Origin of the sequence: uncultured Lactobacillus sp. (assembly GCF_947367125.1) — a bacterium.
In the GTDB taxonomy this organism is placed as follows: domain Bacteria; phylum Bacillota; class Bacilli; order Lactobacillales; family Lactobacillaceae; genus Lactobacillus.
In genome coordinates this window covers 1-57,671 of the sequence record NZ_CANBCQ010000007.1, presented here as the reverse complement: position 1 = coordinate 57,671, position 57,671 = coordinate 1, and the positions used below count along the sequence as shown (strand labels likewise).

63 protein-coding genes, 3 tRNA genes and 1 pseudogene (1 of these 67 running past the window's edge) are annotated in these 57,671 nt (G+C 38.4%); 6 read left to right on the top strand and 61 right to left on the bottom strand.

Going from position 1 to position 57,671, the window contains the following annotated elements; all coding sequences use genetic code 11:
- From Q0Y84_RS03400 to rpsL, 33 genes are all read right to left on the bottom strand, one after another.
- Positions 1-549 carry the 5' portion of an energy-coupling factor ABC transporter ATP-binding protein gene (locus Q0Y84_RS03400; protein ID WP_297950853.1) on the bottom strand. Its footprint begins 303 nt before the window's first position, so 549 of the gene's 852 nt are visible here — the first part of the coding sequence; the start codon lies at positions 547-549; the stop codon falls past the left edge of the window.
- A gap of 186 nt (positions 550-735) precedes the next feature.
- Positions 736-1,119: a 50S ribosomal protein L17 gene (gene rplQ, locus Q0Y84_RS03395; protein ID WP_297950851.1), complete on the bottom strand. Its 384-nt coding sequence runs from the start codon at positions 1,117-1,119 to the stop codon at positions 736-738.
- A gap of 27 nt (positions 1,120-1,146) precedes the next feature.
- Complete coding sequence (locus Q0Y84_RS03390; RefSeq protein WP_297950849.1) at positions 1,147-2,085, bottom strand: DNA-directed RNA polymerase subunit alpha; 939 nt, start codon at positions 2,083-2,085, stop codon at positions 1,147-1,149.
- A 45-nt stretch (positions 2,086-2,130) separates the two neighbouring features.
- Positions 2,131-2,520 carry a 30S ribosomal protein S11 gene (rpsK, locus tag Q0Y84_RS03385; protein WP_003625817.1) on the bottom strand — a complete coding sequence of 130 codons (390 nt, stop codon included), beginning with the start codon at positions 2,518-2,520 and terminating at the stop codon, positions 2,131-2,133.
- Positions 2,521-2,544: 24 nt separating this feature from the next.
- On the bottom strand, positions 2,545-2,895 hold the full coding sequence (rpsM, locus tag Q0Y84_RS03380; RefSeq protein ID WP_005724162.1) for a 30S ribosomal protein S13: 351 nt from the start codon (positions 2,893-2,895) through the stop codon (positions 2,545-2,547).
- 20 nt (positions 2,896-2,915) lie between these two features.
- Positions 2,916-3,032 carry a 50S ribosomal protein L36 gene (gene rpmJ / locus Q0Y84_RS03375; protein ID WP_005721621.1) on the bottom strand — a complete coding sequence of 39 codons (117 nt, stop codon included), beginning with the start codon at positions 3,030-3,032 and terminating at the stop codon, positions 2,916-2,918.
- A gap of 16 nt (positions 3,033-3,048) precedes the next feature.
- The gene (gene infA / locus Q0Y84_RS03370; protein WP_002878178.1) at positions 3,049-3,270 is read right to left on the bottom strand and encodes a translation initiation factor IF-1; all 222 of its coding nucleotides are present in this window, start codon (positions 3,268-3,270) and stop codon (positions 3,049-3,051) included.
- A gap of 76 nt (positions 3,271-3,346) precedes the next feature.
- Positions 3,347-4,003 (bottom strand): adenylate kinase, encoded by a 657-nt coding sequence (locus tag Q0Y84_RS03365; protein ID WP_297950840.1) that lies wholly within the window; start codon positions 4,001-4,003, stop codon positions 3,347-3,349.
- Positions 4,004-4,013: 10 nt separating this feature from the next.
- Complete coding sequence (secY, locus tag Q0Y84_RS03360; RefSeq protein WP_297950838.1) at positions 4,014-5,309, bottom strand: preprotein translocase subunit SecY; 1,296 nt, start codon at positions 5,307-5,309, stop codon at positions 4,014-4,016.
- The gene (gene rplO, locus Q0Y84_RS03355) at positions 5,309-5,749 is read right to left on the bottom strand and encodes a 50S ribosomal protein L15 (protein ID WP_297950837.1); all 441 of its coding nucleotides are present in this window, start codon (positions 5,747-5,749) and stop codon (positions 5,309-5,311) included. The genes secY and rplO overlap by 1 nt, the downstream gene beginning before the upstream one ends.
- A 23-nt stretch (positions 5,750-5,772) precedes the next feature.
- Complete coding sequence (gene rpmD / locus Q0Y84_RS03350) at positions 5,773-5,958, bottom strand: 50S ribosomal protein L30 (protein ID WP_005720351.1); 186 nt, start codon at positions 5,956-5,958, stop codon at positions 5,773-5,775.
- A 17-nt stretch (positions 5,959-5,975) separates the two neighbouring features.
- On the bottom strand, positions 5,976-6,482 hold the full coding sequence (gene rpsE, locus Q0Y84_RS03345) for a 30S ribosomal protein S5 (protein ID WP_297950835.1): 507 nt from the start codon (positions 6,480-6,482) through the stop codon (positions 5,976-5,978).
- Between the two features lie 17 nt (positions 6,483-6,499).
- Positions 6,500-6,856, bottom strand: coding sequence for a 50S ribosomal protein L18 (gene rplR, locus Q0Y84_RS03340; protein ID WP_297950833.1), 357 nt, complete (start codon positions 6,854-6,856; stop codon positions 6,500-6,502).
- Positions 6,857-6,882: 26 nt separating this feature from the next.
- Positions 6,883-7,413 (bottom strand): 50S ribosomal protein L6, encoded by a 531-nt coding sequence (gene rplF, locus Q0Y84_RS03335; RefSeq protein ID WP_005720348.1) that lies wholly within the window; start codon positions 7,411-7,413, stop codon positions 6,883-6,885.
- A gap of 24 nt (positions 7,414-7,437) precedes the next feature.
- Positions 7,438-7,836: a 30S ribosomal protein S8 gene (rpsH, locus tag Q0Y84_RS03330; RefSeq protein WP_297950831.1), complete on the bottom strand. Its 399-nt coding sequence runs from the start codon at positions 7,834-7,836 to the stop codon at positions 7,438-7,440.
- 24 nt (positions 7,837-7,860) lie between these two features.
- A complete protein-coding gene (locus tag Q0Y84_RS03325) occupies positions 7,861-8,046 on the bottom strand; it encodes a type Z 30S ribosomal protein S14 (RefSeq protein WP_003549037.1) in 186 nt (61 codons plus the stop codon).
- Positions 8,047-8,058: 12 nt separating this feature from the next.
- Positions 8,059-8,601, bottom strand: a complete 543-nt coding sequence (rplE, locus tag Q0Y84_RS03320; protein ID WP_005725345.1) for a 50S ribosomal protein L5 — start codon at positions 8,599-8,601, stop codon at positions 8,059-8,061.
- 14 nt (positions 8,602-8,615) lie between these two features.
- The gene (gene rplX / locus Q0Y84_RS03315) at positions 8,616-8,852 is read right to left on the bottom strand and encodes a 50S ribosomal protein L24 (RefSeq protein WP_297950824.1); all 237 of its coding nucleotides are present in this window, start codon (positions 8,850-8,852) and stop codon (positions 8,616-8,618) included.
- 19 nt (positions 8,853-8,871) lie between these two features.
- The gene (gene rplN, locus Q0Y84_RS03310; protein ID WP_003549034.1) at positions 8,872-9,240 is read right to left on the bottom strand and encodes a 50S ribosomal protein L14; all 369 of its coding nucleotides are present in this window, start codon (positions 9,238-9,240) and stop codon (positions 8,872-8,874) included.
- Positions 9,241-9,271: 31 nt separating this feature from the next.
- Positions 9,272-9,538 (bottom strand): 30S ribosomal protein S17, encoded by a 267-nt coding sequence (gene rpsQ, locus Q0Y84_RS03305; protein ID WP_003631302.1) that lies wholly within the window; start codon positions 9,536-9,538, stop codon positions 9,272-9,274.
- 18 nt (positions 9,539-9,556) lie between these two features.
- Positions 9,557-9,754 (bottom strand): 50S ribosomal protein L29, encoded by a 198-nt coding sequence (gene rpmC, locus Q0Y84_RS03300; RefSeq protein ID WP_003549032.1) that lies wholly within the window; start codon positions 9,752-9,754, stop codon positions 9,557-9,559.
- Entirely contained in the window at positions 9,744-10,184 is a 441-nt protein-coding gene (gene rplP, locus Q0Y84_RS03295) for a 50S ribosomal protein L16 (protein ID WP_003625792.1), read from the bottom strand. The genes rpmC and rplP overlap by 11 nt, the downstream gene beginning before the upstream one ends.
- Positions 10,184-10,858, bottom strand: coding sequence for a 30S ribosomal protein S3 (gene rpsC, locus Q0Y84_RS03290; protein WP_297950812.1), 675 nt, complete (start codon positions 10,856-10,858; stop codon positions 10,184-10,186). The genes rplP and rpsC overlap by 1 nt, the downstream gene beginning before the upstream one ends.
- Before the next feature lie 13 nt (positions 10,859-10,871).
- Positions 10,872-11,225 (bottom strand): 50S ribosomal protein L22, encoded by a 354-nt coding sequence (gene rplV, locus Q0Y84_RS03285; RefSeq protein ID WP_003625788.1) that lies wholly within the window; start codon positions 11,223-11,225, stop codon positions 10,872-10,874.
- A 19-nt stretch (positions 11,226-11,244) separates the two neighbouring features.
- A complete protein-coding gene (gene rpsS, locus Q0Y84_RS03280; RefSeq protein WP_297950796.1) occupies positions 11,245-11,529 on the bottom strand; it encodes a 30S ribosomal protein S19 in 285 nt (94 codons plus the stop codon).
- Positions 11,530-11,547: 18 nt separating this feature from the next.
- Positions 11,548-12,384 (bottom strand): 50S ribosomal protein L2, encoded by an 837-nt coding sequence (gene rplB / locus Q0Y84_RS03275; RefSeq protein ID WP_297950794.1) that lies wholly within the window; start codon positions 12,382-12,384, stop codon positions 11,548-11,550.
- Between the two features lie 15 nt (positions 12,385-12,399).
- Positions 12,400-12,705, bottom strand: coding sequence for a 50S ribosomal protein L23 (rplW, locus tag Q0Y84_RS03270; protein WP_297950792.1), 306 nt, complete (start codon positions 12,703-12,705; stop codon positions 12,400-12,402).
- The gene (gene rplD, locus Q0Y84_RS03265; protein ID WP_297950790.1) at positions 12,705-13,322 is read right to left on the bottom strand and encodes a 50S ribosomal protein L4; all 618 of its coding nucleotides are present in this window, start codon (positions 13,320-13,322) and stop codon (positions 12,705-12,707) included. The genes rplW and rplD overlap by 1 nt, the downstream gene beginning before the upstream one ends.
- A 14-nt stretch (positions 13,323-13,336) precedes the next feature.
- Positions 13,337-13,975: a 50S ribosomal protein L3 gene (gene rplC, locus Q0Y84_RS03260; protein WP_297950788.1), complete on the bottom strand. Its 639-nt coding sequence runs from the start codon at positions 13,973-13,975 to the stop codon at positions 13,337-13,339.
- 23 nt (positions 13,976-13,998) lie between these two features.
- Positions 13,999-14,307, bottom strand: coding sequence for a 30S ribosomal protein S10 (gene rpsJ / locus Q0Y84_RS03255; protein WP_025014717.1), 309 nt, complete (start codon positions 14,305-14,307; stop codon positions 13,999-14,001).
- A 317-nt stretch (positions 14,308-14,624) separates the two neighbouring features.
- A complete protein-coding gene (gene fusA, locus Q0Y84_RS03250) occupies positions 14,625-16,718 on the bottom strand; it encodes an elongation factor G (protein ID WP_297950784.1) in 2,094 nt (697 codons plus the stop codon).
- A gap of 34 nt (positions 16,719-16,752) precedes the next feature.
- Positions 16,753-17,223, bottom strand: a complete 471-nt coding sequence (rpsG, locus tag Q0Y84_RS03245) for a 30S ribosomal protein S7 (RefSeq protein WP_003549021.1) — start codon at positions 17,221-17,223, stop codon at positions 16,753-16,755.
- Between the two features lie 15 nt (positions 17,224-17,238).
- A complete protein-coding gene (gene rpsL / locus Q0Y84_RS03240) occupies positions 17,239-17,646 on the bottom strand; it encodes a 30S ribosomal protein S12 (RefSeq protein WP_005720327.1) in 408 nt (135 codons plus the stop codon).
- Positions 17,647-17,828: 182 nt separating this feature from the next.
- Here rpsL and Q0Y84_RS03235 point away from each other — a divergent pair, with 182 nt between their 5' ends.
- Positions 17,829-18,512, top strand: coding sequence for an A24 family peptidase (locus Q0Y84_RS03235; RefSeq protein ID WP_297950774.1), 684 nt, complete (start codon positions 17,829-17,831; stop codon positions 18,510-18,512).
- A 54-nt stretch (positions 18,513-18,566) separates the two neighbouring features.
- On the opposite strand, the gene rpoC is transcribed toward Q0Y84_RS03235, so the two are convergent.
- The 18 genes from rpoC to pth form a co-directional block, all read right to left on the bottom strand.
- Positions 18,567-22,226: a DNA-directed RNA polymerase subunit beta' gene (rpoC, locus tag Q0Y84_RS03230; RefSeq protein WP_297950772.1), complete on the bottom strand. Its 3,660-nt coding sequence runs from the start codon at positions 22,224-22,226 to the stop codon at positions 18,567-18,569.
- 15 nt (positions 22,227-22,241) lie between these two features.
- Entirely contained in the window at positions 22,242-25,880 is a 3,639-nt protein-coding gene (locus Q0Y84_RS03225) for a DNA-directed RNA polymerase subunit beta (RefSeq protein ID WP_297950770.1), read from the bottom strand.
- Between the two features lie 225 nt (positions 25,881-26,105).
- Complete coding sequence (locus Q0Y84_RS03220) at positions 26,106-28,586, bottom strand: ATP-dependent Clp protease ATP-binding subunit (RefSeq protein WP_297950768.1); 2,481 nt, start codon at positions 28,584-28,586, stop codon at positions 26,106-26,108.
- Positions 28,587-28,691: 105 nt separating this feature from the next.
- Positions 28,692-29,147 carry a GAF domain-containing protein gene (locus tag Q0Y84_RS03215; protein WP_151495094.1) on the bottom strand — a complete coding sequence of 152 codons (456 nt, stop codon included), beginning with the start codon at positions 29,145-29,147 and terminating at the stop codon, positions 28,692-28,694.
- Between the two features lie 73 nt (positions 29,148-29,220).
- Positions 29,221-29,294: transfer RNA gene (locus Q0Y84_RS03210), tRNA-Pro, on the bottom strand.
- A gap of 37 nt (positions 29,295-29,331) precedes the next feature.
- Positions 29,332-29,406: transfer RNA gene (locus tag Q0Y84_RS03205), tRNA-Gly, on the bottom strand.
- A 201-nt stretch (positions 29,407-29,607) separates the two neighbouring features.
- Positions 29,608-29,991, bottom strand: a complete 384-nt coding sequence (locus tag Q0Y84_RS03200; protein ID WP_297950763.1) for a hypothetical protein — start codon at positions 29,989-29,991, stop codon at positions 29,608-29,610.
- Between the two features lie 128 nt (positions 29,992-30,119).
- Positions 30,120-30,191: transfer RNA gene (locus Q0Y84_RS03195), tRNA-Gly, on the bottom strand.
- Between the two features lie 115 nt (positions 30,192-30,306).
- Complete coding sequence (lysS, locus tag Q0Y84_RS03190) at positions 30,307-31,857, bottom strand: lysine--tRNA ligase (protein WP_297950761.1); 1,551 nt, start codon at positions 31,855-31,857, stop codon at positions 30,307-30,309.
- Positions 31,858-31,873: 16 nt separating this feature from the next.
- Positions 31,874-32,899, bottom strand: coding sequence for a tRNA dihydrouridine synthase DusB (gene dusB, locus Q0Y84_RS03185; RefSeq protein WP_297950759.1), 1,026 nt, complete (start codon positions 32,897-32,899; stop codon positions 31,874-31,876).
- 76 nt (positions 32,900-32,975) lie between these two features.
- Positions 32,976-33,866, bottom strand: a complete 891-nt coding sequence (hslO, locus tag Q0Y84_RS03180) for an Hsp33 family molecular chaperone HslO (RefSeq protein ID WP_297950757.1) — start codon at positions 33,864-33,866, stop codon at positions 32,976-32,978.
- 52 nt (positions 33,867-33,918) lie between these two features.
- Positions 33,919-36,087, bottom strand: coding sequence for an ATP-dependent zinc metalloprotease FtsH (gene ftsH, locus Q0Y84_RS03175; protein WP_297950755.1), 2,169 nt, complete (start codon positions 36,085-36,087; stop codon positions 33,919-33,921).
- A gap of 94 nt (positions 36,088-36,181) precedes the next feature.
- Positions 36,182-37,435, bottom strand: coding sequence for a tRNA lysidine(34) synthetase TilS (tilS, locus tag Q0Y84_RS03170; RefSeq protein ID WP_297950753.1), 1,254 nt, complete (start codon positions 37,433-37,435; stop codon positions 36,182-36,184).
- A 37-nt stretch (positions 37,436-37,472) separates the two neighbouring features.
- A complete protein-coding gene (locus Q0Y84_RS03165; RefSeq protein ID WP_297950751.1) occupies positions 37,473-37,835 on the bottom strand; it encodes a S1 RNA-binding domain-containing protein in 363 nt (120 codons plus the stop codon).
- Positions 37,835-38,212: a septum formation initiator family protein gene (locus Q0Y84_RS03160; protein WP_297950749.1), complete on the bottom strand. Its 378-nt coding sequence runs from the start codon at positions 38,210-38,212 to the stop codon at positions 37,835-37,837. The genes Q0Y84_RS03165 and Q0Y84_RS03160 overlap by 1 nt, the downstream gene beginning before the upstream one ends.
- A gap of 67 nt (positions 38,213-38,279) precedes the next feature.
- On the bottom strand, positions 38,280-38,522 hold the full coding sequence (locus Q0Y84_RS03155; RefSeq protein WP_005721105.1) for an RNA-binding S4 domain-containing protein: 243 nt from the start codon (positions 38,520-38,522) through the stop codon (positions 38,280-38,282).
- A 15-nt stretch (positions 38,523-38,537) separates the two neighbouring features.
- A complete protein-coding gene (gene mfd, locus Q0Y84_RS03150) occupies positions 38,538-42,032 on the bottom strand; it encodes a transcription-repair coupling factor (RefSeq protein ID WP_297950746.1) in 3,495 nt (1,164 codons plus the stop codon).
- Between the two features lies 1 nt (position 42,033).
- Positions 42,034-42,591, bottom strand: coding sequence for an aminoacyl-tRNA hydrolase (gene pth, locus Q0Y84_RS03145; RefSeq protein ID WP_297950744.1), 558 nt, complete (start codon positions 42,589-42,591; stop codon positions 42,034-42,036).
- 130 nt (positions 42,592-42,721) lie between these two features.
- On the opposite strand from pth, the gene Q0Y84_RS03140 reads away from it, so the two are divergent.
- Both Q0Y84_RS03140 and cbpA read left to right on the top strand, forming a co-directional pair.
- Positions 42,722-43,693, top strand: coding sequence for an L-lactate dehydrogenase (locus Q0Y84_RS03140; protein ID WP_297950741.1), 972 nt, complete (start codon positions 42,722-42,724; stop codon positions 43,691-43,693).
- Positions 43,694-43,861: 168 nt separating this feature from the next.
- Positions 43,862-44,569, top strand: a complete 708-nt coding sequence (gene cbpA / locus Q0Y84_RS03135; RefSeq protein ID WP_005721098.1) for a cyclic di-AMP binding protein CbpA — start codon at positions 43,862-43,864, stop codon at positions 44,567-44,569.
- Between the two features lie 61 nt (positions 44,570-44,630).
- Here cbpA and alr read toward each other — a convergent pair whose 3' ends face one another.
- From alr to Q0Y84_RS03105, 6 genes are all read right to left on the bottom strand, one after another.
- Positions 44,631-45,761, bottom strand: a complete 1,131-nt coding sequence (gene alr / locus Q0Y84_RS03130; RefSeq protein WP_297950731.1) for an alanine racemase — start codon at positions 45,759-45,761, stop codon at positions 44,631-44,633.
- Position 45,762: 1 nt separating this feature from the next.
- On the bottom strand, positions 45,763-46,119 hold the full coding sequence (gene acpS, locus Q0Y84_RS03125) for a holo-ACP synthase (protein ID WP_057726261.1): 357 nt from the start codon (positions 46,117-46,119) through the stop codon (positions 45,763-45,765).
- 80 nt (positions 46,120-46,199) lie between these two features.
- Complete coding sequence (locus Q0Y84_RS03120; RefSeq protein WP_297950727.1) at positions 46,200-47,684, bottom strand: DEAD/DEAH box helicase; 1,485 nt, start codon at positions 47,682-47,684, stop codon at positions 46,200-46,202.
- Between the two features lie 13 nt (positions 47,685-47,697).
- Entirely contained in the window at positions 47,698-49,065 is a 1,368-nt protein-coding gene (gene murF, locus Q0Y84_RS03115; RefSeq protein ID WP_297950725.1) for a UDP-N-acetylmuramoyl-tripeptide--D-alanyl-D-alanine ligase, read from the bottom strand.
- Positions 49,066-49,190: 125 nt separating this feature from the next.
- Positions 49,191-49,436, bottom strand: a complete 246-nt coding sequence (locus Q0Y84_RS03110; RefSeq protein WP_065990107.1) for a type B 50S ribosomal protein L31 — start codon at positions 49,434-49,436, stop codon at positions 49,191-49,193.
- Positions 49,437-49,534: 98 nt separating this feature from the next.
- A complete protein-coding gene (locus tag Q0Y84_RS03105) occupies positions 49,535-51,154 on the bottom strand; it encodes an alpha-glucosidase (protein WP_297950722.1) in 1,620 nt (539 codons plus the stop codon).
- A gap of 116 nt (positions 51,155-51,270) precedes the next feature.
- Here Q0Y84_RS03105 and Q0Y84_RS03100 point away from each other — a divergent pair, with 116 nt between their 5' ends.
- Positions 51,271-52,101: a Cof-type HAD-IIB family hydrolase gene (locus Q0Y84_RS03100; protein WP_297950720.1), complete on the top strand. Its 831-nt coding sequence runs from the start codon at positions 51,271-51,273 to the stop codon at positions 52,099-52,101.
- A 45-nt stretch (positions 52,102-52,146) separates the two neighbouring features.
- Here Q0Y84_RS03100 and Q0Y84_RS03095 read toward each other — a convergent pair whose 3' ends face one another.
- The 4 genes from Q0Y84_RS03095 to Q0Y84_RS03080 all read right to left on the bottom strand — a co-directional run bounded on the left by Q0Y84_RS03095 (position 52,147) and on the right by Q0Y84_RS03080 (position 55,730).
- Positions 52,147-53,739 carry an APC family permease gene (locus Q0Y84_RS03095; RefSeq protein ID WP_297950718.1) on the bottom strand — a complete coding sequence of 531 codons (1,593 nt, stop codon included), beginning with the start codon at positions 53,737-53,739 and terminating at the stop codon, positions 52,147-52,149.
- Positions 53,740-53,847: 108 nt separating this feature from the next.
- The gene (gene glyA, locus Q0Y84_RS03090) at positions 53,848-55,083 is read right to left on the bottom strand and encodes a serine hydroxymethyltransferase (protein WP_297950716.1); all 1,236 of its coding nucleotides are present in this window, start codon (positions 55,081-55,083) and stop codon (positions 53,848-53,850) included.
- Positions 55,084-55,138: 55 nt separating this feature from the next.
- Entirely contained in the window at positions 55,139-55,414 is a 276-nt protein-coding gene (locus tag Q0Y84_RS03085; RefSeq protein ID WP_297950714.1) for a hypothetical protein, read from the bottom strand.
- Positions 55,395-55,730 (bottom strand): hypothetical protein, encoded by a 336-nt coding sequence (locus Q0Y84_RS03080; protein WP_297950712.1) that lies wholly within the window; start codon positions 55,728-55,730, stop codon positions 55,395-55,397. Before Q0Y84_RS03080 ends, Q0Y84_RS03085 begins: the two co-directional genes overlap by 20 nt.
- Before the next feature lie 740 nt (positions 55,731-56,470).
- Here Q0Y84_RS03080 and Q0Y84_RS03075 point away from each other — a divergent pair.
- Positions 56,471-56,986, top strand: a complete 516-nt coding sequence (locus Q0Y84_RS03075; RefSeq protein ID WP_005718512.1) for a hypothetical protein — start codon at positions 56,471-56,473, stop codon at positions 56,984-56,986.
- Positions 56,987-57,038: 52 nt separating this feature from the next.
- Positions 57,039-57,415 (top strand): annotated as a pseudogene (locus Q0Y84_RS03070) (Rrf2 family transcriptional regulator).
- Positions 57,416-57,671: the final 256 nt, after the last annotated feature.

Sequence of the window (57,671 nt, the reverse complement as noted above, 5' to 3'; positions counted from 1 at the left end):
TATTTGTTCTCGACCACTAGGATCCAACATTGAAGTTGACTCATCCAAAATAATGATCTCTGGCTCTACAGCAAGAATACCTGCAATAGCCACCCGCTGCTTTTGTCCACCAGAAAGATTAGCTGGTTCTGCATTTATATAATCTAGCATTCCAACATCCGCTAAAACGTTTCTTACTATTTTTACCATCCGGTTTCGTGGAACAGCTCTATTTTCAAGACCAAAAGCAACATCATCCCCAACTGTTGCTCCAACAAATTGGTTATCTGGATTTTGAAATACAATACCAACTTTTTCTCGAATTTTCCAAACAGTCTCTTGATTCAATTCCATTCCTAAAACATTAATTTTAGAATCAGCAATAGAATCAGGCAAAAGTAATCCATTGATTAACTTAGAAATTGTGGATTTACCACTACCATTATGGCCTATTAAAGATGTCCATGAACCCTTTTTTATTTTAAAACTAATTTTGTCAAGAACAGCTTTTTCAGTATCAGGATAAGTAAACAAAATATTTTTAAATTCAACAGCGTTATCTACTGGCATCTTTTCACTCCCTCTCTTAAATCACTTATTAGCAATTGTAACAGAAAAAAAGAGCAAAAAAAATCACCCATGAAGAGGGATGAGTTTTAATCATCTAAGCTAGACTAAGCATACGCCATCATCTTTACACTTATTCTCACTTTCATGGATAATTCTTAATACGTATTAAGTTTTGTTACTCTAAAATTAAACTAATTCAAGAATAACCATTGGAGCAGCGTCACCTTTACGAGGAACAGCTAACTTCAAAATTCTGGTGTAACCACCATTACGGTCCTTGTAACGAGGTGCTACATCACTGAAAAGCTTTTGCAATGCTGACTTAACAACAACTGCATCTTTTTCTTCGTGAACATCTGCAACTTCGTCACGTACAAATGCAGCAGCCTTTCTTCTAGCTGCTAAATCGCCGCGCTTACCTAAAGTAATCATCTTTTCGGTAGTCTTACGAACTTCTTTAGCACGAGTTTCAGTAGTAACAATGCGTTCGTTCATGATTAATTGAGTAGTCATTTCTCTAAGCATTGCTTTTCTGTGAGCACTATCGCGACCTAATTTACGGTATGCCATGGATTTGCCTCCTTTATTCACCTAAGCTTAGTCTTCTTGACGAAGTGAAAGACCTAAGTCGGTTAATTTATTTTTAACTTCTTCCAATGATTTACGTCCTAAGTTACGTACACGCATCATATCTGATTCTGTCTTATCAGTTAACTCTTGAAGAGTATTAATGCCGGCACGCTTCAGGCAGTTGTATGAACGAACAGAAAGATCAAGCTCTTCAATAGTCATTTCAAGCTTCTTTTCTTTCTTATCGTCTTCCTTTTCTACCATTACTTCGCTGAATTTAGCATTCGCATCTGCCGATTCAAATACCTTGAAGTGTTCAACTAAAATCTTGGCAGCAAAACTAAGGGCGTCATTAGGCTTGATTGAACCGTCAGTCCAAATCTCAAAAGTGAGTTTATCAAAGTCATCTCTCTTACCAACACGGGTTGATTCTACTTGGTAGTTAACCTTCTTAATTGGTGAGAATAAAGAATCAACTGGGATAACTCCGATTGGCATGTCATCACTCTTATTGTCACTTGCAGCAACATAACCTCTACCATTCTTTACGGCGAGTTCCATATGCAAGTGTCCACCTTCAGCAATGGTACAAATATATTGATCCGGATTCAAAACTTGAACGTCTGCATCAACTTTAAGATCATCAGCAGTTACTGTGGCAGGACCTTCAACGTCCAATTCAATAACCTTTTGTTCATCTGAAAGAGACTTTAATTCAAGTTTCTTCAAGTTCAAGATGATCTTAGTTACATCCTCTCTGACGCCAGGAACTGTTGAGAACTCGTGTAAAACGCCATCAATTTGCACATAAACAAGTCCAGTACCTGGAATAGAAGTAAGTAATACTCTTCTCAAAGAATTACCTAAAGTAGTACCAAAGCCTCGCTCAAGTGGTTCAACAACAAACTTACCGTAAGAATCTTCTTGTTCAACAACGGTAATATTTGGTTTTTCAAATTCAATCATTACTGGGCCCCTTTCAAAACGTTACGTCCTATACCAAGGACAAAATTAAACACGACGACGTTTTGGTGGTCTGGAACCATTGTGGGGAACTGGCGTAACGTCACGAATTGCAGTAATTTCAAGACCAGTTGCTTGAAGTGATCTAATAGCAGATTCACGACCAGCACCAGGACCTTTAACTGAAACTTCTACATGTTTCATACCTTGGTCCATTGCACTCTTAGCTGCTGCTTCAGCTGCCATTTGAGCTGCAAATGGAGTAGACTTACGACTACCCTTAAAGCCCAATGCACCAGCTGAAGACCAAGCAACTGCATTACCTTGAACGTCAGTAATCATGACTAAAGTATTATTAAACGTTGAGTGAATGTGAGCCACACCGCTTTCAACATGCTTCTTCACACGACGCTTACGTGCTGTTTTCTTTGCAGGCATCAATAAACCTCCTTATAAATAAAATTAACGATTTCTCTTAGTACCCTTACGAGTACGAGCATTGTTCTTGGTATTTTGGCCACGAACTGGAAGTCCACGGCGGTGACGAATACCACGGTAAGAACCAATATCAACTAAACGCTTAATGTTCATGCTTACTTCACGACGTAAGTCACCTTCAACACGGTACTTATCAACTTCAGCACGAAGCTTTTCTTGATCTTCTGGAGTTAAATCCTTTGAACGGATATCTTCAGATACACCAGCATCAGCGCAAATCTTCTTAGCAGTTGCTTCACCGATACCGTAAATGTAAGTTAAAGCGATAACGATTCTCTTGTCTCTTGGTAAGTCAACACCAGCAATACGAGCCATAAACTACACCCCCTCTATTTTTAACCTTGACGTTGCTTGTGCTTTGGATTTGCTGAACAAATTACCATAACACGGCCATGTCTCTTGATAACTTTACAATGTTCACACATTGGTTTAACAGATGGTCTAACCTTCATGTTTCCCTCCGTTATATTACTTTATAAACCGATACGTAATTCTACCTTTAGTTAAATCATATGGAGATAATTCCACAGTTACACGGTCTCCAGGTAAGATACGAATATAGTGCATTCTAATCTTCCCAGAAACATGTGCTAAAATTGTGGCTCCATTTTCCAATTCAACTTTAAACATAGCATTAGGTAAGGTATCAACTACCTTACCTTCTACTTCAATGACATCATCTTTTGCCAAAGTTGTTCCTCCGCAATTAAACAGTCATATACTTTGAAATTATAACACGGATAAAAAATTATACAAAATTTTCTTCTTATTGATTATTGCTCAACACCGCATCAATATCTTCAAAGACTTTTTCTGGAGTTTGTTCACCATTAATTACAGTAAGCAAACCTTTCTTTTGATAAAAGTCCTTCAAAGGTGCATTCATCTTTTCATTAACTTCAAGACGATTCTTAACAACTTCTGGCTTATCATCTTCACGTTGATAAAACTCATGACTACCACAGCGATCACAAGTACCCTCAACTTTAGGTTGCTTAGAAAGCTTATTATAAGTAGCTCCACAATTTTTACACATGTATCTTGCTGATAAACGCTTAATCAAAGTGTCTTCGTCAACTTCAAGCGCAATGACATTTGTTAAAGGCTTCTTTAAGCGCTTAGTAATACCGTCTAAAAGTTCCGCTTGTACAGTAGTTCTTGGAAAACCGTCTAAGATAAAACCTTCTTTAATATCTGGTTGACTTAAACGTTCTTCCACTAACTTAGCAGTAACTTCGTCAGGGACTAAATTCCCCTTATCGATATAACTCTTAGCTTCAAGACCAACCTTAGTCTTGTTAGCCATTGCTTCCCTAAACATATCTCCAGTTGAGATATGAGTTAAGTGATATTTATCAACGATTTTCTCTGATGCTGTACCTTTACCAGCACCTGGTAGACCTAAAAGAATTAAGTTAATCATTTATCCGTTCCTATCTGATGAATCCAACATATTCTCTCTTCATTAACAAGCCGTTAATTTGACGAGATAACTCAAGTACAACCCCAATCACAATTAAAAGACTTGTTCCTCCTAAACCAATGGAACTTGGGAGATTCCAAAAGTTAGTAGCCAATTGTGGCAGCAGAGCAACTAAACCTAAGAATAATGAACCTACAGTTGATAACTTCATCAACATCTTTGAAATATAGTCCTGAGTATCTTTTCCTGGCCATACACTAGGAATATAAGCACCTTGTTTTTGTAAGTTTTCTGCTAGCTTCTCAGGATTGACCTGTACGAAAGCGTAGAAGAATGTAAATAAGATAATTAAAATAGTGTAAATAATTACTCCAGGAGTAGTTTGTAAGCTAAAAATTTGGTTCATTACTTTAAACCATTGTTGATCGCCTTGGGTCCTTTGAAAGGCCATTAAAATTGTTGCCGGTGTAACAATAAAAGAACTGGCAAAAATAACTGGAATAACCCCAGATACATTAACCTTTAATGGTAGAAAACTTTCAGAACCACTAATCGTCGCTCTTCTTGTATATTGAATCGGAATACGACGATCAGCTTGTTCAACCCATGTAACAAATTGCGTTACGATAAGGATTGCAACTATAACCGCGATGAAGAACAAAATGCCTTGCCAACGATCACTGGCGCTAGTATTAATAATTTCTTCTTTATAAATCTGCCATAAACCACTTGGTAATCTTGCAATAATACCAGCAAAAATAATTACTGATACTCCATTGCCTAAACCTTTATCGGTAATCTCATCACCTAACCATGTTAATAGCATGGTGCCAGCAGTCATAATAATGGCAATTTCGATATAGGTCTGTGGTGTCTGATTCTTTACCAACCCCATCTGAGTTAAGGCATTGAATCCTAGCGTAATACCAATACTTTGAATAAATGCAACAACTAATGCTAAGTATCGGGTAACTTGATTCGTTTTACGCCGACCTACCTCACCTTGTTTTCCCCACTCTACCAGCGTAGGAACGATATCCATTTGTAACAACTGGATAACAATTTGCGCTGTAATATAAGGGGAAACACCCAAGGAAAATATTGAATAATTATCTAATCCACCACCGGATACAGTATCCAACATTGGAACTAACCCAGTTTGAGCAACCTGTGTGATCGCCTTTGCATTAACACCAGGAACAGTAATATTAGCACCGATCCGGTATAGCAAAAGAATAAAGAGTGTAAAATAAATCTTATTTCTAATTTCTTTATCTTTAAAGGCGTTCTTCAAGGTCGAAAACATTAGATCACCTCAACAGTTCCGCCAGCGGCTTCAACTGCTTTCTTAGCAGATGCGGAAACTTTATTAACCTTTACAGTTAACTTAACTTTTAATTCGCCATTGCCAAGTAACTTAACACCTGATAATTCTTTCTTTACCAAGCCATTGTCTTTAAGTGATTCTACAGTTACTTCACTGCCGTCTTCGAACTTGTTTAAATCATCTAAATTTACAATTGCATATTCTTTGCGGTTAATGTTCTTAAAACCACGCTTAGGCATAGTTCTGAATAATGGCATTTGACCACCTTCAAAACCTAAACGAGTATGACCGCCTTGACGAGCTAATTGACCCTTTTGACCACGGCCAGATGTTTTACCATAACCACTTGAAGTACCACGACCAACACGTTTTCTATTGCGACGTGAGCCTTCAGCAGAATGTAATTCATGAAGCTTCATTAATTTGGCACCTCCTTGATATTCTATTTGTTAATCTCTTCAACAGAGATTAAGTGAGCAATCTTTAATAATGCACCACGAGTAGCAGCGTTGTCTGGAAGAACAACAGTACTATCTACTCTACCTAAACCAAGAGCTTTAACGATCTTTCTTTGTTGAGGTAGACGGTGAGCAACACTTCTAATTAAAGTAATCTTTAAATCAGTCATCTATGATCTCCCTAATCTTAAGCTCTTTCAGGTTGACGAAGTTTTGTAACTTCTTCACTAGTTCTAAGCTTCTTCAAACCATCAATAGTTGCACGAACAACATTGATTGGAGTGTTTGAACCAAGTGACTTTGAAGTTACGTCTGAGATACCAGCCATATCCATAACGATACGTACGGCACCACCAGCAGCAACACCAGAACCGGCTTCAGCAGGCTTCAATAAAATATTACCTGAGCCGTAGTGACCAATAACTTCATGAGGAATAGTAGTACCAACTTTAGGTACGTTGATCATTTTCTTCTTACCGTCTTCTACAGCCTTACGGATTGCTTCTGGGACTTCTTGAGCTTTACCAGTACCAAAACCTACACGGCCTTTCTTGTCGCCAACAACAACAAGAGCAGCAAATCTCATGCGACGGCCACCTTTAACAACCTTAGTAATACGGTTGACAGCGACTAATTGATCTTCGATATCGTCTTTGTTTCTGCGATTGTTACGAGAATCATTGCGGTTTGCCATGTGTTAATTCTCCTTTCCTAGAAATCTAATCCGTTTTCACGAGCAGCATCAGCTAATGCTTGAACACGGCCGTGGTATAAGTAACCACTTCTGTCGAATACAACAGTAGAAATATTTTTAGCCTTTGCAGCTTCAGCAATTGCCTTACCAACAGCTGCCGCTTGTTCTACCTTAGTTGCATCTGATACGTTTTCATCCAAAGTTGAGGCGCTTGCAAGCGTAACACCCGCTACGTCATCAATTAATTGAGCGTAGATGTTTTTATTTGAACGAAAGATGCTTAAGCGTGGGCGCTCAGCAGTACCAGAAATCTTTCCACGAACGCGTCTATGGCGCTTTAAACGTAACTTGTTTTTATCTGGTTTAGAAATCACAATTTCACCTCAAAAATAACTACTTATTACTTACCAGTCTTACCTTCCTTGCGACGTACGTATTCATCAACATAACGAATACCTTTACCCTTGTAAGGTTCTGGTGGACGTACGGCGCGGATTTCAGCTGCAAATTGACCTACATCTTGTTTTGAAACACCTTCAACTTCGACATCAGTTGCTGAAGTTGCTTTTACAGAAACACCTTCTGGTGCAGTCAATACAACTGGGTGTGAGTAACCAACATTTAAAGTAATCTTGTTGCCTTGTGCTTGTGCACGGTAACCAACACCGATTAACTTTAAAGTCTTCTTATAACCATCAACTACACCTTCGATCATTGAAGCTAAGTTAGCTCTTTCAGTACCGTGAAGTGCTTTATCGCTTTCGCTTGAACGTGAAAAGTTAATTTCACCATCTTTTTGTTCAAACTTAATCTTTGGATCGAAGTATCTAGTTAATTCACCCTTAGGACCCTTAACAGTAATGTTGTCACCTTCCTTGGTAACAGTGACACTGTCAGGGACTTCAATAGTCTTTAAACCGATTCGGCTCATTGATTGTTCTCCTTTCTGTCAGTATTACCAAACGTAGGCAATTACTTCGCCGCCAACGCTCTTTTGTCTTGCTTCCTTGTCGGTAATAACACCAGCAGAAGTAGAAACGATGGCAATGCCTAAGCCATTAAGAACCTTAGGTAAATCTTCAGCGCCAACGTAGTTTCTAAGACCTGGCTTAGAAATACGCTTCAAACCTGAGATAACACGTTCTCCATTTGGACCATATTTCAAGAATACCTTGATAACGCCTTGCTTGTTGTCATCTGCAACTTCGTAATCACGGATGAAACCTTCACGCTTCAAAATTTCTGAAATAGACTTTTTAATATTTGATGCAGGAATTTCAACTGAATCGTGCTTTGCCATGTTGGCATTTCTGATTCTAGTCAAGTAATCTGCGATTGGATCTGTCATGACCATTTAAGCTATCCTCCTAACCGTATACTACCAACTAGCCTTTTTAAGACCAGGGATTTGACCCTTGTGTGCTAATTCCTTTAAGCAAATACGGCATAATCCGAATTTACGGTATACGGAGTGTGGACGACCACATCTCTCGCAACGTGTATATTCGCGTGAAGAGAACTTAGCAGGACGACGATTTCTGATTTTTTGTGATGTTTTAGCCATTAATGTCCTCCACTATCTTGCAAACGGCATACCAAATTGAGTCAAAAGTTCACGAGCTTCTTCATCAGTGTTGGCAGTAGTTACGATAACAATATCTAAACCTCTAGTGCGGTTTACTTTATCAAAATCGATTTCTGGGAAAATCAATTGTTCTTTAATACCTAAAGTGTAGTTACCACGACCATCAAATGAACGAGTTGATACACCACGGAAGTCACGAACACGTGGAAGAGAAACATTGATTAACTTGTACAAGAAGTCATACATCTTATCGCCTCTAAGGGTTACCTTAGCACCGATAGACATACCTTCACGTAAACGGAAGTTAGCGATTGACTTCTTAGCCTTAGTAATCAATGGCTTTTGGCCTGAAATCAAAGTTAATTCTTCAACTGCTTCATCTAAGTTCTTGGCGTTAGAAACTGCATCACCAACACCCATGTTCAAAACGATCTTATCAATCTTAGGTACTTGCATAGATGACTTGTAGTTAAACTTTTCTTCTAATGCAGGAGCTACCTTTTCATTGTATTCCTTAGCTAAATAACTTGCCATGTGTGTCCTCCCTTCTATTTATCTTCTTTTTTACTACTAATTACTTTAACGTTTGATGCATGAATTGAACCTTCTGATTCAACTACACCACCATTAGCGTTAGTTTGTGAAGGCTTTTGGTGCTTCTTAATCTTGTTAACGCCCTTAACAACTACACGGTTCTTCTTAACGTTAACAGAAAGAACAGTACCTTCTTTACCTTTATCTTTTCCGGCAATAACTTTAACTTTGTCACCAGTTTTAACGAACATCAGTGCACCTCACTATCAATTATAAGACTTCAGGAGCAAGAGAGACGATCTTCATAAAGTCGTTCTCACGTAACTCACGTGCAACTGGCCCAAAGATACGAGTACCACGTGGGCTCTTGTCTGCGTTAATAATTACGCCAGCATTTTCGTCGAACTTGATGTATGACCCATCTTCACGACGTGCACCTGATTTAGTTCTAACAATAACAGCTTTTACAACGTCGCCTTTTTTGACAACGCCACCTGGTGTTGCTTGTTTAACAGTACATACTACGATGTCACCAATGTTACCGGTCTTACGCTTTGAACCACCTAAGACTCTAATAACTAAAAGTTCTCTGGCACCAGAGTTATCAGCAACCTTTAAACGGGATTCGTTTTGAATCACTGTATAATCCTCCCCTCACTAAATCCGCAAATTAAACAGATTTCTTAACAATCTTTACTAAACGGAAGCGCTTCTTACGAGATAATGGACGGGTTTCCATGATACGTACAGTATCGCCAACTTTAGCTTCGTTATTTTCGTCTTGTGCGTAGTACTTCTTTGAATATCTAATACGCTTGCTGTAAACAGGGTGATTCTTGTAAGTGTCAACAACTACAACGATAGTCTTGTCCATCTTATCAGAAACTACACGACCTTGGTATACGTGACGACGATTTCTTTCGTTTGTTTCGCTCAAGTTAATAGCTCCCTTCCATTAATTGTTTTCTAACGCTTTTTCGCTCAGAATAGTCTTAATTCTGGCGATATTCTTGCGGACTTTGCTCAAGCGAGCGGTATTTTCTAATTGACCCGTTGCTTGTTGGAAACGCAAATTGAAGAGTTCTTCTTTATATTGCTTTTCTTTTTCTAACATTTCATCAGTGGTTAATGCTCTGATATCTTTAGCCTTCATTAGATTCGCCACCTACTTCCGAACTTCTAGTTACAAACTTAGTCTTAATTGGTAACTTAGTTGAAGCAAGACGTAAAGCTTCACGAGCAGTTGCTTCATCAACACCACCAATTTCGAACATAATCTTTTCTCTCTTAACTACAGCTACCCAACCTGCTGGTGCACCTTTACCTGAACCCATACGTACACCAACACCTTTAGCAGTGTATGACTTTTGAGGGAAAATTCTGATCCAGACTTTACCGCCACGTTTCATGTAACGAGTCATAGCAACACGTGCTGCTTCAATTTGACGGTTAGTAATCCAATGTGATTCGAGGGCTTCAAGACCATATTCACCAAAGGCAATATATTTACCACCCTTAGCAGCACCACGCATCTTACCACGGAATTCACGACGGTGTTTTACTCGCTTTGGTACTAAAGGCATTATCTGTTTCCTCCCTTCGCTGGCTTTGAAGCTGGCTTGTTCTTACGTGTAGGTAAGATTTCACCACGATTGATCCAAACTTGGACACCAATTTCACCATAAGTAGTGAAAGCATTTACCCAAGCGTAATCAATATCAGCTCTCAAAGTTTGTAATGGAACACGACCTTCTGTGTGCCATTCTCTTCTTGCCATATCGGCACCGTTCAAACGACCTGAAGTTTGAACCTTAATACCCTTGGCACCAGCACGCATAGCTCTTTGAGTAGCTTGACGCATAGCACGTCTGAAAGCAATACGAGCTTCAAGTTGACGAGCAATACTATCTGCTACTAATTTAGCATCAAGATCTGGTTTCTTAATTTCAACAATATTAATGTGAACTTGCTTGCCAGTTAAAGCGTTTAATTGTTTTCTCAGAGCTTCAACTTCAGAACCACCTTTACCAATTACCATACCTGGCTTAGCGGTATGAATTGAAATGTTAATTCTGTTAGCTGCACGTTCAATTTCAACAGTAGATACTGAAGCATCCTTCAATTTTTCTGAAATAAACTTTCTGATGCGAAGGTCTTCGTTTAAAGTTTCTTTGTATCCCTTGTCAGCATACCATTTTGATTCCCAATCACGGATAACACCGAGACGAAAACCGTTTGGGTTAATCTTTTGACCCATTAATATACCTCCCTTAATCGTTCTTTTCTGAAACTACTACAACTACGTGACTGGTTCTCTTGTTGATTGGAGAAGCCATACCCTTAGCACGTGGGCGGAATCTCTTCAAAGTTGCACCTTCATTTACGTAAGCTTCTGATACGTAAAGGTTAGCACTTTCAAGATCGTAGTTGTGCTCTGCGTTAGCAATAGCTGAACGTAAAACTTTTTCAACGATTGGGGAAGCAGCTCTAGGCGTAAATTCTAAGATTGCTAATGCTTCAGCAACGCTCTTGCCACGAATTAAGTCAACGACTAAACGAGCTTTTCTTGGAGCGATGCGAACAGTTCTTGCTTCAGCCTTAGCTGAACTAATTTGTTCTGCCATTTAGATGTTTCTCCTTCCTCTAAGCTTGTGCTGTGGCTTTATCATCAGTGGATTTGTGTCCGTGGAAAGTTCTTGTTGGAACAAATTCACCTAACTTATGACCAACCATGTCTTCAGTAACATATACCGGAACATGTTTTCTACCATCGTAAACAGCTATAGTCAAACCAACAAAGGAAGGGAAAATAGTTGAACGACGTGACCAAGTCTTAATAACTTGCTTCTTATCTGCATCTGCTTGTGCATCAACCTTCTTTAATAATGATGCATCAGCAAAAGGACCTTTTTTAATACTACGGCTCATTAATTAACCCTCCTTCTATTACTTGCTACCCTTACGGTGACGAATGATTAACTTCTCGCTAGCCTTCTTAGTGTCTCTAGTCTTGATACCACGAGCCTTCTTACCCCATGGAGTCATAGGTTGTGGACGACCAACTGGAGCTTTACCTTCACCACCACCATGTGGGTGATCGTTAGGGTTCATTACGGAACCACGTGATTGTGGACGCTTGCCTAACCAACGCTTACGACCAGCTTTACCTAATTGAATTAATGAATGTTGTTCATTACCAACAACACCAATAGTAGCACGGCATGATGACAAAATCTTACGAACTTCGCCACTTTGTAATCTTACTAAAGTGTAGTCACCATCAGCACCTAAAACTTGAGCAGAAGCACCAGCACTTCTTACAAGTTGACCACCCTTACCTGGCTTTAATTCAATATTGTGAATTGAAGTACCAGTTGGGATGTTCTTCAATACTAATGCGTTACCTGGCTTAATGTCAACTGAATCGCCTGATTCAACAATATCGCCAACTTTTAAGCCTTTAGGTGCTAAAATGTAAGCTTTAATACCATCAGTATAGTGAAGCAAAGCGATGTTTGCAGTTCTGTTTGGATCGTATTCGATAGCCTTTACAACTGCCTTTGCATTATCCTTGTTACGCTTAAAGTCGATAATACGGTATTTTTGTTTGTGACCACCACCACGGTGTCTAACAGTGATATGACCATATGAGTTACGACCTGCAGTATGTGATTGAGATTCAAGCAAAGTCTTTTCTGGCTTTGTCTTAGTAATCTCAGCAAAGTCGGAAGAAGTCATATGACGACGACCATTCGTGGTTGGCTTGTAAATCTTAATAGCCAATTGACTGACCTCCTATTACTTGTTGTCTTCTGTGTTTTCGTCTTGGAAAATCTTGATGTCGTTTGAATCGTTAGTCAAAGTAACGATAGCCTTTCTGCGACGAGCAGTCTTACCAGTATAACGACCTACTCGTTTGTCTTTGCCGCGAACGTTCATAATGTTTACGTTCTTAACCTTAACATCGAAGATTTCTTCAACAGCATTGCGAACTTGTGTCTTGGTTGCAGTTAAAAGCACGTCGAATGTGTACTTCTTATCATCCATTAAGTTCGTGGACTTTTCAGTAATGACAGGTCTTAAAATAATATCGCGTGCGTCCATTAAGCCAAAACCTCCTCGATCTTCTTGACAGCATCTTGATCTAAAATCAACTTGCCGTAGTTAACAGCATCTTCAACGTTTAAGCCATTAACTGGAACAACCTTAACCTTAGTCAAGTTTCTTGCGGAAAGTTGTACATTGTTATCATCTGAAACAATTAAAACCTTACCGTCAGCATTTAAGCCGTTTAACATTGATACTAAATCTTTAGTCTTAGGAGTTGACATGGTCAACTTGTCTAAAACGATCAAATCATTGTCAATCAACTTTTGGGAAAGAACTGACTTAATAGCCAAACGACGTTGCTTTCTTGGCATCGTGTATGCATATGAACGTGGAGTTGGGCCAAATACTGTACCACCACCACGCCATTGTGGAGATCTGATAGAACCTTGACGAGCACGTCCAGTACCCTTTTGTCTCCAAGGCTTCTTACCACCACCGCGAACGGCAGATCTGTTTTTAACCTTTGAGGTACCTTGACGCTTACCGGCTCTTTGTCTAATAATTGCTTCAAAAACGACACTTTCATTAGGTTCAATACCAAAAACTTTATCGTTTAAAGTAACTTCACCAGAGTCTTTACCGTTTTGATCCATAACTTTTAAATTAGCCATTCTAGTCCTCCTTCCTATTTATCAGCTTTTACAGCTTTAGAAGCAGTCTTAACAACGATCAATGAGTTCTTAGCACCAGGTACGTTACCCTTAATCATCAATACGTTCTTGTCTGCAACAACTTTTTCAATTACTAAGTTTTCAATGGTAACTTTCTTCACACCCATGTGACCTGGCAAACGCTTGCCCTTTGGTACACGGTTAATGATGGAACCCATTGAACCAGGAATTCTGTGGTATCTTGAACCGTGGGTTTCTGGTCCTCTTGATTGGCCCCAACGCTTAATGTTACCTTGGTATCCATGACCTCTTGAAGTACCAGTAACGTTTACAACGTCACCTTCCTTGAATGTATCCACAGTAACTTCTGAGCCGACCTCATAGTCCTTAAGCTCAACACCGCGGATTTCCCGAATGAAGCGCTTAGGCGAAGTCTTTGCTTTATCAGCATGACCTTTTTCTGGTTTGTTGCTCAAAACTTCACGCTTGTCTTGGTAACCTAATTGAACTGCTTCGTAACCGTCTGATTCAACAGTCTTAACTTGCATAACAACGTTAGGAGTTGCTTCAACAACAGTTACAGGAACAAGGACACCATCTTTAGTATAGATTTGAGTCATACCAACTTTTCTTCCTAAGATTCCTTTGGTCATGTTTACACCTCTTTCTATTTAAATTACAATTTAATTTCGATGTCTACACCGCTTGGAAGATCAAGCTTCATTAATGAATCAACAGTCTTTGGTGTTGGATTCAAAATATCGATTAAACGCTTGTGAGTACGCATTTCGAATTGTTCACGTGAGTCCTTGTCCTTGTGTGGTGAACGAAGAACAGTGAATAAAGTTCTTTCTGTTGGAAGAGGAACTGGACCTGAAATTTCAGCACCAGTTCTCTTTGCAGTAGCTACGATCTTAGCAGCTGATTCATCGAGAATACCATGTTCGTAAGACTTAAGTCTAATACGAATTGTTTGACTTGCCATTAAATTACCTCCTTAACGTCTTCTTTAAAAGATGACTCGCTCGGCAAAAATTCCCCGCACGCCACTGTGGCAATGCAGCCTGGCGTGCCGCAACCTTTTGCGTCAACGCTTTACAACAATTTCATACCTAAAGGGCACACTGCTCCTTAAGCACAATGACTATTGTACTTTGTCTCCCCTTAAATATCAAGGCTTTACAGCTTTTTTCTTAAATTTATTTACAAAAAAAGAGTTATCAAAATTTAACTGATAACTCTTTTTTATATGAAATTGTTTTCAATTAAGTCAAAGACATTATGGAAACATTTCTATCGAAATTATTCAGCGTCTCCGCCACGTTTCTTAATAATATCAGCTTGAATTGACTTAGGAGTTGGTGAGTAGTGATCAAATACCATAGTAAATGTACCACGACCTTGAGTTGATGAACGCAAAGTAGTTGCGTAACCAAACATTTCTGAAAGTGGAACAAATGAGTTAATGATCTTAGCGCCGGCTCTGTCTTCCATGCCTTCCATAGTACCACGACGAGCAGTGATTGAACCCATAACGTCACCTAAGTATTCTTCTGGAGTGGTTACTTGAACCTTCATAATAGGTTCCAAGATAACAGCGCCAGCCTTTGAAGCAGCGTTCTTCAAAGCAAGTGAAGCAGCAACCTTGAAGGCAGCTTCTGATGAATCGACTTCGTGATAACTACCATCGTAAAGCTTAGCCTTAACATCGATCAATGGGTAGCCTGCAAGAACACCATTCTTCATAGCTTCTTGTAAACCTTGGTCAACTGAAGGAATAAATTCACGAGGAACAACACCACCAACGATGGCATCTTCAAATTCGTAACCCTTACCTTCTTCGTTAGGAGTGAAGTCGATCCAAACATCACCATATTGACCTTTACCACCAGATTGACGAACGAATTTACCTTGTGCCTTAGCTTCCTTAGTAAAGGTTTCACGGTAAGCAACTTGTGGTTCACCGATCTTAGCATCAACGTTAAATTCACGTCTCATACGTTCAACCATGATGTCCAAGTGAAGTTCACCCATACCTGAAATCAAAGTTTGACCAGTTTCTGGGTTAGTTTCAGCACGGAAAGTTGGGTCTTCTTCAGTAAGCTTTTGCAAAGCAACGTCCATCTTATCACGGTCAGCCTTTGACTTAGGTTCAACTGATACTTGGATAACTGGATCTGGAACTTTCAAGCTTTCCAAAATAAGTGGGTGATCTGGATCAGTTAATGAGTCACCAGTAGTAGTGTTCTTCAAACCGATGGCACCAGCAATATCACCTGAGAATACTTCTGGAATTTCAGTACGTGAGTTGGCGTGCATTTGAAGCAAACGACCTACACGTTCACGTGAGTTCTTTGAAGCGTTCAATACGTATGAACCTGATTCAAGAGAACCGGTGTAAACACGGATGAAAGTTAAACGACCTACGAATGGGTCAGTAGCAATCTTAAATGCAAGAGCTGCAAATGGCTTCTTGTCATCAGCCATAAGTTCAACTTCGTCACCAGTCTTAGGATCGTGAGCAACATAAGGCTTTACGTCAAGTGGTGATGGTAAGTAGTCAACAACACCATCAAGCATCATTTGAACACCTTTGTTCTTAAATGCTGAACCTGCGTAAACTGGGAAGAATTCCAAGTTCAAAGTAGCTTTACGGATAGCAGCCTTTAATTCATCATTAGAGATTTCTTCACCGCCAAGGTACTTTTCCATGATGCCATCATCAACATCAGCTACAGCTTCAATTAATTCGCCACGACGCTTTTCAGCTTCTTCCTTGTATTCATCTGGAACTGGAACAGTATCCCACTTAGAACCAAGCTTATCTTCATCGTAGATATCAGCTACCATGTTGATCAAGTCAATAACACCTTCAAAGGTATCTGCTGAACCAATTGGCATTTGAACAGCATGTGCATTAGCGTTTAAACGTTCATGCAATGACTTAACTGACTTATCGAAGTCAGCACCGATCTTATCCATCTTGTTAACGAAAACAATACGAGGAACACCGTAAGTTTCAGCTTGACGCCATACGTTTTCAGTTTGTGGTTCAACACCAGCTTGAGCATCAAGAACAGTTACAGCACCATCAAGAACACGAAGTGAACGCTCTACTTCGATAGTAAAGTCAACGTGTCCTGGGGTATCAATAATGTTAATTCTGTAGTCTTTCCATTGTGCAGTAGTGGCTGCAGAAGTAATAGTGATACCACGTTCCTTTTCTTCGTCCATCCAGTCCATTTGTGAATCACCTTCGTGAGTTTCACCAATTTTGTGGATCTTACCAGTGTAGTAAAGGATACGTTCAGTAGTAGTAGTCTTACCCGCATCAATGTGGGCCATGATACCAATGTTACGTGTCTTTGCTAATGGAAATTCACGCTTGTTAGCCATATATTTATTATCTCCTTAAATTAAAACGAACAAATTAGAAGCGGTAGTGTGCAAATGCACGGTTAGCTTCAGCCATACGGTGAACGTCTTCACGCTTCTTAACAGCTGAACCAGTGTTGTTTGAAGCATCAATGATTTCGTTAGCTAAACGTTCATCCATAGTGTGTTCGTTACGTAAACGAGCGTATGAAACAAGCCATCTTAAGCCTAAAGTAGTTCTTCTTTCAGGACGTACTTCAACTGGGATTTGGTAGTTTGAACCACCGATACGGCGAGCTCTAACTTCCAAAACTGGCATAACGTTGTTCATAGCTTCTTCGAACACATCAAGTGGTTCTTTACCAGTCTTGTCTTGAACAATGTTGAAAGCATCGTAAAGGATTGAAGATGCCTTAGCTCTCTTACCATCAATCATTAAGTGGTTGATTAACTTAGTAACAAGCTTTGAGTTGTAAACTGGATCTGCTAAAACGTCTCTCTTAGTTACGTGACCTTTTCTAGGCATTATTTAACTCCTCCTTTAATCTTTCTTAGTACCGTACTTAGAACGGCTTTGCTTTCTGCCATCAACACCAGCAGTATCAAGGGCACCACGAACGATGTGGTAACGTACACCAGGAAGGTCCTTTACACGACCACCACGGATTAATACAACTGAGTGTTCTTGCAAGTTGTGGCCTTCACCTGGGATGTAAGCAGTAACTTCGATCAAGTTTGAAAGACGAACACGAGCATACTTACGTAAAGCTGAGTTAGGCTTCTTTGGAGTCATAGTACCAACACGAGTTGCAACACCACGCATTTGTGGAGCTGGGTTGAATACTGATTCCTTCTTCATACTATTGTAGCTGTAATTCAAAGCAGGTGACTTTGATTTAGTAACCTTTGAATGACGGCCTTTTCTTACCAATTGATTAATGGTTGGCATTAATTTTTCCTCCTAAAATACTATTTTGTTCACACATCCGGGAGTTTCTTTTTAGACTCACGAATAGACTGTTCAAAACATACAAACACTATTGTACTCGGTTTTGAATAGAAATCAAACTTTTTCAAAATAAAAAAAGAAAAATCACCTTTTTTTGCGTAATAAATAGTAGAGGTGATTTTTTGAAACATTTATATGTTCTTACTAATTTTATAATTGGAAGTTGCTTAGCATCCCATGCAGCAGTAGTTTATGAGCGTTGGGATAATAAAAATTTTATTTATTCACGTTCTCAATGTAATAATTGTCATTTTGAATTATCAATCTTAGACGAAATCCCCCTATTATCCTATCTTTTTCTTCATGGCAAATGTCGCTACTGTCATCAAATAATTCCAGCTGAACTTTTTTTATTCGAATTAATTGGCGGCTTCGCTTTTTGTTCAATTAATTTTAGCAATCTCTACGAAATACCAACCATAATCTTGCTTTTCTTCCTTTTAACAGTCGCTATTTCTGATTATCAGGAACAAGAATTTGATCTGCTTTTTCTTATTCCCGCGTTCAGTATTGCTCTAATATTTAACCAATTCGCTATTTTTTCTCTAATTGATTGGCTCTCATTCTTTTTACTGTTAACTGTTTTTGCCTATTACATCTGGCAAAAGAAAATGGGATTAGGCGACCTATTAATCTACTTAGTTATTGCCTGTTACTTTACCCCATCTTTTGCTAATTTTGCATTTTTATTTGCCTCAATTCTCATGATTTTGATCTTCTTGTTTGAAAAAAGTTCCTTAAATCAGCGTCATCCTTTTATTCCCTACATTTTTCTAGGAATAATATTGACCCAATTCATTTTTTAATAAAAAAGACGTTTCCACTCTTCTACGAGTAGAAACGCCTTTTTCTACATAAAACTAATCTTGCTTAGCTTTATCTTTTTCTTTCATTTGTTTTTCGATATCGGCAATTGAATATACTGAATCTGGTTTCTTAACGTCAGCTTCAGGTTCCATGCTGCGGTATACAGGCATACCAGTACCAGCTGGAATAATCTTACCAATAATAACATTTTCCTTAAGTCCAAGAAGTGGATCATTCTTACCTCTGATTGATGCATCAGTAAGAACACGAGTAGTTTCCTGGAATGAAGCAGCTGACAAGAAACTATTAGTTTCCAAAGCGGCCTTAGTAATACCCAAAATAACGCTTTGAGCAGTTGCTGGAATACCACCAGAAATAATAACTTCCTTGTTGCGATCTCTAAATTGACCAATGTCCATAACCTCACCTGGTAAGATATCAGTTTCACCTGGATCAAGGACACGAACCTTTTGCAACATTTGACGAGTTAATACTTCAACGTGCTTATCGGAAATGTCTACACCCTGCATTCTGTAGGCTTTTTGAACTTCAGCCAAGATGTACTTTTCAGTAGTCAAAGTATCAGTAACTTGGATCAATTCCTTAGGATCAACAGAACCTAGAGTCAACTTATCACCGCGGTGAACATAGTCACCTTCAGCAACAGCAACTGAAGCAGTGTAAGGAACACTGTAGCTTCTAGTATCGATCTTGCCCTTAACAGTAATTTCACGAGTATGTTCTGCTGGGTTTTCTTGAATTGAATCAATTACACCATCAACTTCAGAAATGGTTGCACGACCCTTAGGGTTACGTGCTTCAAACAATTCTTGCACACGAGGCAAACCTTGAGTAATATCTTCAGCACCGGCAACACCACCGTTGTGGAAAGTTCTCAAAGTAAGCTGAGTACCAGGTTCACCAATTGATTGAGCAGCAACAGTACCTACTGCTTCACCAACTTCAACTTCTTCACCAGTAGCAAGGTTCATACCGTAACACTTGCGACATACACCGTGAGGAGTATCACAGGTAAGAATTGAACGAATCTTAACATGAGTTACACCAGCATCACAAATCTTATGAGCCATGTTTTCATCCATCATGACATCTCTGCCAACAATGGTCTCACCTGTTTCAGGATTCTTAACAGTTTCAGCAGTGAAACGGCCAACCAAACGATCAAATAATGGTTCGATCATTTCGTCACCTTCCATGATGGCACTAACTGTAATACCACGATCAGTACCACAATCATCATCACGAATAATGACATCCTGAGCAACATCAACCAAACGACGAGTCAAGTAACCTGACTGAGCAGTCTTCAATGCAGTATCAGTCATACCTTTACGAGCACCGTGAGTGGACATGAACAATTCCAATACTGACAAACCTTCCTTGAAGTTTGAAGTAACAGGAATTTCGAACAAACCACCGTTAGGAGTGGCCATCAAACCACGCATACCGGCTAACTGAGTAAAGTTTGAAATGTTACCACGGGCACCTGAGTCGGCCATGATTGAAATTGGGTTACGAGGTGCGTGAATTTGAGCGATTTCGTTTTGAATCTTATCCTTACATGCATTCCAAATGCTAATTACTCGATCGTGACGTTCTTGTTCAGTAATCAAACCACGTCTAAATTGCTTAGAAACAACATCAACTTGTTTACGAGCCTTGGCTACCTTTTCATCCTTGTCTTGGATTTCAGGAACATCAGTCATACCAATAGTAATACCTGAAGTAGTTGAGCTAGTGTAACCCAATTTCTTCAAATCATCCAAGTATTCTGAAGTTCTTTGAACCTTGTAATACTTGTAGATAGTAGCAATTGAATCTGACAAGAAACTACCCTTAAATGGACTAGCGATTAAGTCGTCGCCCACTTCATCAATCTTCTTCTTAATATCTTCGCCTTCACCTAAGAAGTACTTAGCAGCCAATGGGTTGTTTAAGTTTTCTTCAGTTGGTTCATTGATGTAGAAGTAATCATCAGGGAATAATTGGTTAAAGACAATCTTACCGTAAGTAGTGATAAAGATGCCGTGTTCATGACCCTTAGGCCATGGCTTCTTAGGCATAGCATCTGCAGACATACCAATAATAGTATGGTAGTGGATATCACCATTTTCGTAAGCTACAGCAGCTTCAGCTGGTGAACTGAAGATCATGCCTTCACCTTCACGGCCACGTTCAGCTTGAGTCAACCAGTAGTTACCCAAAACGATATCCTGTGATGGAGTAACGATTGGCTTACCATCCTTAGGAGCCAAAATATGGTGAGCTGCTAACATCAATAAGCGTGATTCAGCAACAGCTTCATCTGAAAGTGGAACGTGGATGGCCATCTGGTCACCATCGAAGTCGGCATTGTAAGCTTCACAAGCTAATGGGTGAAGTCTAATAGACTTACCTGGTACCAAAATTGGTTCAAATGCTTGGATACTCAAACGGTGAAGAGTAGGGGCCCGGTTCAAAAGAACTGGACGTTCCTTAATAACATCTTCAAGTACATCCCAAATATCATCATCTTCACGATCAATCTTACGCTTAGCATTCTTAATGTTAGAAGCAATTCCGCGCTTAACCAATTCATGCATGACAAATGGCTTGAATAATTCCAAAGCCATTGGACGTGGCACACCACATTGATAGAACTTCAATTTTGGTGAAACATCGATAACTGAACGACCTGAGTAGTCAACACGCTTACCAAGCAAGTTTTGACGGAAGCGACCTTGCTTACCTTTAAGCATGTGTGAAAGTGACTTCAATGGACGGTTACCTGGTCCAACTACTGGACGACCACGACGCCCGTTATCAATTAAAGCATCGACAGCTTCTTGAAGCATCCGCTTTTCGTTTTGAACGATGATATTAGGTGCATTCAAGTCAAGCAATCTCTTCAAACGGTTGTTACGGTTAATTACACGTCTGTACAAATCGTTCAAATCTGAAGTAGCAAAACGCCCACCTTCAAGTTGAACCATTGGACGAAGATCTGGTGGGATTACTGGAACAGCATCCATTACCATCCATTCAGGCTTGTTGCCTGAATTCTTAAAGGCATCCAAAATGTCCAAACGTCTAATTGCACGAGTACGTTTTTGACCAGTAGCAGTTTGAAGTTCTTTCTTCAAGTCATTAACTTCTTTATCAAGGTCAACTTTCTTAAGCAATTCGCGTACAGCTTCAGCACCCATTTTTGCTTCAAAACGGTTGCCATACTTAGCTTTTTGTTCACGATATTCAGCTTCAGTCAATAATTGCTTAGGCTCAAGATCAGTGTCACCTGGATCAATTACGATATATGCAGCAAAGTAGATAACTTCTTCAAGTAATCTTGGAGAAATATCCAAGACCAAACCCATTCTTGATGGGATACCCTTGAAGTACCAAATGTGAGTTACAGGTGCAGCTAATTCAATGTGACCCATCCGTTCTCTTCTTACCTTTGAAGAAGTAACTTCAACACCACAACGGTCACAAACAATACCGCGGTATCTAACACCCTTATACTTACCACAGGCACATGACCAATCTTTAGTTGGCCCAAAAATTCTTTCATCAAACAAGCCATCTTTTTCAGGCTTTAAAGTACGGTAGTTGATGGTCTCTGGCTTCTTAACTTCACCATATGACCAGCTTCTGATCTTGTTAGGTGATGCAAGACCAATTTGCATACTTTCAAACTTATTTACGTCGATCAAAAGTTTAACCTCCTACTATTTAGAAACTTTATCGTCAGACTCATCTGCAGGAGCTACTAGCTTATCTGCATCTTCTTTACTATCTTTATCTTCTGATTTTCCAGTTTCCTCGGCTAACTTCTTCTTTTCTTGCTCTTCTGCCATCCGTGACAAAGTATCAATGTTCAAATGTTCGCTTGAGTCTTCATCCATATCGCGAAGTTCAATTTCATTGTGGTTCATATCAAGAACACGAATATCCAAACCTAATGATTGAAGTTCCTTAACAAGAACACGGAATGATTCTGGAACACCCGGCTTAGGAATCTTTTCACCCTTAACAATAGCTTCATATGCCTTTACACGACCGACAACGTCATCTGACTTGTAAGTCAAAATTTCTTGCAATGTGTAAGCAGCACCATAAGCTTCAAGGGCCCAAACTTCCATTTCACCGAAACGCTGACCACCAAATTGTGCTTTACCACCAAGTGGTTGTTGAGTAACCAATGAGTAAGGCCCAATTGAACGAGCGTGGATCTTATCATCAACCATGTGAGTAAGTTTCAAGTAGTGCATGACACCTACAGATACACGGTTATGGAAAGGTTCACCGGTACGACCATCATAAATAACTGTCTTACCGTCTTTATCAACACCAGCTTGACGAACTGTATCCCAAACATCATTTTCGTTGGCACCATCGAATACTGGAGTTGCCACGTGAATACCTAATTGACGAGCAGCTGCACCTAAGTGCAATTCAAGAAGCTGTCCGATGTTCATACGTGATGGAACACCCATTGGGTTCAAACAAATATCTACTGGCGTACCATCTGGTAAGTATGGCATGTCTTCTTCTGGAACAACAGCAGCTACAGTACCCTTGTTACCGTGACGACCAGACATCTTGTCCCCAACTTGAATCTTTCTCTTTTGTGCGATGTATACCCGAACCATAGTGTTAACACCTGGAGAAAGTTCATCGCCGGCTTCACGAGTATAAACCTTAACGTCTTGAACAATACCGCCACCGCCGTGTGGTACACGAAGTGAAGTATCACGAACTTCACGAGCCTTTTCACCAAAGATAGCGTGAAGCAATCTTTCTTCAGCAGATAATTCAGTTACACCCTTAGGGGTTACCTTACCTACTAAAATGTCGCCATCGTGAACTTCTGCACCAATACGAACAATACCATCGGCATCAAGATCCTTTAAGGCATCTTCACCAATGTTAGGAAGTTCTCTAGTAATTTCTTCTGGACCAAGCTTAGTATCACGAGCTTCTGATTCATAGTCTTCAATACTAATTGAAGTGTACACATCATCCTTAACCAAACGTTCTGAAAGCATGATGGCATCTTCATAGTTATACATGTTCCAAGTCATGAAAGCGATCAATGGGTTTTGTCCCAAAGCAAGTTCACCATGATCCATAGTTGGACCATTGGCAATAACATCACTCTTATCAACTTGATCACCTAACTTAACATTAGGAGTTTGGTTGTATGACTTAGAGTTGTTTGAACGACGGTACTTTTCAAGAGTGTACTTGTCTAAAGTGCCATCTTCACGTCTAATACGGATTTCATTAGCATCAACGTATTCAACCACACCAGCAGCTTTAGCAATTAAAGCGGCACCTGAGTCGTGGGCTGCACGATATTCCATACCAGTACCAACAAGTGAACCATGTGGGTTGATTAATGGAGCAGCCTGACGTTGCTGGTTGGCACCCATCAAAGCACGGTTAGAGTCATCGTTTTCAAGGAATGGGATACATGCTGAAGCGACAGAAACAACCTGCTTAGGAATAACGTCCATGTAGTCAATCTTATCTGGAGAAACTTCGACGTTATCTTCCTTTTGACGAGCTAAAATAATGTTTTCTTTGAATGAACCATCATCATTTAATGGAGTGTTAGCACCAGCAATGATGTAGTTATCTTCTTCATCAGCAGTCAAGTAGTCGATCTTATCAGTAACCTTGTGAGTATTCCAATCAACACGACGGTATGGAGTTTCAATGAAACCATACTTATTGATGATTGCGTATGAAGCAAGTGAGTTGATCAAACCAATGTTAGGACCTTCTGGCGTTTCGATAGGACATAAACGACCATAGTGAGTATAGTGAACATCACGAACTTCATAACCAGCACGATCACGAGTCAAACCACCAGGCCCTAAGGCTGACATACGACGCTTGTGAGTCAATTCACCCAATGGGTTGTGTTGATCCATAAACTGTGAAAGTTGTGATGAACCAAAGAATTCCTTGATACTTGCAACAATTGGACGGATGTTAATCAATTGTTGTGGAGTAACTGTTGAAGGATCTTGGATTGACATTCTTTCACGAACAACACGTTCCATACGTGCCAAACCAATTCTAAATTGATTTTGAAGAAGTTCACCAACACGACGAATACGACGGTTACCCAAGTGGTCAATATCGTCAGTAGTACCGATCTTATCTTGCAATGCAAAGAAGTAATTAATTGAAGCTAAAACATCTGCTGGAGTCAAATGCTTAACTTTAGCATCAATATGACCATTTGACATTAATTTAACTTCACGTTCAGGATCAACCTTTGAGTAAACTTTAATTTCTTGAACTGTAATTGGATCTGGTAATACGCCTTCTTTTGAAGGTTGGTAAGTTACCATCTTGAAGTCATCACGATCAAGGTATGGAGCTAATTTATCCATTACTTCGTGAGTAACTACAGTACCCTTCTTAGCAACGATTTCACCAGTATCTGGATCAGCCAAAGTTTCAGCTAAAGTTTGACCATATAAACGATTCTTAAGTGAAAGCTTCTTGTTGATCTTGTAACGACCTACAGGTGCTAAGTCGTAGCGACGTGGATCAAAGAAACGGGCATACAAAAGTGAACGTGAAGAATCAGTAGTCTTTGGTTCACCTGGACGAAGTCTTTCATAGATATCCTTCAAAGCTTCAGCTACACGTGAGTCAGCTGGGTTCTTATGAACATCTTTGTCCAAAGTAAATTGCAAAGTATCACTTTGACCAAACATATCAATAATGTCGCTGTCAGAGCCGATCCCCATTGCTCTAATCAATACAGTAAGAGGCAATTTACGAGTACGGTCTACACGAACAAATGAAACGTTCTTAGCATCAGTTTCATATTCAAGCCAAGCACCACGGTTAGGAATAACAGTAGTACCAAAGATTTGACGACCATTCTTGTCATAGTCGCCAGTGTAATATACACCTGGTGATCTTACCAATTGTGAAACGATAACTCTTTCAGCACCGTTAACAATAAATGAACCTGATTCGGTCATTAATGGCAAATCGCCAAAGAAAACATCTTGAGTCTTAATTTCACCAGTTTCTTGGTTAGTAAGCTTCAAGGTAACGTGCATTGGTGCAGCATAAGTTGCATCATGATTACGAGCTTCATCAACGGTATACTTAGGCTTTTGCAATTTATAGCCAACATACTCTAATGAAAGCTTACCTGAGAAATCACTAATTGGCATAATGTCGTCAAAGACTTCTTTAATGCCTTTATCAAGAAACCACTTATATGATTCGGTTTGAACATCAGTTAAGTTAGGCAGCTTCAATACTTCCTTAATGCGGGAGAAGCTACGTCTAGTTCGATGTTTACCGTAGTTCACTACGTGTCCATTTAACAAGGAAAAACATCCTTTCTGTCTAAGAAAGCAAATATTACATTTCTGTTACAAATTCAAAAAACTGCAATTTTAGGCATAAAAAAGACAAAAACAACAATTGTCGTTTTTGTCCTTTATCATTTTGCTGGACAATAGATCAGCAAAATCCTGAATCTCAGTCTTTTTAAATCAGCAAAAATTATAAGTTATTTTAGGCATTTTGTCAAGACTAACACTTGACATCACTTAACTTTTCATGGTTGCTTTTTTAGCATTTACTACTTCGAATTTTAAGTGACCATGTTGACTACCAATTTTCAAGGTATCACCTTGCTTGACTTCACCAGTAATCAGCATTTCTGCAATTTTATCTTCAATATCATTTTGAATTGCTCTTCTAAGTGGTCGAGCACCATTTTCTGGATCATAACCATCACGTACAATTTGATCTAATGCTGCACGTGACAGCTTTAATTCAATACCCTTCTTTTGCAAACGAACAACTAACTTGTGCGTTAACAAGGTTACAATATTGCGTAATTGCTTCTTATCCAATTCATCGAAGATGATAGTTTCATCAATTCGGTTCAAAAATTCTGGACGGAAGAATTGTTTGATTGCTTGTTCCACTTTAGCTGACCTTGCCTTAGCTGGATCTGCATTATCTGCATTGAAGCCGACTGCCTTATTATCAAAGAGCGAACGAGAACCTAAATTAGAAGTCATGATTATAATTGTATTTCTAAAGTCGACTTTTCTACCTTTGGAGTCAGTCAAAAATCCTTCATCTAAAACCTGCAAAAGCAAATTAAAGACATCTGGATGTGCTTTTTCTACTTCGTCTAGTAAAACAACTGAATATGGGTGACGACGTACCTTTTCAGATAGTTGTCCGCCTTCTTCATAGCCAACATATCCAGGTGCTGAACCGATCAACTTGCTTGAAGCAATTTGATCCATGTATTCAGACATATCCAACCTAATCAAATTATCTTCTGAGCCAAACATTGCCGCTGCAACTGACTTAGCTAGTTCTGTCTTCCCAACACCGGTTGGTCCTAAGAATAAGAAGGATCCAATCGGCCGACGTTCATCTTTAATTCCACTTCTGCTACGACGAATTGCCCGAGCAACCGCTGAAACAGCTTTATCTTGTCCAATAACACGTTGGTGCAAAATCTTTTCCAAGTTAGCCAATTGACGTGATTCATTGCGCTTCATCTGAGTAACTGGCACACCAGTCCATTCAGAGACAACTTTAGCAATATCTTCAGGTTCAACTACTGCTTTAGCGCTAACCTTATCCTCAAGTTTTTCAACCATTGCTTCGCGTTGCATTTGCAGATTATTTTGTTGATCTTGCAATTGAGCAGCCTTAACAAAATTTTGACTAGCGGCAGCTTCATTCTTTTGCGCAATAATTTCCTTTATCTGCTCATTAATCTTTTCCAGCTTAGCATCATTGCCAACATTATTGCGAATCTTAACAGCGGCACCAGCTTCATCGACTAAGTCAATTGCCTTATCTGGTAAAAAGCGGTCAGAAATGTAACGCATTGACAAATCGACGGCATCCTCTAGACTTTCATCAGCAATAGTTACATGGTGGAACTTTTCATATTTTGACTTTAAGCCACGCATGATTGCCAAAGCGTCTTCTCTTGAAGGCTCATTTAAACGAACCTGTTGGAAACGGCGGGCCAAAGCTTGATCTTTTTCAATATACTTTTGATATTCATTAAAGGTAGTTGCCCCAATCATTTGAATATCACCACGAGCAAGTGATGGCTTTAAAATATTAGAAGCATCAATTGCGCCTTCAGCACCACCAGCGCCAATCAAAGTATGCATTTCGTCCACAAAGAGAATAACGTTACCGTCTTTAGTGACTTCATTTAAAATCTTTTTCATTCGATCTTCAAATTCACCACGGTACTTTGTCCCAGCAACTAAGCTACCCAAGTTTAAAGACATGACACGCTTTTTCAGCATATCTTGAGGTACTTTTTTATTGACAATTTCAGTTGCAATTGCTTCCGCAACAGCAGTCTTACCTACCCCTGGTTCACCAACCAACATTGGATTATTCTTGGTTCGCCGTGACAAAATTTGAATTACACGCTTAACCTCTTCATCGCGTCCAATTACAGGATCAATTTCACCATTACGTACTCGCTGATTCAAGTTAACTGCTACTTTATCAAGATTTGGCGTAGTACTACTCTTCCGCTTCTTTTGACCATTATTGGTATTATTGTCACCCAACCAGTTAGCTGAATCACCAAAGTCTTGGTCTTGATCCAAACTGTCTTCAATATCCTGTTGCAAACGTGGAATATCAACATTTAAGTTTTTCAAAATCATTGCTGATAAAACTTGTTCACTAGCAGTAATTCCTAATAAAACATGATTGGTGTTAATTTCTTTAACCCCATCATCATTAGCACGTCTTTTAGCGTAATCTAAGGCTAAACTTAAGCGTGGTGACATTTCCATGTAGCTTGTCTTAGGCGCTGAGCCATACCCTGTATAGCGTTCAATTTCTTCGCGCACTGCAGTAGGTGTTAAGCCCCATGAGCGTAAAATTTTGCCTGCTTCACCATCAGTTTCAATTACTAAAGCTAATAGAACATGCTCTGTGCCAATCAAGCGGTGATGAAAATTTTGTGCTTGTTCACGTGCAATTTTCAATACTTGATTAACACTCTTACTATATGAATTTTCCATACACACACCACCCTTTAAAATACGTTATGGTATTTTACTTTTATTTTGTCAGTAAGTAAAATATTTTGATTACTTTTCAATTTTATTATGTTCAAAATCATCCAATTAAGCAAAAATCACTTTTGCAATTTCAGTTAAATACTTTTTATCAATTTCGTCAAAATTAGCTAACTTAGTTGAATCAAAGTCAAAAACGCCCCAAAGCTTTTCCTGTTTAAAGATTGGAAGCACAATTTCAGAATTTGAAGCACTGTCGCAAGCGATATGACCAGCAAATTCATGCACATTTTCAACAATCTGAGTTTGCTCTGTTTGAGCTGCAGTTCCACAAACGCCTTTTCCCATTTGAATATGAACACATGCCGGCATCCCTTGAAATGGTCCTAAAATCAATTCACCATTTTCATAGCGATAAACACCTGCAAAATTAACCTGATTCAATGTATTAAACAAAAGAGCAGATAAATTAGCTGTATTAGCAATCCAATCATCCTCATCTGCAACTAACGCCTTAGCCTGCTCCACTAGCATTTGATATTCTTCTTTAGTAGCTGCTGCCATTTTAATCTCCCTTTAAGTTTTAAAAGACATTATAACAAAAAGAAAAAAGCTACCCAAACGGATAGCTTGAATATCGGGAAAACAAGATTTGAACTTGCGACCTCTGCGTCCCGAACGCAGCGCTCTACCAAACTGAGCCATTTCCCGAATAAAAAAGACTCACCATTCGGTGAGCCTTCAATCTTGGAGCGGAAGACGGGATTCGAACCCGCGACCCCCACCATGGCAAGGTGATGTTCTACCACTGAACTACTTCCGCAACAACAGTTATTATTATAGCAAACCTATTTCACTTTGCAATACCTTTTTTTAAAAAAATTGATTTTCACTATAATTAGCCATTGCTAAATATCAATTCACATTAATTGGCTACATGAATGTGCTTAAACAACAATATTTTACGCGCAATCGGTTGCGCAATTAAAGCCTCAACAGCAAATGCTATTCCTAAATTTTTTGGTCAATTATTGAAATAAGTATAAAAAGGAGCCAGCGAAATTTGACGTTGACCAATCCAAGTTCCAATAATAGTCATTAATGCGGAAATAATAATTACATTGCACAGAATATCAATAGTAATTTGTGCACCAAAACTATCATATTTATCAACAAACTGATTTTTTAAAATCGCTGCAGGCTTTTGTGCCAATAAAACGATTATAATTACCGCAATCCACATGAACGGAATAATTGATAATGTCATTAAATAATTATGCCAGCTAAAACTTGTTTCAAACATTGAAATTAGTGGTGCAATAATATTTACTGAAGCGATTGAAACAATTCCCATAAAAATCATAGTTTCATGAATATTGTGTGGTAATTGTATATAGCCTTTCTTCATAATCTACCTTTCTTTCAAACAAAAAAACGGTTCAGCAAAATTCAATAAAGAATTGCTGAACCGTTATACGCTAAAACTTTAGATTTTATAAAAATAAAAAGGCTCACAATTGTGAGCCTCTATCTTAGAGCGGAAGACGGGATTCGAACCCGCGACCCCCACCATGGCAAGGTGATGTTCTACCACTGAACTACTTCCGCGACAACAAATATAATTATAGCAGGTCTTTAATATATTGCAATAGTTTTTTTAAAAAAATAAAAAAGCCTCACATCCGTGTTTAAACACAGATATAAGACTTAATCTTAAATCAAATTACTTATTTTCTTTATTCTTCTTTTTCATGTCAGCCTTAACTTCTGCTTCTACACTTTCAACACGTTCAGGACGCATTGTTGGGAAGAGCAAAACATCACGAATAGCTGGAGCATCAGTCAAAAGCATTACCAAACGGTCAATACCGATACCCAAGCCGCCTGTAGGTGGCATACCGTATTCCATAGCACGAAGGTAATCTTCATCGATCATATCAGCTTCGTCGTTACCTGCTTCACGTTCTTCCATTTGAGCTTCAAAACGAGCACGTTGATCATCAGGATCGTTTAATTCTGAGAAGGCGTTACCGTATTCTTCACCCATGATATAGATCTCGAAACGGTCAGTAAAGCGTGGATCGTCGGCATTCTTCTTAGCAAGTGGTGAAATTTCTACTGGGTGACCGTAGACAAATGTTGGGTCAACAATAGTTTCTTCACAATACTTTTCAAAGAAGGCATTAATGATGTGACCAACCTTCCAGAATTTTTCAACATGGATATCGTGATCTTCAGCAATCTTAGTTGCTTCTTCAAGAGTCATTGGCTTCCAGAAGTCAACGCCAGTCTTTTCCTTGATCAAATCAACCATGTGAACACGACGGAATGGCTTGGCTAAGTCAATGTCAGTACCTTGGTAGGTAATCTTGCCGTCATCTGAAACGACCTTAGCAGCAGCACGAATAATGCCTTCTGCTTCATCCATTACATCATGGAAGTCCCAGTATGCAGCATAACTTTCAAGTTCAGTAAATTCTGGGTTGTGGTGAGTATCCAAACCTTCATTTCTGAATACACGACCGATTTCGTAAACACGTTCCATATCACCAACAATCAAACGCTTCAAAGGAAGTTCCAAAGCAATTCTCATGTAAAGGTCAATATCCAAAGCATTGTGGTGGGTAATAAATGGACGAGCTTCAGCACCACCTGGAATATTGTGAAGTACTGGAGTTTCAACTTCCAAGAAGTGTTGCTTGTTCAAGTAGTCACGGATTGCTTGAATAATTTGAGTACGGTGAACAAAACGCATGTAACTATCACGGTTGGTGATCAAGTCAAGGTAACGTTGGCGGTAAATTGCTTCAACATCCTTTAAGCCGTGGTACTTATCTGGTAATGGACGAAGAGCCTTTGATAAGAAGGTTACATGAGTAGCACGAATAGTCAACTCACCAGTATCAGTCTTCATTACTTCGCCATCGATACCTAAAAAGTCACCAATATCAGACTTCTTAAAGATCTTGTAGTTGTCTTCACCGACAATATCCTTACGTACATAGATTTGAATCTTACCAGTACGGTCGTAAAGATCAGCAAAACCAACCTTACCCTTACCACGCTTTGCAAGCATACGACCTGCAATCTTGGTCTTAGGCATATCAGCGTTTAATTCTTCTTTATCTTCGTTGCCATACTTTTCTTCTAAAGTACTTGCCAAATCTTGACGATCAAATTTTCTTTGACCAAATGGTTCAATTCCGTTTTCACGTAATTCTTCCATCTTCTGGCGACGAACTATTAATTGGTCATTCATTTCATTCTTTGCCAATTTACTTTTCCTCCATTTATTTGTTCATTGTCGCGCGTCGTGCAGCACGAGCTTCTTCTCTTTTTTCATACTCGTCAACAAAATTATCAAGCAAATCATATACTTCTTGACGCGTCCAGACCTCATTTATTTTAGCACGAGTACGGGCCGAACGGGGAATTCCCTTTAAATAATACGCGGCTTGCTGACGAAATTCTGGTACAGCACGCTTTTCACCGTGAATTTTAACAAGTGCGTGAAGCTGATGTTTAGCCGTTTCAACCTTCTCACGAACAGTTTGCGGCTTCAATTTTTCACCAGTTTCCAGATAGTGTACCATATCTTTCAAAATCCAAGGGTTACCTAAAGCAGCGCGACCAACCATTACCGCCGTACAGCCAATCTCATCTAGTGCTTTTTTAGCTAATTCTGGCGTTCTAATATCGCCATTAGCTACAAAAGGTACATCTAAAACTTGCGCTACATCATGCAATATTTCCCAGTCAGCTTCACCTTGATACATTTGCTTACGGGTTCGACCATGCATTGCAATCATGCTTGCTCCTGCTTCTTGAGCGGCCAAGGCATTTTCAACTGCAAAAACATGCTTTTTATCCCAGCCTGTTCTCATTTTAACAGAAACTGGCTTTTGCACATTTTGGACCACTGCATGAACCATTTGATAAATCTTGTTTGAATCAAGCAACCACTTAGAACCTGCATCGGTCTTAGTTACCTTAGGAACAGGACAACCCATATTGATATCAATAATATCCGCATCAGTATGTTGATCGATATATTGAGCAGCTTGCAACAAAGTCTCCTCGCTACCACCAAAAATTTGAATGCTCATTGGGTGTTCACGCGGATCGACATCCATCATGCTTAAAGTCTTTTTATTTCCATAAATGATTCCATGATCAGAAATCATTTCGCAGACAACCAGCCCAGCTCCGAATTCCTTACAGACAACGCGGAATGCAGAGTTTGAAACTCCCGCCATCGGCGCAACAACAACTCGGTTTGGAATGGTGATATCGCGAATTTTCCAGCTGTTATTCACCAAATCATCCTTTCAAAATACCTTACTATAATATCAAAAAAGCCCCGCGGGTTAAAACCTTAGGACTCTATTTGTCTTAATAATCTTTATCTTTGTTCTTTTTAGCTAAGATATCTTTTAATTCATCTTCTGAATAATGATACTTGTTGCCACAGAAATTGCAAGTAAGTTCAGCCCCATGATCTTCATCGATCATTGCCTTCAATTGATCACTCTTCAAAGTTTCAAGAATTCCTGCATACTTTTCTTTTGAGCAATCACAACTAAAGGCCACATCATCTTTTTCTAGAATCTTACAATCAGTGCCTAAAATCTTGCGTGCCAAATCTTCTGGCGTCATCCCATCTAAAAATGAAGTAGACAATGCTGGCAATTCTTTGATGCGCTTAATTGTTTCAGTAATTAAAGCATCACTAGCACCTGGCAAGGCTTGCAACATAAAGCCACCTGCTTCACCAATTGAATTATTAGGGTTAACGAACACTGATAAACCAACAGCTGAAGGAATTTGTTCTGACTTGGTTAGATAGTAGGCAAAATCTTCTGCAATTTCACCAGAAACGATTGGCACTTGACCAGTATATGGTTCTTTTAAGCCAAGGTCTTTGGTTACTTCTAGCCAACCTTGACCGACAGCTTTTTTCACATCAATGTGACCATTTTTCTTAGGTGGCAAAGCAATATGAGGATTCTTAACATAGCCCTTTACCTTTAAATCAGAAGTGGCCGTTACAATTGTTGGACCTACCGGACCATTACCTAATAAACGTACCGTCAATTCTTCCTTATCAGTCAATTCAGCTCCAGCGAGCAAAAGTGATCCTACCAAAGTTCGACCAAGTACAGCAGCTGAAGCAGACCACAAGTCATGACGCTTTTGAGCTTCACTTACTACATCCTTAGCAGTAATTGTTAGTAAACGTAAGTTTTTAGTTTTATCAATCGATTTTACTAAATAATCACTCATTTTTTATCCTTCTTTCCTAAAAAAATAGAGCCCATGACAGGCCCTATTTCATTTAATTATCTTTATGCTCATCATCTGCAGCAGGAGCTTCAGGAGTTGAAGAGTTTTCTGCTTGATCCTTTTCAGGATTTTCAGGGTTATTTTCTTCAACTTCATGATTCTTTTCTGATGGAGTTTCTAAAGCATCTTTTTCTTGTTCAGCTAATGTATGTGCTGAATCTTTCTTTTCTGCTTTTTCAACTTCACGTTTTTCCGCAGCAGCCTTCGCTTCTTCATAAGTTGAAGCCTTTGATTCACTTGGATATTCATCCTCGTCTTTTTCAGGCATCTTACCAGTCTTGTACAAGGCCATAATTTGCTTTTCGTTCAAAGTTTCATACTTAAGCAAAGCTTCAGCGATGATTCTATGCTTTTCCTTATTGTCTTTAACAATTTCAAGGGCCTTAGCATGAGCTTCATCCAAAATCTTCTTCACAGCTTCATCAATCTTAGCTGAAGTTGCTTCACTATATGGCTTAAAGCCGTAAGGGTTAGTTTCGCCTTCTTTTTCAAGCTCAACCATCCCCAAAGATTCAGTCATACCATAGTTAACTACCATGCTGTGAGCAATTTGAGTAGCTTGTTCAAAGTCGTTAGAAGCACCAGTCGACTTATCACCAATTGTCGCTTCTTCACCGGCACGACCACCCATTAAACCAACAATTTGTTCAAACAATTGTTGCTTAGTTAAGATGAATTGATCGTCCTTAGGCAACATAATGTTGTAACCGCCAGCACGACCACGTGGCACGATCGTAACCTTACGTACAGTACGTGAATCACTTAAAACCAAACCACAGATTGAGTGTCCAGCTTCGTGGAAGGCAACTCTTCTTCTTTCCTTATCAGAAATTAGCCGGTCCTTCTTAGCTGGACCGGCAATAACACGGTCTTCAGCTTCATCAATATCTGAAGCAGTAATTTCAGTACCATTACGACGAGCAGCAACTAAGGCAGCTTCGTTTAAAACGTTAGCTAAGTCTGCACCTACAAAACCAGGGGTTTGACGGGCAACTTCCTTCAAATCAACATCAGGTGCAAGTGGCTTGTTTTTAGCGTGAACCTTCAAAATAGCTTCACGACCACGAACGTCAGGACGACCAACCAATACCTTACGGTCAAAACGACCTGGACGAAGTAGGGCTGGGTCCAATACGTCTGAACGGTTAGTAGCAGCAATGACGATAACACCTTCATCGCCTTCAAAACCATCCATTTCAACCAACAATTGGTTCAAAGTCTGTTCACGCTCATCGTTGCCACCACCAGTGCCATTGCCACGACGACGACCAATGGCATCAATTTCATCGATAAAGATGATACTTGGAGCATTCTTCTTGGCATTGTTAAACAAGTCACGTACACGACTAGCACCAACACCAACAAACATTTCAACAAAGTCTGAACCTGAAATTGAGTAAAATGGTACGTTAGCTTCACCAGCTACAGCACGAGCAAGTAAAGTTTTACCAGTACCAGGAGGACCCTCAAGTAAAACACCAGATGGGATTCTTGCACCCAGCTTAGTGTACTTCGATGGGTCTTTCAAGAACTCAACTACTTCTACTAATTCTTGCTTTTCTTCTTCTTCACCAGCTACGTCAGAGAAACGAACTTTATTCTTAGATGGATCTTCTGGCTTAACGTGTGAGCGGCCAAAATTCATTATTCCGCCGCCACCGCCACGTCCAGCACCGCTTTGATTCATCATCATCCAAAGCATGACAATAAATAAAACGGTTGGCACAAGCATGACAATGGTCGAAATCCAATTGCCAGATTGTGATTCTCCTTGAGTTGTCATCCGAGCATTACTTTTTTGTGCCAAGTTTTGCACGTTAGAAACGGTAGAATCATTCTGTAACATGGTAGTAGAGAAGCGCGAAACTTTTCTACTTGAATTATTACTAAAGAAATCAAAATTATTATTTGATTGATTCTTTGTTGTTTGTGCAGTCTTGTAACTACCTGAAACAGTATAAACACCATTAGCAGGTTGAACACTAAAGTTTTTAACTTTGCCTTGACGCAAATCTTTAACAAATTGTGAGTAACTAATATTTTCTGAGCTACCACTATTGTTAGAGCCGCCGAGTGCCCAGTTGATTCCCCATAGGAGCAGAAGGAACACAACTATATAGAAAAGGCCGTTTGAAAGCAGCCGATTCCGGTTATTCTTCATAAAAAACCTCCGCAAAGTCTTTAAGTTATACGTTTAAAATTCTATCACAAATTAGCTTGCAACCACTAACATTTTCACCTATTTTGAAGACTTCTTAAGAAACATATAGAAAATAACGTTTGCCAGCTGGAATGAAATCTTGTTTTTGATAACATTTTTCCACAAAAACCGGTTCATTTTCGGCATAAATTGCAATACAGCGTAAACGTAAAGCAAAAGGAACTGTATTTTCCGCAAATTTCTTTTTTGCTTTGACGCGCTCGCCATTTTTTAATATTAATTTTTTCCCTGGAATTAAACTTCCTGCAGTAAAATTACTATTTTTTTCAAGCCAAAAATTACCTACTTCTGTTAAAGTAGCCTGCCTTTCAGTAGTTAATAAATAGCTTTTCCCCTTAAAAGCAAATGGTTGATCAAGGGCTACCTTAAATGGCTGAATAGCTTTTTCTGGTTTATTTTTTAACAAATAACTATAACCTTGATAATCTACCACTGCAAAAGTGCCTAGATTTTCATTTACACGACGATGATATTTCTGCCAAATAATTTTTTGCCAAAAAATATTTTTTTCTGTAGCAGATAAATTAATCAACTTATCTGTTTTTACACGCCAGGCACCTAAAAAGGGCTCTACTTGACCTATATCTGCAACTTGTTCATTAACCAACTCTGTTAGCTGGATCATTTTTTTGCTAAAACGCAGAGCATTTATTAATAGATTGCTATTTTCCTTTTTTAGTAAAGGAATCACATGATGACGCAAGCGATTGCGCATGGTTTCATCTTCTTGATTAGTCGAATCCACTACATAATTAATCCTGTGTTTTTGATCATATTCAACTAATTCTTGCTTACTATAGGCTAAAAGCGGCCGCAAGAGCGTTATATCATGCATTTTTCCGACGCTTTGCAAACTGTTCATTTCTTCAGGATTACCTGAGCGAATCAATTTAAGCAAAATATTTTCTAACAGATCATCCCCATGGTGCGCCGTTAATAAATAATCCATTTGCTTAGCATAAGCTAGATTAGTTAAAAAAAGATACCTAGCATCCCTAGCCGCCGCTTCAATCCCTAGCTGAGGCTGCTCTTCTTTGTTCCATTTGCCAGTAAACAATTCAACTTTATTTTGAGCACAATATTTTTGCAATATTTCAGTTTCAGTTGAACTATCGCTGCGCAATTGATGATCAAAATGCGCAGCAAACACAGTGAACCCAAACTCACGCTGCAAATTAACCAGCATATCTAACAAAGCCATTGAGTCCGGCCCGGCACTTGCAGCAACTAATAACCTTTTATTTTGTAAAACAATTTTATGCTGTTTAAAAAAATCAGTAATTTTCATTATTTTTCTAATAAAAAATGACCCTTTCGGGTCATCCCTAATTTTCAGTTAATACCTGCTTTAACTTTTCAATTTCTTTTTTGGCATCCTGAGCTGTTTGGTTTAAAACCTGATCAAACTCAGCTGGCTTTGTCTTGGAAAATTGATTATCATGGTCAACTAAGTCTGGATCATTCACGCGGGTAATTGATAAGTTAAATCTTCCCTTGTGAATATGCACCACAACTACGCGAACTTCATCGCCGACATGATACCGACGTCGTTCACGCAACCAATTATTGCCAAAGTCACTATGATGTACTAATCCTGAATGCCGATTAGGCAAAGTAACAAAAATGCCCAAGTCAGTAATATTATTAATTACTCCGGTCACCCGGTTACCGGCTTGATATTTTTTCATTAATTATCATCATTTCCTTCATGCACGTTATAAATCTTTTCATCTGATTTAGAATAATAAAATTTATAGCGAATTAGCTTAGCAACATAGTTAGGGTCTTTCAAATCCTGCTTTTTAGTTTCTAAGCTATCTCTTTTACTTTTTACTTTAGTCAAAGCTTGTTTTTCAGCTTGAACTTGATTATTCAGTCGTCCAGTTTGAGAAATTTTAATAGCAATTTGTACACCCAAAGCAATGAAAATAATAGCAAAGACTGCCACAATTACATTCAGCCGCTTTTGATGTACTTCTTTTTCTCTTCTAGCCTGTTTACGTCTAAGACGCGCCCTCTGCTCTTCTGGACTCAACGAATTATAGATACGTGGACCATGATTCATTTTTAATCCCCTAATTTAATAAATAACTATACTAAGTTAAGTATAACAACGATCTAATTAAAAGTCATTAATCAACTAATTCGTATAGCTCGCTTGCTTCCGCTTTTTTCGTGGTCTCACGAATATTCAGCACTTTAGCCTTAATCGTCTTAGCGCCATATCCTACTTCAATAATATCGTCAATCTTCACATCATAACTGGACTTAACTACGCGTCCATTCACCTTGATTCGACCTTGATCGGCCATTTCTTTAGCTACAGTTCTTCTCTTCACTAAACGTGAAACCTTTAAAAATTTATCGATTCTCATAATCTTTCCTATTCGTTATCTTTGTACAATGTCGCTTGCTGCCTGTAAAAATGTCGTCAATTCATTAAACAAAACGCGGTTTTTCATTTTATCTGGCAACAGCAACAAAACAACCATTCTATTTTCTTGATTCATACTAATGCGTGCTTTCAAACTAACATGTTCCAGCGCCTTAAAAATATTAGGCCCTTCCAATTCATGCGAAGCCGCATTAGTAAATTCAACTTTAATCTTATCGCCGGTCTTAACTACATTGAGTACTTGCGCTAAATCAGCATCTACCTTTAAGCCAGCAATAGCCAATAAGTTTTCAACCGCTGCCGGATAATCACCAAAGCGATCAATTAGTTCATCTTCAATTTTATCTAATTCTCCTTGACTTGAAACAGCTTTAATCTTTTTGTAAAATTCAATTTTTTCTTCCTGATCACCAATATATGAATCTGGAATATAAGCTTCAAGACCCAAATCGATTTCAGCATTGGATTTTTTAATCGTGCGCTTGCCTTTACGCTCTTGAATTGCATCAGCTAGCATCTGTGAGTATAGATCATAACCAACACTGTCAATAAAGCCGTGTTGTTGTGCTCCCAACATATTACCGGCACCACGAATTGACAAATCACGCATCGCAATTTTAAAACCAGAACCTAATTCAGTAAAGTCACGAATAGCATCAAGGCGTTTTTCACCAACTTCAGTTAATACCTTATTTGGCTTATATAAAAAGTAAGCATAAGCCAAGCGAGCACTACGACCAATTCTGCCTCGCAATTGATATAGCTGACTCAGGCCATAATGGTCAGCATCTTCGATAATCATCGTATTGACATTAGGCATATCAATTCCTGTTTCAATAATCGTCGTTGTTACCAAAATATCAAATTCACGATTTAAAAAGCGGTACAGAATATCTTCTAATTGATTTTGACTCATTCGTCCATGAGCTGAAGCAATTCGCGCTTGTGGCATTAGTTCTTGCAATTTCTCTACAGTTTCATCAATATCCCCAATCCGATTATGTAAATAAAAGACCTGACCATCACGTTGCATTTCTCGTAAACACGCAGCTTTTACTACACTCGGGATTTGTTCCATGACATAAGTTTGAATCGGATAGCGATTTTGCGGTGGCGTCTCCATCACTGACAAATCACGCACCCCAATCATTGACATATGCAAAGTCCGTGGAATTGGTGTCGCAGTTAGCGTTAAAACATCAATATTAGCCTTTAACTGCTTTAATTTTTCTTTATGCTTAACTCCAAAACGCTGCTCTTCATCTACGATCAAGAGACCTAAGTCCTTGAATTTTACATCCTGGGATAAAATTCGGTGCGTCCCAACAACTAAATCAATTTTACCGTCTTTCAAACCTTCAATAATTTCTTTGGATTCAGCCGGAGTTTGAAAACGGGAAAGCATTGCCGTCTTAACTGGAAAATCCTTAAAGCGATCTTGAATAGTTTCATAGTGCTGTTGGGCCAAAATTGTAGTCGGTACTAAAAACGCCACTTGTTTATTATCCTGAATTGCCTTAAAAGCCGCACGCAAAGCAACTTCCGTTTTACCAAAGCCAACATCCCCGACCAAAAGCCGGTCCATTGGCTTAGAGCTTTCCATATCCTGCTTAATTTCTTTAACTGACCGCAATTGATCTGGCGTTTCTGGATAAGGAAAAGCATCTTCAAATTGTTTTTGCAAATCATCATCTGGAGCAAAGGCAAAGCCATTTTCTGATTCACGTTTGGCATAAAGTTCAATCAAATCATCGGCAATATCTTCAATCTTGGATTGAACTTTCCGCTTAGTTTTAGCCCATTCACTACCACCAAGCTTACTTATATGTGGTGTCTTGCCTTCAGAGCCAACGTATTTTTGCACCAAGCTTAATTGATCTGCTGGCACAAAAAGCTGGTCACCATGTTGATAAGTGATAGTGATATAGTCACGTTTAGTCCCATTATTTTCTAAAGTTTTAATTCCTTCAAAACGACCAATTCCGTGATTAACGTGAACAACATAATCACCTGGCTTAAGCTCAGTATAATTACGCAAACGTTGGGCATTTTCTAATGTTTTAATCCGTTTTTTACGTTGTGGTCTCTTATTGAATAATTCACGTTCAGTTAAATAAACCAACTTAACCGTTGGCAAACTGAAACCACTGACAAAATTGCCAACTACAATTTGCGCCCGTTGTTCAACAATTTCATCTTCACCAACAATTGGCAAATTCAAGCCAAAATCAACCATTGTCTGATCAATTTGCCGTGCTCTTTTTTCACTATCGGCTTGCAAAATAACGGTTTGTCCAGCCTTTTGATAAGATTCTAATTCCGATTTGATCAATGGCATTTGGCTGAAAAATTGTTCTGGTTCACGCGTTGACCAATTAAACATTTGACCTAAGCGCAACCGTCCCATGCTTCTTTGAAATAGTGAGAAATTAATTCGGTGGTGCTTATCTTTACTCAAAAGTTTAGCAAAATCTGACCGTAAACTTTGCCCTGGCAACATGGCACCAGTCTTTAATTCGTCACTAATAAAGGCTGCATTTTGCTTATCAACTGTCTCAATTGCTTGATTGATTAAAGGTAAATCATCAAATAAAATCTGACCATTTTTATCTAAATATTCCAATAAACTGCTTGGCTTTTTTATCAAATAATCAATTAAAAAAGCATAGTTTTTGGGCAGCCCACCAGCATTTAATTCATCAAGTACTACCGTAAAATGATCTTTTACTGCTTTAGCCGGTGCTGGTGCATCAGCCATATCCTGTTCAATCGCTTTGCTTGCTGCGGCAATTGCTTCTTTAGTAAATACTCGATCTTGTGCTGCTGCAATTTCTACTTTATCCAATTCTTTTTGACTGCGTTGGCTAGCCAAGTCGAATTCTTTAATCGTATCTATTTCATCGCCAAAGAACTCAATTCGCACTGGATTTTCTCGATCGAGTGGATAAACATCTAAAATATCGCCACGAATAGCGAATTCACCAGGCCGCGCTACTAGCGCATCACGTTGATATCCCGAAGCGATCAGCCACTCATTAAGTTCTTTTAATTCGTATTCTTTACCTGGCTCAAAATCACGCCTGGCTTGCGCAAAATCGGTTGGATTTGAGAGCTTATATTGCAATCCTTGCGGTGTCGTAACTACTATTCCTGGTTGACCACTCAATAAAAAATTGAGTGCCTGAATCCGGCTACTCAATTCATCGGGCGAACTAACTGCAGTTTGAGTCGCAATTGTGGCATCTACGGGAAAGATTTGTACCGTATCATTTGCCATAATCGCATTAAGTTCACCATACAAAGTTTGCGCTTTATTTTCATTTTCTTCTATTAAGACTAGCGGTGCTTTTAATTTAGTCACAATTTGTTTTAACAGTAGACTAAAAGCACCAGCATTAGCGCCAGTGATTAGTGAGTTTTTTACTTGTTTTGTTTTTGCAATAAAATTATTTAAATCTTGATCTTTATCTAAAATCTCTGTTAAACGCATTTTAATTATATTTATTCATTAAGTATTGACTATCATGATCATTGATAAAATCGTCAATAATATCTACACTTGTTGCAAATGCATCATCCATCAATTTTTGTTGTTCATCATTAAATGGCGTTAAAACCCATGAAACAACAGTGGCATTCTTAGGGTGACGAATTCCAATCTTTAAACGATTAAATTTTTCAGTCCCCAAATCACGAATGATGCTTTTAATTCCATTATGTCCACCGGATTTACCATTAGCTCTAATTCTAATTTTACCAATTGGCATATCCATATCATCTTGAATAATTAATACATCCGCTGGATCAACCTTAAAAAAGTTAGCAATCTGACTAACTGAACGGCCTGACTCATTCATAAAAGTTTGCGGTTCAAGCAAAATTACATCTTCACCATTAATTTTTTGCTTGGTCCAATGGCCTTCGAATTTATCCTTATCTAGTGACAAACCCTTTTCATGCAAATAATGATCCATTACCATGAAGCCTGTATTATGTTTTGTTTTGTCATATTTTTGTCCTGGATTACCTAAACCTGCAATTATTTTCATTTTTTAACTCCTCGTTACATAATCCCACTTATTCTAGCACAATCAAGAAATATTAATTTCAATAATGCTTGTCACATGGTATAATTTTTTTGTTAAAGTTATAACTTAGAATAAAAGGAGACTTATTGTTATGGCAAGAGATGAAAGACCTCGTAAAGTTATTCTTGTTGGTGATGGTGCTGTAGGTTCAACCTTCGCATTTTCAATGGTACAACAAGGTATCGCTGAAGAATTGGGTATTATTGATATCGCTAAGGAACACGTTGAAGGTGACGCAATTGACTTAGCTGATGCTACCCCTTGGACTTCACCAAAGAATATCTATGCAGCTGATTACTCTGACTGTAAGGACGCAGACTTAGTAGTTATTACTGCTGGTGCTCCACAAAAGCCAGGTGAAACCCGTCTTGACCTTGTTAACAAGAACTTGAAGATTTTATCATCAATCGTTGAACCAGTTGTTGAATCAGGCTTCGAAGGTATTTTCTTAGTTGTTGCTAACCCAGTTGATATTTTAACTCACGCAACTTGGAAGATGTCAGGCTTCCCTAAGGATCGTGTTATCGGTTCAGGTACTTCACTTGATACTGGTCGTCTTCAAAAGGTTATCGGTGAAATGGAACACGTTGACCCACGTTCAGTTAATGCTTACATGCTTGGTGAACACGGTGATACTGAATTCCCAGCATGGAGCTACAACAATGTTGGTGGCGTAAAGGTTAGCGACTGGGTTAAGGCTCACGGTATGGATGAATCTAAGCTTGAAGACATCCACAAGGAAGTTGCTAACATGGCTTACGACATCATTAACAAGAAGGGTGCTACTTTCTACGGCATCGGTACTGCTTCAGCAATGATCGCTAAGGCTATTTTAGATGATGAACACCGTGTACTTCCACTTTCAGTACCAATGGATGGGGAATACGGCTTACACGACCTTCACATCGGTACTCCAGCAGTTGTTGGACGCAAGGGTCTTGAACAAGTTATTGAAATGCCATTAAGCGACCACGAAAAAGAATTGATGAAGGCTTCAGCTGATCAATTAAAGAAGGTTATGGACAAGGCCTTCAAGGAAACTGGCGTTAAGGTTCGTCAATAATTTCTACAACATCTTTAAAAGCATCTCTTTTGTTAGAGATGCTTTTTTATTTTCCTAACTATTGTTAAAATATAGTTGTTACTTTAGATGGACTTTAATTAATATTTAATTAACTCATCGATTATGCTATAATTATTTGAAACATTTCTCACTTTCGGAGGCGAACTCATGCTTATTAAATCTTTAGTTATTAAAAAAGATTACTTAACTACAGTCAATGAAAAAGCCACATTAGCAGAAGCTTTAAAAGTTTTGGAAGACTCAGGCTACAGATGTGTGCCGATCGTTGATGATACTGGTACTATTTTCCGCGGTAACATTTACAAAATGCACATCTACCGGCATAAATCACAAGGCGGCGATATGAACTTACCAGTGACTTACTTACTGAAGAATGCTACTAAGACAATTAAAGTTAATTCACCATTCTTCAAGGTATTCTTCAATATTAAGGACTTGCCTTATATTGCCGTTCTTGATGAAGACAATCATTTTTACGGGATTCTTACTCACTCAAGAATGCTTGATATGTTGTCAGATGCATGGGATGTTAAGAATGGTTCATACGTTTTAACTGTTCTATCTGATAATACTCGTGGTAACTTAATCAAAATGTCTAAAATCGTATCTAAGCATACTAACATGTCTAGTGTAATGACACTTGACGCCGCAGCTGGTGAGCTTGAGGGTAACTTTGTTAGAAGAACGCTCTTCACCCTTCCTGCTGGTGTTTCAGATATTACTATGCGAACTATTGTTGACAAGTTGCAAAGAAAAGGTTTCGTTGTTTCTGAAATCGAAGATTTGCAAGCCGGCATGACGATTATGAGTGATGAAAACCCAGGCGTATTTATTGAACACCCTGTAAAAGATTAACAATTAATCATCCTACTAAAAATGCTTCTAGAAAAAAATCTAGAAGCATTTTTATTAGCCATTATTTTTCATAGTAAACACGCGGCAAGCGATCATTTAACAAACATGCCACTTCATAGTGAATAGTATCAACATAATCTGCAGCTGCCTTAATATTATTTGGCGCCGTTGGGTCATTCGAAATAATTACTACTTTAGTTCCTACTGGCATCTTTCTTGGCATCTTAACCATAAATTGATCCATACATACCCGGCCAACAATTGGACAATATTCATCTCCAACTTTAACCTTAAAGCCTTGGAATTTTCTGATAAAACCATCAGCATAGCCAACCGGTACAGTACCAATTACCGTATCTTGATCTGCTACAAAAGTAGACCCATATCCTACACCATCACCTTGATGGATCATTTTAACATGAGTTAATTCACTTTCAAATGACATTGCTGGTTCAAGTGGAATTGATGATTTTAAATCAGGACTAGATGGATTAGATGATGGATTTAAGCCATAAATACCAATACCAAAACGAACGCAATCGCTCGGAATATTTTTATCAAAAATGCTGGCTGCCGTATTGTCTACATGAATCCATTGTGGCTTTACTGTTAATAAGCTTCTCATATGAGCAAATTTCTTCACTTGATGCTTAAAGTAAGTATCATCCGCACTATCAGCAGAGGCAAAGTGAGCAAACATCCCTTCAACGTAAAAATTATCATTATCTTGCAAAAATTCGTTAGCGGCAACGAAATCAGCATCTTCATTGAAGCCGATCCGTCCCATCCCTGAGTCTACGCCAATGTGAACCTTTAATTGCAAGTGTTCCTTTTCAAGATATTTTTCTGTTTCCTTTAGCCATTCAAGGTTGGGAATCGTCAATGAAATATTATTAACAGCCGCAATTGGAGCATATTCTGGTGAAACTACGCCCAAAACTAAAATCGGCTTAACGATATCAGCTTGACGAAGTTGTAATGCTTCATCCAAAATAGCAACGCAAAGCCCAGCTGCTCCTTCTTCAATCGCAATTTTAGCTACTTCAACTGCGCCATGACCGTAAGCATTGGCTTTTACAACTGCCAACATCTTTTGCTCTGGAGCCAAATGCTTCATTTCATTTTTAATATTTCTTCTAATTGCGCCCAAATTTACCTTTACAACGGCTGGACGGTGACAGCCTGGAACCATATTAATTTTCCTCCAAAACTACAAAAGTAATAATTTCGTGATTATCATGTGTGATACTTGGAAAGATATTTCCATCAAACTTAGTTGAAGTCATGACCGGGTGACCTAAATCATCCCACAAGGTTTCAACATCTTGAAAGCCAACATACTTACCTAGTCCTGTCCCTAAGGCTTTTGAGAAGGACTCTTTTAATGAAAAGCGACCACCAAGATACTCAACCTTACGCTTGCCTTTCATTTTTTGATATTGGTTAAATTCATTGGGTGTTAATACTTTTTTAGCAAAAGCATCACCTTTAGCAACAATTTTTTGAATCCGCTCAACTTCAATTGAGTCAATTCCTACACCTTTAATCATCGTTTTCACCTCACACAATGACACCATTATAATACAAAAAAGAAGTTGCAAAAATTACAACTTCTCCTCAGACTAAAATTTTAGCCTTTTTTATTCTTAATTACGAATTCATGTCCATTGCCATGACCACGTTTACCACGATTACCATTATGACGGTATGAATTATTATTGCGCCGGCGGCGATAATCATCACGTCCATGATTATTGCCACGACCACGACCTTTACCACGACGATGCCGACCATCGCCCTTGTATGGCAAAGGTTTTTCTGGTGTAATCTTAACTTTAACTTCGTCTTTAGCCAAATTCTTTAAAAATGCTGCAACTAAGTCAAGTGCTGAATAATTATCAAGCAACTCACTTGCGCCTTGAGTATATTTACCCAAATCACCATTCAATAAATCTTCGATTTCAGCTCTTGCCTGCTTTAATTGACCATGCAGAGCTTGATCATCTGTCGGTGGACGAAGTGGTGACATCTTTTTCTTAGTTAACTGCTCAATGGTTCTCATATAGCCAATTTCATTTGGCGTTACAAAAGTAACTGAAATACCATTTTGTCCTGCACGCCCGGTTCTTCCAATTCGGTGGACATATGAATCTGGATCTTGTGGAATATCATAATTATAAACGTGCGTTACACCCGAAATATCAAGTCCACGTGCAGCTACATCAGTTGCCACTAAAATATCTAGTTTACCGTCACGGAACTTCTTTAAAACAGCCATTCTCCGTGCTTGTGACAAGTCACCGTGAATTCCTGCAGCATTATAGCCACGTGCTTGCAAACCACGTGTAAGCTCATCTACACGGCGTTTAGTGCGACCAAATACCAAAGCTAAGTCTGGACCTTGTACATCAATCAAACGACACATGATATCGAACTTTTCGGATTCTTTGGCCCGGACAAAATATTGTTCGATCAAGTCAGCCGTTAATTCCTTAGCCTTAATTCGGACAATCTCTGGATGATCCATAAATTTTTCACCAATACGCAAAATTGGCTTAGGCATTGTTGCACTAAAGAGCAAAGTTTGTTGCCGGTTTTTAGCATATTTCAAAATACTTTCAATATCTTGAATAAAGCCCATATCCAGCATTTCATCTGCTTCATCTAAAACAACTGCTTTAACTTGATCCAAATTGATTGTCTTACGCTTAAGGTGATCAAGCAATCGCCCTGGAGTACCAACTAAAATTGATGGTACATGATGTTTTAATGAGCGAATTTGACGACCAATATCTGCTCCTCCGTAGACCACTTGAACATGAGCGTGTTCATCACGACCTAAACGGAATAATTCTTCTTGAGTTTGAATAGCAAGTTCACGCGTTGGTTCAATAATAATTGCTTGAATTGCTTTTTCTTTTTTATTGATCATCTGTAAAATTGGCAAACCGAAAGCAGCAGTTTTACCAGTACCTGTTTGGGCTTGGCCAATTACATCTTTGCCTTGCAAAGCAAGGGGAATAGTTTGTTCCTGGATTGGAGTTGCTTCTTCAAAGCCTGAACGTTTAATCGCTTTAAGAAGCGCATCATTTAATCCTAATTCTGAAAATTTCAAAAAAATTTTTCTCCTATCTCAGTCGGGCTAAGACATTTTCTAGGTGCATTCCATGCGAACCTTTCAATACTACAATGTCATCCGACTTAATATCGTTCTTCAGATCATCAATCATTCGATCTGTTTGTTCTTGTGTATAATAATGCAAATGTTCTGGCTCATACTTGCCTTGTAAAGCATCATATAAATTCTTCATTTCAGAGCCATATAAGTAAACTTCGTTAATAATCTGGGGATCCATTGTATCTGCAAGACCAGCATGCAATTCCGGCGACTTTTTACCTAATTCAAGCATATCACCTAAAACAGCAATTCTACGACCACCATCTTTGACCTCGACTTGGCCAAAACTAGTTAAAACCGCTCTAACAGCAGTTGGATTAGAATTATAAATATCACTCATGATGCTTTCACCAGCATCACCTTTTTCCCATTCCATACGGTTAGCAGTTGGGGTAAAGTTTGACAAAGATGAGGCAATTTCTTCATCACTTTCACCAAAGTAACGGCCAACACTAATTGCAGCCATCGCATTAGACACATTATGCTTACCAATCATCGGAATAGTGAATTTTTGTTCTGAATCATTTACTGTAAAAGTAGCGTGATGCATATAGCTCTTAAAGCCAGTAGCGTGAACTGTATCTTCATCTCTAAAACCAAAAGTTGCTTTAGCTTGATCAAGCTTTTTAGCTCTTTCTTCAAGTAATGGTTCATCCCCATTAAAGATAAATTCCCCATCTTCACGTAAAAAGTCAGTGATTTCCATCTTAGCGTCCGCAATCTTGTCGCGACTGCCAAAGAATTCAATATGAGCTTCACCAATCATCGTAATTACAGCAACATCAGGATGGGTTAATTCACTTAAGTGATGCAATTGACCAGGACGGTCCATTCCCATTTCCAAAACCAAAATTTCAGTATTTGGCTTCATCTCAAGGATAGTCATTGGCACGCCAATTTCATTATTAAAGTTAGCTTGTGTCTTATGTACATTGAACCGCTTAGATAAAACAGCAGCAATCATATCCTTAGTAGTAGTCTTACCATTAGAACCAGTAATTCCAACTACAGTCGGGTTAACTTTACGCAAATAATAGTGAGCAAGTTCTTGCATAGCAGCAAGAGGATCATCAACTTCAATTACCGCAATATCTTCTGGCTTATTGGGATGACCTTTTTTCCATAAAGTAGCAGAAGCACCATTACTAATAGCACCAGCTACGAATTCATGTCCATCACGTTCACCTTCAAGTGGTACAAATAAACCACCGTTTGTGATCTTTCTGGAGTCAAAGGCAACAGAAGTAATAATAGTTTGATCGTCGCCTTCACAAGTAGTATTTAAAGCCTTGGCAATTTCCGCCATTTGCATTTTCATTGAATATTTACTCCCATAAAAACATTTTTATACAGAAAACATTATACTGTCTTTCAGGCATTCTGCCAAATAATCTCTAACGAAAAAAGCAGCCCCAATGGGACTGCTTCCACCAGATAAAAGGTTTACTTCTTTAAGCCGTACTTCTTGTTGAACTTTTCGATTCGACCATCTGCTTGAGCAAACTTTTGCTTGCCAGTGTAGAATGGGTGTGAATCTGATGAAACTTCAACACGTACTAATGGGTAAGTTTCGCCTTCGTAGTCAATAGTTTCTGATGGCTTCAAAGTTGAGCCAGCTAAGAACTTAGCACCAGTTGCTGAGTCCATGAAAACTACTTTTTGAAAATCTGGATGAATACCTTGTTTCATAATTTATTACTCCTTTGCCATGATCGTATTACAGATCATAGATTAATCGATTAACGATAACTAGAATACCATCTTCAAGCTAGTAATTCAAGCTATTTTTACTTCACCACAACTGCAAATGCTTCATAAGGCTTAAGAGTAATATCATGTAAATCATTGTGAACTGCATAGTTGCTAAGCAAATTTTCTTTAATTCGATCATTAGAAGTAAATTGTTGCTCTTCACCTGATAAATTAGCAACTACTAACCACTTTTCTGTACCTAAAACACGGTAATAGGCCAAAACTTCATCACCAGTATTAGGCACTAATTTAAAATCACCGTTAACTACAATATCATTTTCATGACGCAAGCTGATCAATTCTTGATAAGTGTAAAAAATTGAATCAGGATCAGCTAAAGCTTTTTTAACATTAATTTCTTGATAATTAGGATTTACTGCTAACCATGGCTTAGTTTTACTAAAGCCCGCATTTTCAGTTGCATCCCATTGCATTGGTCTGCGTGCATTATCGCGACCTTTAACATTGATGGCATGAATCAGTTCATCTTTATCGTACCCTTGTGCTAAGCGCTCATGATACATATTCACGCTCTCAATATCTTCAACTTCATCAATCTTTTTTACCGGGCAATTAGTCATGCCGATTTCTTCACCGTTAAAAATATACGGCGTGCCATGCATCAAGTGCAGAACTGTCGCAAACATTTTAGCGCATTGTACCCGATATTTTTGATCATTGCCCCAACGAGAAATCACCCGCGGAATATCATGATTTTCCCAGAATAAACTGTTCCAAGCATGGTTAAAATCAAGCTCTGTCTGCCACTTAACCAGAACCTTTTTTAATTCACCCAAATCAAGTGGCTTTAAATCCCATTTTTCTTTTCCTGCTTGTTGGTCTAAGGCTTGGTTTTCAAATTGGAAGACCATTGATAATTCATGGCGAGCAGGATCAGAATATTCTTCGGCAATCTTTGGCGTAGCATTCCAAGTTTCACCAACAGTCATGACATCACGCTTGCCAAAAGTATTTTTATTCATTTCCTGCAGATATGGATGAAGCATCGGTCCATTTTCGCGAATCATCTTGTCTGGATCCTTACCAATCAATTCAATCACGTCCATGCGGAAGCCGCCAATTCCTTTATCCAGCCAAAAGTTCATCATGTCATAAATCTTTTGCCGTAATTCTGGATTTTTCCAATTTAAATCAGGCTGTTGCTCAGCAAAAAAGTGTAAATAATATTGTCCCGTTTCCGGATCAAGCTTCCAAGCTGAACCTGAAAAAGCAGACTTCAACTCATTTGGTTCATGCCCCTCAACTGGATCACGCCAAATATAATAGTCACGGTATGGATTATCTTTACTCTTGCGTGACTCTACAAACCATTTATGTTGATCAGATGTATGGTTAACCACCAAGTCCATCACGATTCGAATATGATGCTGCTTAGCCTTTTGAATCAATTCTTCCATATCAGCCATTGTGCCATATTGCGGATCAATTGCTTCGTAATCCGAAATATCATAGCCATTATCTACGCCAGGAGATTGATAAACTGGTGAAAGCCAAATGGCGTCAATACCTAAATTTTCTAAATAATCCAAACGAGCAATAATTCCTTGTAAATCACCTACGCCATCACCATTGCTATCTTGAAATGACTTAGGATAAATCTGATAAACAACTTCTTTTTTCCACCATGGTGTCATTTTCTTTACCTCGTAAATTTCAAATTCATTGTTACTAATCATGATAAATAACTTATGTAAGCACTTGCAAGAAATGGTAAACTGTTATCGGTATCAATTTTTAGTGAGGTATTTAGATGACTACTCTTCCCTTTAAAGCCGTCGCTGTTGATGTCGATGGCACTTTTGTTAATGATGAAAAACAATATGATCATCAAATGTTTGACAAAATTTTAACCCGTCTACACCAAAATGATGTTCAATTTATTATTGCCAGTGGCCGGCCAGCTGATCGATTAGCGGCCGACTTCAGTGAATTCGCTAATTCGATTGACTTTGTCGCTGATAATGGCGCAGTTTTAGTGCGCAATGGCAAAATTATTCGTACAACTAATTTTTCTAAAAAATGTATTCTAAATCTAATCGATTATTTGCATTTGCACTATCCGGGTGCTGTTCAAAACACTTTAATCAGCGGAATTAAGCATTCATATTTTCTAAAGAGTACGCCCGCAGAATATAAACGGTCGCATTATTACTTTTATCCTAATAGTGTTGAAATTAGCGATTTTAATGAAATCCCTGCTGACGACCAATACACTAAGCTCACATTAGATTATCCAAGTAAAATCCGTCATGAACTAGAAGCTGGCTTTAACAGTCGAAGCACCGAAAAGATTCATGTTACAACTAGTGGTTGGAACTACATGGACATTATTCCTGCAGGCGTAAATAAGGCAACTGGTCTAAAAGAATTTTTGGCTTATTTGAATATCCCCAAAAATGAATTAATTGCCTTTGGTGATGGTGAAAACGATCTTGAAATGTTAAAATTCGCTGGTCTTAGCTACGCGATGACTAACGGACAGGAGATCGTTAAGCAGGCAGCCAAATTTATCGCTCCAAGCAACAATGATAACGGTGTTTTTAGGGTATTAAATAAATATCTTGATCAAACGAATAACTAGCAAAAAAACTGTTGAAATCAAAAAAAGATCTCAACAGTTTTTTTCCTATTCCTTATTTTGGGCAATCTTTTCAGCATAAGGATCAATCTTCTTTAAGCATGTTTTAATGCCCCAATAATAAAAGCCAAGGGAAATAATGATAATAACTACAAAATCTAGCGGGTACTTAATCCAATCTTGTCCACCAAAGCCACTACTACCAATAAAGGACATGATTGACATAAAGATCAAATACCCCAGCATCCACCAGCTACTATGCAGTTGCTCTTTCAAGTTAGAATGCTGGTAGTGGATTTCATAATAAAAGTAAATTGGTAAGCCCAACGCAATTACGATAATTACTTGAATCGTAGTTGGCCACATTGACCAATAAATAGCTAAACTAGTCATCACAAATGCAACTGGAGCAAGCCATTTCATATAATTTGGCTTAAATGGTCGATCAAGGTCTGGCCTTTTCTTTCTTAAGGTCATTACCGTTACTGGACCAGTTAAATACGCAATTAAAGTTGAAGTCGTAATAACTGTTGCCAATAAATTCCAGTTTCTAAATAAACTTACTAAAATAACCGCTAAAATAAAGTCGGCGATCATCGCATAACGCGGAATTAAATATTTTTGATTTAAACGACCCAACCATTTTGGTAAATGACGCGTGTGAGTCATTGCAGCTAAAGCTCTTGACGCAGTTGCCACAAAAGCGACTCCTGTTCCAAATGGTGAAACAAAAGCATCCAAATACAGCAAAATCACTAACCAATTGATTCCTAAAATAATTGCCAAATCCGCAAACGGTGAAGTGAAATCAATCCCATGCCAACCCACTTTGGCTAATGTACTTGGCTCAACGGCACCAATAAAAGTCACCTGAAGCATGATATAAATAGCTGCAGTAATTAACATGGAAATTAGCACTCCACGAATAATATTCTTACGCGGATTTTTTAGTTCTCCACCCATATTGATGACCGTTTGAAAGGCATCATATGACATGATAATTCCTGAAACTGAAGTTGCTTCAAAGATTGAACGGCTGCCATAAGGCATAAAGTCATGCAAATTGCTGCCAAAGTTTTGCCCATGAAAACCTGAAGCAATTAAAATCACAATCGTTAATGTAGGCAATAAAATCTTAAAAATCGAAATTAAATTGGTAAAGTGGGTCATAATTTTAACTGACCAAAAATTGATCATCGTAAAAATTAACATAAAAATAATGACTACCCCCAGACCAGCAAAGGTAATATTGCCATCTTTGATGAAATTTTTAGTCCAATTAGCCCAACTCCATGGCCAAGAACTCATATATTGAACTGCAGCTACAGCTTCCATTGGCACTAAAGTAACTAATGAAATCCAATTAGCCCAGGCAGCTACAAAGCCAAGCAAAGGTCCATGGCTATACTGAGCATACCGACTCATCCCACCACTTTCAGGAAACATTGCCCCTAATTCTACATAGGTTAAAGCAATAGCAATAATAATTACTGCCCCCAAAATCCATGATAAAATTGCGGCGGGTCCTGCTATTTTAGCTGCCGAACCTGAGCCAAAGAGCCAGCCTGAACCAATCAAAGAATTCAAGGCTAGCATAATCGCTGAAAACAATCCTATTTTATGTCTTTTTAATTTCTCCAAATAATCACATTTCCTTCATTCTAATTATTAACTCCAATATTTTTAACTTTAGATTATAACAAAAGCCGCCCTAGCTGAGAACCAGAGCGGCAAATTTTACCTATAAAATTATTCAATCGGATGTTTTTGAGTTAAAGTTTGTACTTCTTCTTTAACATGATTAATCGTTGCGGGATTTTCTGGATCAGACAAAATTTCGATAATCATTTCAGCAGTCTTTTTTGCGTCTTCTTCATCAAAACCGCGGCTAGTAATTGCTGGTGTACCAATTCTTAAACCACTAGTTACAAAAGGACTGCGCTGATCACCAGGGATTGATTCTTTATTGGTTGTAATATGAACTGAATCAAGCAAGTTTTGTGCATCTTTACCCGTTAACCCAGTATCTGTAATATCAATAATCATTAAGTGATTATCAGTACCACCAGAAACTACACGAATATTGTCAGACTTAGCAAAAGTTTCTGCCATTATCTTAGCGTTTTTGATTACTTGTTTAATATAATCGGTAAATTGTGGCTGTAAGTCTTCATAAAAAGCTTGCGCTTTTCCAGCAATCACGTGTTCTAAAGGACCACCTTGAATACCTGGAAACAAAGCTGAATTAATCTTTTTACCAATTTCTAAACTATTAGATAAAATCATGCCGCCGCGAGGACCACGCAAGGTCTTATGCGTAGTAGTCGTCACTACATCAGCTACTGGAATAGGACTAGGGTGTTGGCCAGTTGCTACCAAACCAGCAATATGGGCCATATCAACCATTAAATAGGCGCCAACTTCATCGGCAATTTCACGGAATTTTTGCCAATCAATAATTCGGCTGTATGCAGAAGCACCAGCAACGATCAATTGGGGATGAACATCTAAGGCGATCTGACGAATAGCATCAAAATCAAGCTCTTCAGTTTCAACATTTAAGCCGTAACTATAAGATCTATATTCTTTACCACTGAAGTTTACTTTGGCACCGTGAGTTAAATGACCGCCAGCATCCATGCCCATGCCAAGGATTACATCGCCTGGCTTCAGCAAAGCTTGATAAACAGCCATATTTGCTTGTGAACCAGAGTGGGGTTGAACATTAGCAAATTTAGCATTGAATAATTTTTTAGCATAATCAATAGCAAGTTGTTCAACTTGATCAATGTATTGACAACCGCCATAATAGCGTCGACCGGGATAGCCCTCGGCATATTTGTTAGTTAAAACTGAACCTTGAGCTTCACGAACTGCATCAGAAACAATATTTTCAGAAGCAATTAATTCAATCGTGTTTTGTTGGCGCTCTTCTTCGTGATGAATGGCATTCCACAATGCGGGTGACTTTTCTGCATATTTCAATGAAAAGACTTCCTTTCTGACTTGTACTAAATCGTTTTCTTTACTGAAAAGTATACTATTTAGCGATTAAATACGCACGACTACTGCGCGGAAATTCTTTTTTGAAAGCAGCTAAAACAGCATGACGGCAAGTAGCGGTATCAGCTAATTCATATTCCTTAGTAAAATGCAGATAGCCAGCTTCAATTAAAATCAGTTTTAAGCCATCACTTTTCACACTTATTGCCCGATCTTTTTTGGCGGTTAACAACTTGATTTCTATATATTTACTCTTATTACTGCAGATCTTTTTAAGTAAAGTCTCAGCTTGTTTAACGGGAATTAAACGCATAATTGCTTCCTTTCAAGCTAGTTTCTAGTTCGCGGCTAAAGCTATCCTTTTGCAAATTCGAAGTAATCAAAAGAACCAGTACTTGCTCGTTCTTTACCGCAAAAGCAATCCGCGCTGAACCAGCTGTTTTCAAATTTAAACGAAATTCATAAATCGCCTTTCCTTCAATCCGCGTTGGTGCTGCCACCTTCACCTTGCTCATGCCTGTTGCCAACTCTTTGACAATCGCTTGTTCAATCAACTTCTTAATTAGCTTTTGTTCATTCTTATGCTTTTTGAAAAAAAGCTTGCATCCCCGTTCGTAAAATATTTCCATTGCATTCACTTTCCTAACTTGATTCATTTCTATGGTAAAACAAAAAGCTCCTCGAACAAATATCGAGCAGCTTTATTTATCATCTTCTACGAATAGGTCTAAGTAACTGACTATCCTCCAATTGCAGTACTTATCGAACACAACAACCCTTTTCTGCAGCAAGATTTTTCTTTTTTGTTTTTCTAAGTCATATTTTGCCATGAAAGAAATTGTTTGAAAAGAGTACCAAAATTATCTATACGGTTAATAAACCGCACGATTAATTTAAGGGTATTTAATTAAAAATAAATAAATTTTATTTTCTATACAAAGACAGAAATCAATACTCTTGCAATATTTATTATTTTTTTCTAAAATAAAAGCCGCTTGCAAGATAAATTGCAAGCGACTCATATTATGGGACATCATGCTTAGCTTTTTCCGAAGCTAAGCATGTTTTTGTATACAATTAATTACTTTAAAATAATTATTCTATAACCTCGTCCTACTTAAGCGTAACACCTTTTCTCCCGGCTTTAAACGATTTTATTATAAGTTAGTGATTACATAATAGTCTTCAGCTGTAAAAAGGAGAATACCTTTTATTATGCTGGCGTATAGAAAATAACAACCAAACGCTACATCCTTTCGTCTAATTTCCTAAAAAATAGCAACTTTTATACCATTAAATTAAAAATATAGTTAAAATACTGGTATAATATCGTTTCAGAATAATTAATGTAGAGGTGAGATTTCTGATCATGAAAAGTGCAAATTACACTAGAAAACATCACATGTATTTAATGAATCACAAAAATGGTGACGTTATCGAAGTAAGAATGGACAAGAAAAATAAGACATTCAAGAAAATACGACTTTATCGTCAAGATGGTTTGGGCAACTACTATCTAGATCCACATGCGGAGTTTAAGGATCAGAAAAGTCCAGCAACCAAAGAGAATATCGTAGAAGCCGGAAAAAAGGTCAGCGATCATATCTCTAGTGCTGAGAACTGGCACCATAAAGTTAGACCTATTTTCAACGCTGAACACAAAATCGTCGATTTCGAACCACGATTGCATTTGGAACACCATACTAAGATTCAAAATGCTAAAAGATATTTGCGTCACTTGGAAAGACGACACGCAGACTTCATTTTCCGTAAAAATAGCAAAACGCCTTTGTTAATCCCATGGAATTACATCAAGGATATGATCTATGAAGATCGCAATAAAGAAATGGTTCTAGCCCATAAAGTGCACAAGTTAAGAAAATAAAGAAAGGACTCATTACACATTGTAGTGAGCCCTTTTCTTTATCTAAAGTTTAATGAAAAATAATGATCTATCTAGTAAAGCAATTGCAGCAAGCATCGGTTCTAGCCCCAGTGTAGTTAGACAATTAATGTCAGACTTAAGAAAAGCCGGGTTAATTGAAACACGCAAAGGCGCCGCACCCCTATTTTAGCGAAAGATTCTAAAGATATTTCTTTACTAGAGGTCTACCAGGCAATCAATATGGATCATGCACTGCTTCATGTTGATCCTAAAACCAATCCGCAGTGTATTGTAGGCGGCAATATTCAAAATACTCTTAACGATTTTTATAATGAAATCGAATTAGCAGCTTTGACTAAAATGAGTCAAATTACTTTGCAAGACGTAATTGGTGATATTTTAAAAAGACAAGCGCAAAAAGAAAAATGATGAGACTTGAACTCTCACCATTTTTTGGCTCTATAATTTTTCCTGTTGATGACTTATCTATATGATAAGCTGTTAACAGGATTTTTTATTGCAAAAAAGAGGACATAGACCTCTTCAATAAAAATCGTTTCCACACAAATTCTTATAAATAAAGGTGATTTCTATGTCCTCTCTTAATCATTGTATTAAATTCGAGCTTGATGTTAAAGACGAAAATATTGTTTTTAAAGATTATTTCTATAAATCGATCAAACTG

What these genes read in the sequence shown, in the direction of transcription:
- rplQ (WP_297950851.1), bottom strand. Translation starts at nt 1,119, where the DNA reads ATGGCATACCGTAAATTAGGTCGCGATAGTGCTCACAGAAAAGCAATG.
- Q0Y84_RS03390 (WP_297950849.1), bottom strand. Translation starts at nt 2,085, where the DNA reads ATGATTGAATTTGAAAAACCAAATATTACCGTTGTTGAACAAGAAGAT.
- rpsK (WP_003625817.1), bottom strand. Translation starts at nt 2,520, where the DNA reads ATGCCTGCAAAGAAAACAGCACGTAAGCGTCGTGTGAAGAAGCATGTT.
- rpsM (WP_005724162.1), bottom strand. Translation starts at nt 2,895, where the DNA reads ATGGCTCGTATTGCTGGTGTTGACTTACCAAGAGACAAGAGAATCGTT.
- rpmJ (WP_005721621.1), bottom strand. Translation starts at nt 3,032, where the DNA reads ATGAAGGTTAGACCATCTGTTAAACCAATGTGTGAACATTGTAAAGTT.
- Q0Y84_RS03365 (WP_297950840.1), bottom strand. Translation starts at nt 4,003, where the DNA reads ATGATTAACTTAATTCTTTTAGGTCTACCAGGTGCTGGTAAAGGTACA.
- secY (WP_297950838.1), bottom strand. Translation starts at nt 5,309, where the DNA reads ATGTTTTCGACCTTGAAGAACGCCTTTAAAGATAAAGAAATTAGAAAT.
- rplO (WP_297950837.1), bottom strand. Translation starts at nt 5,749, where the DNA reads ATGAAGCTTCATGAATTACATTCTGCTGAAGGCTCACGTCGCAATAGA.
- rpmD (WP_005720351.1), bottom strand. Translation starts at nt 5,958, where the DNA reads ATGACTGATTTAAAGATTACTTTAATTAGAAGTGTTGCTCACCGTCTA.
- rpsE (WP_297950835.1), bottom strand. Translation starts at nt 6,482, where the DNA reads ATGGCAAACCGCAATGATTCTCGTAACAATCGCAGAAACAAAGACGAT.
- rplF (WP_005720348.1), bottom strand. Translation starts at nt 7,413, where the DNA reads ATGAGCCGAATCGGTTTAAAGACTATTGAAGTCCCTGACAGTGTCACT.
- rpsH (WP_297950831.1), bottom strand. Translation starts at nt 7,836, where the DNA reads ATGGTCATGACAGATCCAATCGCAGATTACTTGACTAGAATCAGAAAT.
- Q0Y84_RS03325 (WP_003549037.1), bottom strand. Translation starts at nt 8,046, where the DNA reads ATGGCTAAAACATCACAAAAAATCAGAAATCGTCGTCCTGCTAAGTTC.
- rplE (WP_005725345.1), bottom strand. Translation starts at nt 8,601, where the DNA reads ATGGCAAGTTATTTAGCTAAGGAATACAATGAAAAGGTAGCTCCTGCA.
- rplX (WP_297950824.1), bottom strand. Translation starts at nt 8,852, where the DNA reads ATGTTCGTTAAAACTGGTGACAAAGTTAAAGTTATTGCCGGAAAAGAT.
- rpmC (WP_003549032.1), bottom strand. Translation starts at nt 9,754, where the DNA reads ATGAAGGCTAAAGATATCAGAGCATTAACCACTGATGAAATGTTAGAA.
- rplP (WP_003625792.1), bottom strand. Translation starts at nt 10,184, where the DNA reads ATGCCTTTAGTACCAAAGCGAGTAAAACACCGTCGTGAATTCCGTGGT.
- rpsC (WP_297950812.1), bottom strand. Translation starts at nt 10,858, where the DNA reads ATGGGTCAAAAGATTAACCCAAACGGTTTTCGTCTCGGTGTTATCCGT.
- rplV (WP_003625788.1), bottom strand. Translation starts at nt 11,225, where the DNA reads ATGGCAGAACAAATTAGTTCAGCTAAGGCTGAAGCAAGAACTGTTCGC.
- rpsS (WP_297950796.1), bottom strand. Translation starts at nt 11,529, where the DNA reads ATGAGCCGTAGTATTAAAAAAGGTCCTTTTGCTGATGCATCATTATTA.
- rplW (WP_297950792.1), bottom strand. Translation starts at nt 12,705, where the DNA reads ATGGACGCACGCGATATTATTTTAAGACCTGTCATTACTGAAAAGTCC.
- rplD (WP_297950790.1), bottom strand. Translation starts at nt 13,322, where the DNA reads ATGGCTAATTTAAAAGTTATGGATCAAAACGGTAAAGACTCTGGTGAA.
- rplC (WP_297950788.1), bottom strand. Translation starts at nt 13,975, where the DNA reads ATGACCAAAGGAATCTTAGGAAGAAAAGTTGGTATGACTCAAATCTAT.
- rpsJ (WP_025014717.1), bottom strand. Translation starts at nt 14,307, where the DNA reads ATGGCAAGTCAAACAATTCGTATTAGACTTAAGTCTTACGAACATGGT.
- fusA (WP_297950784.1), bottom strand. Translation starts at nt 16,718, where the DNA reads ATGGCTAACAAGCGTGAATTTCCATTAGCAAAGACACGTAACATTGGT.
- rpsG (WP_003549021.1), bottom strand. Translation starts at nt 17,223, where the DNA reads ATGCCTAGAAAAGGTCACGTAACTAAGAGAGACGTTTTAGCAGATCCA.
- rpsL (WP_005720327.1), bottom strand. Translation starts at nt 17,646, where the DNA reads ATGCCAACCATTAATCAATTGGTAAGAAAAGGCCGTCATTCAAAGGTT.
- Q0Y84_RS03220 (WP_297950768.1), bottom strand. Translation starts at nt 28,586, where the DNA reads ATGGAAAATTCATATAGTAAGAGTGTTAATCAAGTATTGAAAATTGCA.
- Q0Y84_RS03215 (WP_151495094.1), bottom strand. Translation starts at nt 29,147, where the DNA reads ATGGCAGCAGCTACTAAAGAAGAATATCAAATGCTAGTGGAGCAGGCT.
- Q0Y84_RS03200 (WP_297950763.1), bottom strand. Translation starts at nt 29,991, where the DNA reads ATGAAGAAAGGCTATATACAATTACCACACAATATTCATGAAACTATG.
- hslO (WP_297950757.1), bottom strand. Translation starts at nt 33,866, where the DNA reads ATGAGTGATTATTTAGTAAAATCGATTGATAAAACTAAAAACTTACGT.
- ftsH (WP_297950755.1), bottom strand. Translation starts at nt 36,087, where the DNA reads ATGAAGAATAACCGGAATCGGCTGCTTTCAAACGGCCTTTTCTATATA.
- tilS (WP_297950753.1), bottom strand. Translation starts at nt 37,435, where the DNA reads ATGAAAATTACTGATTTTTTTAAACAGCATAAAATTGTTTTACAAAAT.
- Q0Y84_RS03165 (WP_297950751.1), bottom strand. Translation starts at nt 37,835, where the DNA reads ATGAAAAAATATCAAGCCGGTAACCGGGTGACCGGAGTAATTAATAAT.
- Q0Y84_RS03160 (WP_297950749.1), bottom strand. Translation starts at nt 38,212, where the DNA reads ATGAATCATGGTCCACGTATCTATAATTCGTTGAGTCCAGAAGAGCAG.
- Q0Y84_RS03155 (WP_005721105.1), bottom strand. Translation starts at nt 38,522, where the DNA reads ATGAGAATCGATAAATTTTTAAAGGTTTCACGTTTAGTGAAGAGAAGA.
- mfd (WP_297950746.1), bottom strand. Translation starts at nt 42,032, where the DNA reads ATGCGTTTAACAGAGATTTTAGATAAAGATCAAGATTTAAATAATTTT.
- pth (WP_297950744.1), bottom strand. Translation starts at nt 42,591, where the DNA reads ATGAAAATAATTGCAGGTTTAGGTAATCCAGGACAAAAATATGACAAA.
- Q0Y84_RS03140 (WP_297950741.1), top strand. Translation starts at nt 42,722, where the DNA reads ATGGCAAGAGATGAAAGACCTCGTAAAGTTATTCTTGTTGGTGATGGT.
- cbpA (WP_005721098.1), top strand. Translation starts at nt 43,862, where the DNA reads ATGCTTATTAAATCTTTAGTTATTAAAAAAGATTACTTAACTACAGTC.
- alr (WP_297950731.1), bottom strand. Translation starts at nt 45,761, where the DNA reads ATGGTTCCAGGCTGTCACCGTCCAGCCGTTGTAAAGGTAAATTTGGGC.
- acpS (WP_057726261.1), bottom strand. Translation starts at nt 46,119, where the DNA reads ATGATTAAAGGTGTAGGAATTGACTCAATTGAAGTTGAGCGGATTCAA.
- murF (WP_297950725.1), bottom strand. Translation starts at nt 49,065, where the DNA reads ATGAAAATGCAAATGGCGGAAATTGCCAAGGCTTTAAATACTACTTGT.
- Q0Y84_RS03110 (WP_065990107.1), bottom strand. Translation starts at nt 49,436, where the DNA reads ATGAAACAAGGTATTCATCCAGATTTTCAAAAAGTAGTTTTCATGGAC.
- Q0Y84_RS03105 (WP_297950722.1), bottom strand. Translation starts at nt 51,154, where the DNA reads ATGACACCATGGTGGAAAAAAGAAGTTGTTTATCAGATTTATCCTAAG.
- Q0Y84_RS03100 (WP_297950720.1), top strand. Translation starts at nt 51,271, where the DNA reads ATGACTACTCTTCCCTTTAAAGCCGTCGCTGTTGATGTCGATGGCACT.
- Q0Y84_RS03085 (WP_297950714.1), bottom strand. Translation starts at nt 55,414, where the DNA reads ATGCGTTTAATTCCCGTTAAACAAGCTGAGACTTTACTTAAAAAGATC.
- Q0Y84_RS03080 (WP_297950712.1), bottom strand. Translation starts at nt 55,730, where the DNA reads ATGGAAATATTTTACGAACGGGGATGCAAGCTTTTTTTCAAAAAGCAT.
- Q0Y84_RS03075 (WP_005718512.1), top strand. Translation starts at nt 56,471, where the DNA reads ATGAAAAGTGCAAATTACACTAGAAAACATCACATGTATTTAATGAAT.